Annotated in this window: 50 protein-coding genes and 1 pseudogene (2 of these 51 running past the window's edge); 36 read left to right on the forward strand and 15 right to left on the reverse strand. The window is 51.8% G+C overall.

The genetic code is table 11. From position 1 onward, the window contains the following. On the forward strand, positions 1-805 hold the final stretch of the coding sequence (locus ACYVIY_RS03730) for a T9SS type A sorting domain-containing protein (protein WP_460974929.1). 1,049 nt of this gene lie to the left of the window's left edge; 805 of the gene's 1,854 nt are visible here — the last part of the coding sequence; its start codon lies beyond the left edge, outside the window; its stop codon occupies positions 803-805. 44 nt (positions 806-849) lie between these two features. After that, positions 850-1,143, forward strand: a complete 294-nt coding sequence (locus ACYVIY_RS03735) for a rhodanese-like domain-containing protein (RefSeq protein ID WP_460974930.1) — start codon at positions 850-852, stop codon at positions 1,141-1,143. 61 nt (positions 1,144-1,204) lie between these two features. Here the strand turns inward: ACYVIY_RS03735 and miaA are convergent, their stop codons facing one another. Next, positions 1,205-2,101, reverse strand: coding sequence for a tRNA (adenosine(37)-N6)-dimethylallyltransferase MiaA (miaA, locus tag ACYVIY_RS03740; protein WP_460974931.1), 897 nt, complete (start codon positions 2,099-2,101; stop codon positions 1,205-1,207). Positions 2,102-2,507: 406 nt separating this feature from the next. Here miaA and ACYVIY_RS03745 point away from each other — a divergent pair, with 406 nt between their 5' ends. Both ACYVIY_RS03745 and ACYVIY_RS03750 read left to right on the forward strand, forming a co-directional pair. Further along, positions 2,508-2,795, forward strand: coding sequence for a winged helix-turn-helix transcriptional regulator (locus ACYVIY_RS03745; protein ID WP_460974932.1), 288 nt, complete (start codon positions 2,508-2,510; stop codon positions 2,793-2,795). A gap of 186 nt (positions 2,796-2,981) precedes the next feature. Continuing rightward, positions 2,982-3,461: a hypothetical protein gene (locus ACYVIY_RS03750; RefSeq protein ID WP_460974933.1), complete on the forward strand. Its 480-nt coding sequence runs from the start codon at positions 2,982-2,984 to the stop codon at positions 3,459-3,461. A gap of 73 nt (positions 3,462-3,534) precedes the next feature. On the opposite strand, the gene ACYVIY_RS03755 is transcribed toward ACYVIY_RS03750, so the two are convergent. Then, positions 3,535-4,356, reverse strand: coding sequence for an outer membrane beta-barrel protein (locus ACYVIY_RS03755; RefSeq protein ID WP_460974934.1), 822 nt, complete (start codon positions 4,354-4,356; stop codon positions 3,535-3,537). Positions 4,357-4,364: 8 nt separating this feature from the next. After that, a complete protein-coding gene (locus ACYVIY_RS03760) occupies positions 4,365-5,693 on the reverse strand; it encodes an SGNH/GDSL hydrolase family protein (RefSeq protein ID WP_460974935.1) in 1,329 nt (442 codons plus the stop codon). Between the two features lie 210 nt (positions 5,694-5,903). Here ACYVIY_RS03760 and lysM point away from each other — a divergent pair, with 210 nt between their 5' ends. The 5 genes from lysM (at position 5,904) to ACYVIY_RS03785 (ending at position 10,421) form a co-directional block, all read left to right on the forward strand. After that, entirely contained in the window at positions 5,904-6,377 is a 474-nt protein-coding gene (gene lysM, locus ACYVIY_RS03765; RefSeq protein WP_460974936.1) for a peptidoglycan-binding protein LysM, read from the forward strand. 150 nt (positions 6,378-6,527) lie between these two features. Continuing rightward, positions 6,528-7,913 carry an OmpA family protein gene (locus ACYVIY_RS03770; protein ID WP_460974937.1) on the forward strand — a complete coding sequence of 462 codons (1,386 nt, stop codon included), beginning with the start codon at positions 6,528-6,530 and terminating at the stop codon, positions 7,911-7,913. Between the two features lie 26 nt (positions 7,914-7,939). Beyond that, on the forward strand, positions 7,940-8,242 hold the full coding sequence (locus ACYVIY_RS03775; RefSeq protein ID WP_460974938.1) for a hypothetical protein: 303 nt from the start codon (positions 7,940-7,942) through the stop codon (positions 8,240-8,242). 99 nt (positions 8,243-8,341) lie between these two features. After that, positions 8,342-9,226, forward strand: a complete 885-nt coding sequence (locus ACYVIY_RS03780) for a S1 family peptidase (RefSeq protein WP_460974939.1) — start codon at positions 8,342-8,344, stop codon at positions 9,224-9,226. A gap of 109 nt (positions 9,227-9,335) precedes the next feature. Further along, positions 9,336-10,421 carry a M20 family metallo-hydrolase gene (locus ACYVIY_RS03785; protein ID WP_460974940.1) on the forward strand — a complete coding sequence of 362 codons (1,086 nt, stop codon included), beginning with the start codon at positions 9,336-9,338 and terminating at the stop codon, positions 10,419-10,421. An 89-nt stretch (positions 10,422-10,510) separates the two neighbouring features. On the opposite strand, the gene ACYVIY_RS03790 is transcribed toward ACYVIY_RS03785, so the two are convergent. Next, entirely contained in the window at positions 10,511-11,626 is a 1,116-nt protein-coding gene (locus tag ACYVIY_RS03790; protein ID WP_460974941.1) for a carboxylate-amine ligase, read from the reverse strand. Between the two features lie 145 nt (positions 11,627-11,771). On the opposite strand from ACYVIY_RS03790, the gene ACYVIY_RS03795 reads away from it, so the two are divergent. The 19 genes from ACYVIY_RS03795 to ACYVIY_RS03885 all read left to right on the forward strand — a co-directional run bounded on the left by ACYVIY_RS03795 (position 11,772) and on the right by ACYVIY_RS03885 (position 34,062). Beyond that, positions 11,772-13,622, forward strand: a complete 1,851-nt coding sequence (locus ACYVIY_RS03795) for a glycoside hydrolase family 2 protein (protein ID WP_460974942.1) — start codon at positions 11,772-11,774, stop codon at positions 13,620-13,622. A 222-nt stretch (positions 13,623-13,844) separates the two neighbouring features. Then, the gene (locus ACYVIY_RS03800) at positions 13,845-14,693 is read left to right on the forward strand and encodes a sialate O-acetylesterase (RefSeq protein WP_460974943.1); all 849 of its coding nucleotides are present in this window, start codon (positions 13,845-13,847) and stop codon (positions 14,691-14,693) included. Between the two features lie 164 nt (positions 14,694-14,857). Further along, entirely contained in the window at positions 14,858-16,927 is a 2,070-nt protein-coding gene (locus tag ACYVIY_RS03805) for an outer membrane protein assembly factor BamB family protein (RefSeq protein WP_460975146.1), read from the forward strand. A gap of 74 nt (positions 16,928-17,001) precedes the next feature. Further along, complete coding sequence (locus ACYVIY_RS03810; RefSeq protein ID WP_460974944.1) at positions 17,002-18,369, forward strand: alpha-L-fucosidase; 1,368 nt, start codon at positions 17,002-17,004, stop codon at positions 18,367-18,369. 248 nt (positions 18,370-18,617) lie between these two features. After that, positions 18,618-21,074, forward strand: a complete 2,457-nt coding sequence (locus ACYVIY_RS03815) for a TonB-dependent receptor domain-containing protein (protein ID WP_460974945.1) — start codon at positions 18,618-18,620, stop codon at positions 21,072-21,074. A 70-nt stretch (positions 21,075-21,144) separates the two neighbouring features. Beyond that, on the forward strand, positions 21,145-22,353 hold the full coding sequence (locus ACYVIY_RS03820; RefSeq protein WP_460974946.1) for a PepSY-associated TM helix domain-containing protein: 1,209 nt from the start codon (positions 21,145-21,147) through the stop codon (positions 22,351-22,353). Further along, positions 22,350-22,541, forward strand: a complete 192-nt coding sequence (locus ACYVIY_RS03825) for a hypothetical protein (RefSeq protein ID WP_460974947.1) — start codon at positions 22,350-22,352, stop codon at positions 22,539-22,541. Before ACYVIY_RS03820 ends, ACYVIY_RS03825 begins: the two co-directional genes overlap by 4 nt. Positions 22,542-22,717: 176 nt before the next feature. Further along, entirely contained in the window at positions 22,718-23,698 is a 981-nt protein-coding gene (locus ACYVIY_RS03830) for a type I phosphomannose isomerase catalytic subunit (RefSeq protein ID WP_460974948.1), read from the forward strand. A gap of 117 nt (positions 23,699-23,815) precedes the next feature. Then, positions 23,816-24,601 carry an L-fucose dehydrogenase gene (locus tag ACYVIY_RS03835; protein ID WP_460974949.1) on the forward strand — a complete coding sequence of 262 codons (786 nt, stop codon included), beginning with the start codon at positions 23,816-23,818 and terminating at the stop codon, positions 24,599-24,601. A 75-nt stretch (positions 24,602-24,676) separates the two neighbouring features. Further along, a complete protein-coding gene (gene fucP, locus ACYVIY_RS03840) occupies positions 24,677-26,071 on the forward strand; it encodes an L-fucose:H+ symporter permease (protein ID WP_460974950.1) in 1,395 nt (464 codons plus the stop codon). 2 nt (positions 26,072-26,073) lie between these two features. Then, complete coding sequence (locus ACYVIY_RS03845) at positions 26,074-26,400, forward strand: L-rhamnose mutarotase (protein WP_460974951.1); 327 nt, start codon at positions 26,074-26,076, stop codon at positions 26,398-26,400. A 95-nt stretch (positions 26,401-26,495) separates the two neighbouring features. Continuing rightward, entirely contained in the window at positions 26,496-27,236 is a 741-nt protein-coding gene (locus tag ACYVIY_RS03850) for a (Fe-S)-binding protein (protein ID WP_460974952.1), read from the forward strand. 209 nt (positions 27,237-27,445) lie between these two features. Beyond that, entirely contained in the window at positions 27,446-27,820 is a 375-nt protein-coding gene (locus ACYVIY_RS03855) for a zeta toxin family protein (protein ID WP_460975147.1), read from the forward strand. Further along, entirely contained in the window at positions 27,801-27,947 is a 147-nt protein-coding gene (locus ACYVIY_RS03860) for a hypothetical protein (RefSeq protein ID WP_460974953.1), read from the forward strand. The genes ACYVIY_RS03855 and ACYVIY_RS03860 overlap by 20 nt, the downstream gene beginning before the upstream one ends. 20 nt (positions 27,948-27,967) lie before the next feature. After that, positions 27,968-29,332 (forward strand): lactate utilization protein B, encoded by a 1,365-nt coding sequence (locus ACYVIY_RS03865; protein ID WP_460974954.1) that lies wholly within the window; start codon positions 27,968-27,970, stop codon positions 29,330-29,332. Between the two features lie 107 nt (positions 29,333-29,439). Then, positions 29,440-31,356 (forward strand): CocE/NonD family hydrolase, encoded by a 1,917-nt coding sequence (locus ACYVIY_RS03870; protein ID WP_460974955.1) that lies wholly within the window; start codon positions 29,440-29,442, stop codon positions 31,354-31,356. A gap of 109 nt (positions 31,357-31,465) precedes the next feature. Continuing rightward, on the forward strand, positions 31,466-31,747 hold the full coding sequence (locus tag ACYVIY_RS03875; RefSeq protein WP_460974956.1) for a DUF427 domain-containing protein: 282 nt from the start codon (positions 31,466-31,468) through the stop codon (positions 31,745-31,747). Beyond that, on the forward strand, positions 31,747-32,478 hold the full coding sequence (locus ACYVIY_RS03880; RefSeq protein ID WP_460974957.1) for an ABC transporter ATP-binding protein: 732 nt from the start codon (positions 31,747-31,749) through the stop codon (positions 32,476-32,478). The genes ACYVIY_RS03875 and ACYVIY_RS03880 overlap by 1 nt, the downstream gene beginning before the upstream one ends. Before the next feature lie 24 nt (positions 32,479-32,502). Next, positions 32,503-34,062 carry an ABC transporter permease/substrate-binding protein gene (locus ACYVIY_RS03885; RefSeq protein ID WP_460974958.1) on the forward strand — a complete coding sequence of 520 codons (1,560 nt, stop codon included), beginning with the start codon at positions 32,503-32,505 and terminating at the stop codon, positions 34,060-34,062. Between the two features lie 22 nt (positions 34,063-34,084). Here the strand turns inward: ACYVIY_RS03885 and ACYVIY_RS03890 are convergent, their stop codons facing one another. Continuing rightward, complete coding sequence (locus ACYVIY_RS03890) at positions 34,085-36,493, reverse strand: TonB-dependent receptor domain-containing protein (protein ID WP_460974959.1); 2,409 nt, start codon at positions 36,491-36,493, stop codon at positions 34,085-34,087. A gap of 251 nt (positions 36,494-36,744) precedes the next feature. Then, complete coding sequence (locus tag ACYVIY_RS03895) at positions 36,745-37,380, reverse strand: DNA-3-methyladenine glycosylase (RefSeq protein ID WP_460974960.1); 636 nt, start codon at positions 37,378-37,380, stop codon at positions 36,745-36,747. A gap of 98 nt (positions 37,381-37,478) precedes the next feature. On the opposite strand from ACYVIY_RS03895, the gene ACYVIY_RS03900 reads away from it, so the two are divergent. Then, complete coding sequence (locus ACYVIY_RS03900) at positions 37,479-37,844, forward strand: hypothetical protein (RefSeq protein WP_460974961.1); 366 nt, start codon at positions 37,479-37,481, stop codon at positions 37,842-37,844. 5 nt (positions 37,845-37,849) lie between these two features. Here ACYVIY_RS03900 and ACYVIY_RS03905 read toward each other — a convergent pair whose 3' ends face one another. Both ACYVIY_RS03905 and pdxA read right to left on the reverse strand, forming a co-directional pair. Further along, on the reverse strand, positions 37,850-38,737 hold the full coding sequence (locus ACYVIY_RS03905; protein WP_460974962.1) for a YicC/YloC family endoribonuclease: 888 nt from the start codon (positions 38,735-38,737) through the stop codon (positions 37,850-37,852). 63 nt (positions 38,738-38,800) lie between these two features. Continuing rightward, positions 38,801-40,267, reverse strand: a complete 1,467-nt coding sequence (gene pdxA, locus ACYVIY_RS03910) for a 4-hydroxythreonine-4-phosphate dehydrogenase PdxA (RefSeq protein ID WP_460974963.1) — start codon at positions 40,265-40,267, stop codon at positions 38,801-38,803. Between the two features lie 142 nt (positions 40,268-40,409). Here pdxA and ACYVIY_RS03915 point away from each other — a divergent pair, with 142 nt between their 5' ends. Next, entirely contained in the window at positions 40,410-41,348 is a 939-nt protein-coding gene (locus tag ACYVIY_RS03915) for an NAD(P)-dependent oxidoreductase (RefSeq protein WP_460974964.1), read from the forward strand. Positions 41,349-41,429: 81 nt separating this feature from the next. Here ACYVIY_RS03915 and ACYVIY_RS03920 read toward each other — a convergent pair whose 3' ends face one another. After that, positions 41,430-43,229 (reverse strand): IPT/TIG domain-containing protein, encoded by a 1,800-nt coding sequence (locus ACYVIY_RS03920; RefSeq protein ID WP_460974965.1) that lies wholly within the window; start codon positions 43,227-43,229, stop codon positions 41,430-41,432. Between the two features lie 214 nt (positions 43,230-43,443). Here ACYVIY_RS03920 and ACYVIY_RS03925 point away from each other — a divergent pair, with 214 nt between their 5' ends. Together ACYVIY_RS03925 and ACYVIY_RS03930 are read left to right on the forward strand one after the other, a co-directional pair. Continuing rightward, on the forward strand, positions 43,444-44,976 hold the full coding sequence (locus ACYVIY_RS03925; RefSeq protein ID WP_460974966.1) for a P-loop NTPase family protein: 1,533 nt from the start codon (positions 43,444-43,446) through the stop codon (positions 44,974-44,976). 161 nt (positions 44,977-45,137) lie between these two features. Further along, positions 45,138-45,866, forward strand: coding sequence for a porin family protein (locus ACYVIY_RS03930; protein ID WP_460974967.1), 729 nt, complete (start codon positions 45,138-45,140; stop codon positions 45,864-45,866). A 217-nt stretch (positions 45,867-46,083) separates the two neighbouring features. Here ACYVIY_RS03930 and ACYVIY_RS03935 read toward each other — a convergent pair whose 3' ends face one another. Beyond that, the gene (locus tag ACYVIY_RS03935) at positions 46,084-46,404 is read right to left on the reverse strand and encodes a heavy metal-binding domain-containing protein (protein ID WP_460974969.1); all 321 of its coding nucleotides are present in this window, start codon (positions 46,402-46,404) and stop codon (positions 46,084-46,086) included. Between the two features lie 288 nt (positions 46,405-46,692). On the opposite strand from ACYVIY_RS03935, the gene ACYVIY_RS03940 reads away from it, so the two are divergent. Next, positions 46,693-47,229 carry a lipocalin-like domain-containing protein gene (locus ACYVIY_RS03940; RefSeq protein ID WP_460974970.1) on the forward strand — a complete coding sequence of 179 codons (537 nt, stop codon included), beginning with the start codon at positions 46,693-46,695 and terminating at the stop codon, positions 47,227-47,229. Between the two features lie 51 nt (positions 47,230-47,280). Here ACYVIY_RS03940 and ACYVIY_RS03945 read toward each other — a convergent pair whose 3' ends face one another. The 5 genes and pseudogenes from ACYVIY_RS03945 to ACYVIY_RS03965 all read right to left on the reverse strand — a co-directional run bounded on the left by ACYVIY_RS03945 (position 47,281) and on the right by ACYVIY_RS03965 (position 51,613). Beyond that, positions 47,281-47,964 (reverse strand): uracil-DNA glycosylase family protein, encoded by a 684-nt coding sequence (locus ACYVIY_RS03945; protein ID WP_460974971.1) that lies wholly within the window; start codon positions 47,962-47,964, stop codon positions 47,281-47,283. Further along, complete coding sequence (locus ACYVIY_RS03950) at positions 47,961-48,860, reverse strand: serine hydrolase (protein WP_460974972.1); 900 nt, start codon at positions 48,858-48,860, stop codon at positions 47,961-47,963. Before ACYVIY_RS03950 ends, ACYVIY_RS03945 begins: the two co-directional genes overlap by 4 nt. After that, a complete protein-coding gene (locus ACYVIY_RS03955) occupies positions 48,860-49,963 on the reverse strand; it encodes a vWA domain-containing protein (protein WP_460974973.1) in 1,104 nt (367 codons plus the stop codon). The genes ACYVIY_RS03950 and ACYVIY_RS03955 overlap by 1 nt, the downstream gene beginning before the upstream one ends. 98 nt (positions 49,964-50,061) lie before the next feature. Continuing rightward, positions 50,062-50,640: pseudogene (locus ACYVIY_RS03960) on the reverse strand (Uma2 family endonuclease). A 49-nt stretch (positions 50,641-50,689) separates the two neighbouring features. Further along, positions 50,690-51,613 carry an aspartate carbamoyltransferase catalytic subunit gene (locus ACYVIY_RS03965; RefSeq protein WP_460974974.1) on the reverse strand — a complete coding sequence of 308 codons (924 nt, stop codon included), beginning with the start codon at positions 51,611-51,613 and terminating at the stop codon, positions 50,690-50,692. Positions 51,614-51,885: 272 nt separating this feature from the next. Here ACYVIY_RS03965 and ACYVIY_RS03970 point away from each other — a divergent pair, with 272 nt between their 5' ends. The 3 genes in view from ACYVIY_RS03970 to ACYVIY_RS03980 are tightly spaced (each overlapping or abutting the next) and all read left to right on the forward strand, a layout consistent with a single transcriptional unit that may run on beyond the window. Further along, the gene (locus ACYVIY_RS03970; RefSeq protein WP_460974975.1) at positions 51,886-52,818 is read left to right on the forward strand and encodes an ABC transporter ATP-binding protein; all 933 of its coding nucleotides are present in this window, start codon (positions 51,886-51,888) and stop codon (positions 52,816-52,818) included. Then, on the forward strand, positions 52,815-56,432 hold the full coding sequence (locus tag ACYVIY_RS03975) for an ABC transporter permease/M1 family aminopeptidase (RefSeq protein ID WP_460974976.1): 3,618 nt from the start codon (positions 52,815-52,817) through the stop codon (positions 56,430-56,432). The genes ACYVIY_RS03970 and ACYVIY_RS03975 overlap by 4 nt, the downstream gene beginning before the upstream one ends. Then, on the forward strand, positions 56,429-57,671 hold the 5' portion of the coding sequence (locus ACYVIY_RS03980; RefSeq protein WP_460974977.1) for an ABC transporter permease. 740 nt of this gene lie beyond the right edge of the window; only the first 1,243 of its 1,983 coding nucleotides appear in the window; the start codon lies at positions 56,429-56,431; the stop codon falls past the right edge of the window. The genes ACYVIY_RS03975 and ACYVIY_RS03980 overlap by 4 nt, the downstream gene beginning before the upstream one ends.

The raw sequence follows: 57,671 nt of genomic DNA on the forward strand, positions 1-57,671 counted from the left end.
GCGCCAGAATGATACTATTTCGGCTGTGGCTACGCTTGGCGACTACTACGCGTACGACGACGGAACCTGGGAGTACGCGCAGCAGATCCGGCAGCGCGAACAGATTGCCGTACGATACATTCTGAATAAACCCGATGCCATTGCGGGCGTTCGGGCCTGCATTGTGCCCTTCAACACGAACCAGACCGGGCAGTCGTTCGTCATCAATGTATACAGCAACCGGGGTGGGCGGCCGGGCAATCCGATCTACCAGAAGTCATTTGCTACCCAGTATCCAACCAGCCGAAACGGATTTGTCGAGTACCTGTTTGACCGAAGTGTAGCCGTTACCGATACGTTCTACGTCGGCTATCAGCAGATCAGCAGCAGCGATACTACATTGCTGCGGCTAGGGTTTGACAAGAACAGCCCGTTCGGTTCGCAGATATTCTACAATGGCGGCTCAAACTGGGACCAGAATCTGAATCCGAACGCACCGAACAGTACCCTTAACATTCAGGGAGCCTTTATGCTGCGGCCGGTCATGGGTGGCAAACCCGACACGGTCGTAACCGCAATTCCGAAGCCGGAGCCACTAGCACCGTTACAGATATACCCAAATCCGACAACTGGACTGATTCGTTGGGATGAACCACACCTGACCCGTCTGGAAGTGACCAACCTGAGTGGTCGCCTGCTATACACGATCGAACCAAGTCGCGGCCAGCAAACGTTAGATTTGAGCTACCTGCCTGACGGGTTCTACCTGATTCGTTTATCGACAGACCGACGCACGGTAGTACAGAAGTTTATTGTTCAACACTAACCCGGTGCCAACCGCTAACGTTGGTTACCCCATACTGATCACACATGGATATTACCGTACAGGAGCTGAAGGAACGGCTCGACAAAGGCGAGAAGTTAAATCTCTTCGACGTTCGTGAGCCAAACGAATACGAAGCCGACAACATTGGTGCTACGTTGATTCCGCTGGGCGAGTTGCCCTACCGGATGGATGAACTTGACGGCTTGCAGGACGAAGAGGTTATTGTACATTGCCGGTCGGGGGCACGTAGCGCGAGAGCGCAGCAATTACTGGAAGAGAACGGATTCAATAACGTTCGGAACGTAACGGGCGGCATACTGGCGTACCGGGCGCAGTAAGCGCCTATCCAAAATTCACAGTAGGACGTATAGGGTGAAAAAGAAGTGTAATACCTCTTTTTCACCCTATACGTGTATATATCCATTCAACCAGCCCATCGTCATCCGGGTGGAACCATGTATACGCGCCCTGGTTGCGGAACCACGTTAGCTGGCGTTTGGCGTATCGGCGGGAGTTTCGTTTCAGCATCCGGACCATTTCTTCATAGTCATACTCGCCATCCAGAAATGGAAACACTTCCTGATAACCCACTGTATGAAGAGCGGACAGATCGCGATAGGGCAGTAACGATTGCACTTCCTCAACCAGCCCGGCGGCAAGCATAGCATCCATACGGGCCTCGATACGAGCATACAATTCATCACGGGGCCGTTCGAGCGCTATCAGTACCGTCCGGAAAGGGCGCTCCGCCGTTTGCTGCCGACGAAACGACGAATACGGCTGGCCGGTACTTAGACAAATCTCCAGCGCCCGCGTTACGCGCACCGGATTTTGCAGGTCGGCGGTTTGGGCGTACTGCGGGTCAAGCTGGCGGAGCTGCTGCTGAAGCGATTCCAGACCCTGCTCATGAAGTTTCTTGAACAGTTCGTCGCGCAGAGCGGGATCGACAGGGGGGAGATCGTCGAGGCCAACACAAACAGCATTGATGTATAAGCCCGTTCCCCCCGACAGAATGACGGTATTTTTAACCTTAAACAACTCATCGAGTACCGTCAGGCATTCCCGTTCGTACCGACCGGCATTGATTGGATCTGTGATCGTGTGCGAATCGATGAAGTGATGCCGGACTCCGTTCATCTCGTCCGGGGACGGCTTGGCGGTGCCAATAGTCAATTCCCGGTACAGTTGGCGCGAATCGGCTGAAACCACATCGGTTTGCAATAAACTGGCTAGGCGAATGCATAAAGCTGTTTTACCAACGGCGGTAGGGCCCGCAATGATAACGAGTGTTTTCAAAACTGGTAAGTAATCTTTCCCACAAAAGTAATGTGGTGCAGGAGAAGGTGCAGGCACACAACTGGGATTCTCGTCGGTAGCATTACAAATAAGATTTAGCTGACTCGCCAGTCTGCGATTTAGGGCCGTAAGTATTTATAGCCATTCTTTCTCGTATATTACTTAAAAAAACTTTGTCGTTTTGAAAAACATATCATTTCTGATTAGTAGGTATTTATGTTTTTTACGGCCTACTTGTCCAGATGCCCTAGCCTGTGTTTTAAAAATATTTTAGCGTAAACCTATATATTTGCTTTGAGTACAAATGCCTTCAAATCAATAAGTTACCCACCAAAAGGTTAGTGAAATGCTTTCTATGAATGATCAAATTCGTATTCAGAGGCCAGGTGATACTACACATCAGGCTTTGAAAAAAACGCTGGACATTATTTGTGGCAAATGGCGACTGTATATTATTTACCAGCTAGGCATGGATTCGCGTCGATATGGCGAACTACGTCGTATGATTCCTGAAGTAAGCGAAAAGGTTTTGGTTCAGGAGCTTAAGGAGTTAGTTACGCTTGGGGTAATTCAGAAAAAATCATATGGTGAAGTTCCGCCCCGCGTTGAATACAGTTTAACCACAAAAGGCCAGGAAGTACTCCCAACGTTACTAAAGCTTACCTCGATTGGCGAAACGTTTCTGGAGCCGTAGCCGCGTTAACTATTTCTGACTCTATAGTGTTACCAGTAAGACTATATTTAGCCAGAATCAATGAATTTAAGACTATGCTGCGGCCTACTACTGACTTTATGGACCACTCAACCGGTCCATAGCCATCTGCAGCATACCCGATTAGTTTCTAAGGTTGATCAGCCTGTTCATAAAGCAGCTTGGTCGATGACTTATAGTAAATCGCTGCGATTTAATGTATACACGTTCAACGTAACAACCGCCGATAGTGGGGCCGTCCGCGACATGACGATCAAGGCCTACCGGGGCGAGTTGTTGCTAACGAACTTTCGAACGCGTATTGATGGAGCGGTTGTTGGGGCCGAAGTCGCCGATCTCGATGGCAACCGTTTTCCGGAGTTATACGTCTATAGTGCCAGTCAGGGCAGTGGTTCGTTTGGGCGGGTATACGGCTGGCAGTTCCTGCTCGAACGTATTGCGAACGTTTCTCTAGCGAACTGGAATCTTAACGCTGCCGACGGGTATATGGGGCACGACAGCCTTTGGGTGGAGCGCGATGTACTCTGCCGAAAATACCCCGTTTATCAATCGGGAGATGCGAATGCCGAGCCTTCGGGGGGCGTTCGCATGCTGCGTTACCGGCTCCGACCCGCGGGTGAGGGATTTGCCTTGATGGCTGAACAATGAGTACTTATAACGAGAACGGCCAGCCTCTATAGAGGCTGGCCGTTCTCGTTATGTAACGTATTGAAGCACTTCCTTAAAACACCTTGAAGCCCAAGGAAACCGTGGCGATCCCCAAAAAACCGGTGATGTTTTTGTCTTTATAAACGCCACCAACCGGTACGGCATACCGTACGTCAACGTCCAGGAATGGAACGGGCGTGTAGCCAACTCCCAACTCGACAGCATACGTAAAATCCAGAACTTCCAGGTTCTGAGATTCGTAGCGGTTAAGCAGATTGGTCTTGCTGGTAGTTGCTGGAATCTCGGTCTGTGGGAAACCCACGGTGGTATTAGCGTTAATAACTCCGGTATTCGTGCGAGTAGCCTCGGCCTTTTGTACAAATATGAGGTTAGGCCCAATATAGCCCCGAAGTCTACCATCCATCCAGCGTTTGCCGAACAGGATCGGTACGTTAATCGATTCCAAAACCGACTCCGATACTACGTTCAGCGAGGCATTGACCAGACCGGGCTGAACGCTGACCGGCAACGCATTCGCCAGCGAAGGATTGGCGTTTACGTCGAGGGTAACAGCGGTTTTTTGCTTCAGCACGAACCGGTTATAGGTAGCTTCGGCCTGAATGAAAAACGAGTTGAAGTTCTTGCGAACCCATAGGCCACCGCTATAGCCGTAACCGATGCCATTATTCTTATTTTCGAGAGCGGGTACCTGAACGCCGGAGCTGCCTATTGACTGCGACGGGATGTTTGTGAAACCGTGGGTGAACGTAGCGCCACCTTTAACGCCGAATTCAAGGGGGCGAACGGGCGAAGTACCGGAGCCGGTCTGCGCCTGAGCTACGGATACCGCCGATGCGAGCAGCAAACCGACTACTGATAGTTTATAGTGTTTCATGAGTGATGTTATTGTTGCAGCAGCACACGCCGATAGTTGGCTGCGTTTACCTGCGGAATCGTTGAACCATACTTGCCGTTGATGCCCTTGATAATCTCATTCGCAACTAGAGCGTAGCCTGCGGGCGTTAAGTGAATACCGTCAAGGCTAAAAACTCCGCCCTGAATAAAGGCGGCTGAATAGGTTACGCCATTCTGCGTATAACCGCCTGCCTGCGCCAGCTGCTGAAAAATAGGATTAACGTCTACGTAAGCGGCTCCTTTGGCGTCGGCCTGGGCTTTCATGATGCCGTTAAATTCGTTTATCCGACTAGTTAAAGCGGTTACTTCATCAGCATCCAGTACATATTGGTCAGGTATCGGATTCGCAGCGCTTAAACCAACTCCTCTGGCTATGAAGCTGTTCAGTAGAGGGGCTACTGATAACAAGAAGTAATCGCCAGTGCGAGATAACCGAACACCACCAGGAGCCGACTTTGATCGAATGGCTAACCCAGTTAGCCCTTGAGATTGCAATAGAGCAGCAACCTGATTCGTAACTGTAGTAAAGAATGGAGCTTGTATAATGTTCGGGATGCCAATTACAACCCCTTTTCTACCGCCTTCCGTTAATTTATTCATGATGGCAGTATAATTAGTCGTGAAGAGATCAGCGCTTGTTAATCCGTTTGCTGAATTTTCTGCACCGATACCCCCGGAGATAGCATAACCAAGCGCATCATTATTGCCGAGCCAGCAAGAAAAGAAAGTGGCCCCAGCGAGATTATTACTAGCGTATTGAAAATATGTAGTTGCTAAGGCCTGATCCGTTAGTAGTCGCTCAAAATACGGATTACCGGCCCCTGGTGACCCATAGCCAACCGTTAAAATATTCGACATTCGGATTCCAGGAACACCCAAGTTTTGATTTGCTTCGGTAAACTTGGTGTATTGGGGGCCTCCACTTGTCGACAATCCACGCACCGCTAATTGTGTCTTGGTTGTATCGAAAGTGGGCAGACTAGTTGCACTAGCTGGTAGCTTACGCAGGCGAATGTACCCGGATCCATTTGCCTGTGCTTCCGTGAATAAAGGCTGCACAAAATTTCCTCCGCCTACGAGCTTAAACTGCCCGGCTAAAATGTTAGGATAGGAGTTAAGCTGCCCGTCACGATACAGACCACCGTCTGCGTACCCTGCTGTTAACGAGTTACCAACCGCTACGTATTTGGTGAAATCGGCACTGCCCTGATTGGGCGTACCGCCATTGCCACCGAACGGGTCAATGTCATTGTCCTTACAGGCTGTCAGGCCGACAAACATTGTCAGCAACAGCCCCCACCTCATGTTAAATTTCATGCTCAAAAGCCTGGAGTAGGGTTACAAATAAAGAAAGAACGTAAAAGTAGGGGCTTTTGCCTGCATGGGTGGGTTAAAAAGGGATAAAACTTATCGAAGACATAATATGAATTCTAAAACAATCACAAAACCAGTGGGTTGTTTCAGACGAGCGGACTTCCGTACTTGTACGCCGTTCAATCATTGTTCCATCAAACCATATTAAATCAAATGGGAATCTTATCGTTCTTTAAAGGAGTTGGTGAAAAAATCTTCCACAAAGACCAGGTCGCTGCACCGGCTGATGCTTCGCAGGCAGAGAAGGTTGAGCCTTTACGGGCCCAGGCGTTGCTTGATCACGTTAAACAACTCGGACTTGCCTACAACAGCTTAACCGTTAAGACCAAAGGCGACACGGTGATATTGAGTGGTTCCGTGAAGTCGCAGGAAGATGCGGAGAAGATTGCCCTGGCGGTCGGTAACGTAGAAGGCGTATCAGCAGTAGATAACCAACTGTCTGTCGACCAGCCAACCCCCGAAGGTAAATTCTACACGGTGAAGTCGGGTGACACCTTATCAAAAATTGCCAAAGAAGTCTACGGCGATCCCATGAAATATGGTATCATTTTCGAGGCTAACAAACCGATGCTCAAAGATCCGGATCTGATCTATCCCGATCAGGTGCTTCGGATTCCACAATTATAAGTAAATAGAGCAAAGGGCGGGGGCTTAGGGCAGATGGGAAAATACAAACCCTGTGCCTTAAGCCCCTCGCCCTTTACCTTATACGCAGAATAGCCTTTCCGAACATTCATACGTTCGCCCGGTTTATGCTACGTAACCAACGTATGAAAAATGGCCGTTCATTTATTATCCTTACTGAAAGATCAGTTCACACCCGGCGTAATTGATCAACTCAGCGGTGAGCTGAACGAATCTCCGGCTAATACGCTCAAAGCCGTTAATGGATCGTTGCCGGTGCTGCTTGGCGGCCTCACCCGACGGGTACAGGCAACCGGCGGAGCAACATCCATTATTAATTTTCTCGAAAAAAACGATTATAGCCAGACGCCGTTCGATGTGTCGCAGGTGACCGATACGCACCGGGAAACTGCCGATACTACAGCCGCTGGTCGGCCTTTTCTCGACGAAGTGTTCGGGGATTCGCTCACCCGTACCGGCGAACTGATTGGTACGTACAGTGGCACAAAACCCCAATCGGTCCTGACAATCCTAGGTTTGGCGGGATCGGTGCTGATGGGCGTGCTGGGCCGACAGGAGCAGGAGAAAGGCTTAACCGCCGAAAGTTTAAGAACACTGCTGCTGGGGCAGGCCACCGAGTTTCGCAAAGCGGTACCGAGCGGTCTCGATGGGGTGAGCAGCCTGCTCGGTTTCGATGAACTCGTTACGCCTGCCGGTCCGCAAACCGAAGTTCAGGGTACCGATAACTTCAGCGGAACGATCGTGAATCCAAATATTCCGAAAAGTGCCGAAGGCGATCGTCGACACGAAAACGTTCGCTGGTTACGCTGGGCCATGTTTGCGCTGGCGGCCCTAGTGATTGCCTTGCTGGTGCAGAAATGCAGCGAAAATCAGAACGGCATCGATGGCGTGAGCACCGACTCAACGGCCCGGGTGGAATCGGATGGTGTTGAAGATACGTCGGCCGCTACTAAACAAAGCATTCAGGATGCCAACGGACAGGTTGCCGACTCGACAGCACCGGGTGCGTTGGGTATCCGGGATTCCGCTACGTCGGATGCCAGCGGGTCATCGGGGCGTGGGCCAGAGGTGCGGACCCAGGTCGAATTGCCGGGTGGTCGTCGGCTGAATCTGGTCGAAAACTCGTTTACGGCAAAATTGGCTCAGTTTCTGGGCAGTAAGCCGAAGCAGCCCGAGCGCACGTTTACGTTCGACAACCTTACCTTCGAAACCAATTCATCGCGGATTACCGTCGAATCTCGTCCGAACGTAAATGATCTGATTGAAATCATGAAGGCTTACCCTGGCCTTCACATTCGGGTCGAAGGGCATACGGACAATACCGGTGATGCGAGTGCCAACAAAAAGCTGTCGCTCGATCGGGCTAATGCCGTTAAGGAAGCGCTTTCGGCAGCTGGTGTTGAATCGGATCGGGTAACAACGCAGGGATTTGGTGCATCGAAACCGACCGCCAGCAACGACTCGCCGGAAGGGCGTCAGCAGAACCGGCGAATTGACGTAGCCATTACGAAATTATAAGGCCAATAAATCAACTAACTCAACGAATGAAAACGATGACACGTAGTAATGCAAACCGGATTAAACACGGTCTCTTGACAGGTTTACTGGTCAGTGCCAGTCTGACCGTCTGGAGTTGTTCCGGAAACAAAGAGAACAACAGCGAATCGACGTCGACGAGTACGATGAGCGATTCGGCCAATACCACCGCCGACAGTTCAGTATTTGGCCGCCAGGGTGATACACTTAATTCATCGAGTATGGATGCCCCCCAGCAGGCACCCCCCGATAGTGCCAGTGCCCGTGGGGCCGTAGTACCCGCTGAAGTAAAGGTGAAAGTCAAAAAGTAGACGGATTAAAGCCGTTACAAAGTCGGTGAGCGGGTTAGTTGGCGGGTAATCGTTATTTTGCCAACGAATTGACTTGCTCACCGACTTACTCTGTTACTTATGTTTGTTGACGCTATTGAACGCGTTGATCCGTTTACCCGACCTGTGCACTCCATTGTCCGACTATATGGTCATGATCAGATCGTACCGGGCAGTGCTACATTATTTTTTGTGAATGAAGAGGGCTGTGCTGTCACCTGCAAGCACGTGGCCGAACTCATTGCCCAGACCGATACGATTCATCAGAATTACCGAAGCTTTCAGGGTGCCCGCCGGGATGTGCTGCGCGAAAAAGATGCCGGGCAGCGTATTAGCCAGCTTGAAACAAAATTTAAGCTTAAATCTGATACCATAATCCGGGTGCGGAATAGCTTTATTTCCTGCGTAGATCAGTACAAGGAACTGACCATCGACGCGCACCCCACTCAGGACTTGGCCATTCTACGCTTCAAAGGCTATAACCGAGCCTTGTACCGATCTCATGCCGTCTTGTTGGGCGATACGAGCCGCGTGAAGCCGGGTCGTAGCCTGTGCCGACTCGGATATCCCTTTCCTGAATTTACCAACTACCGCTACAATCCGTCTACGGACGATATTGAGTGGACTACAGAAGGACGAATCGCTTCGCCCCATTTCCCCATTGATGGTATCATTACCCGACTGTTAAGCGATCAGCAAGCCATTACGGGTATTGAAATGAGTACGCCTGGTCTGCGGGGACAGAGTGGAGGACCGCTGTTCGATCCCAAAGGCATTATCTACGGTATGCAATCGGCTACCCGACACCTGCACCTTGGCTTCGATATTGAAGATCGTCAGGTACTCGTGAACGGGCGCAAGAGCCGCGTGTCGAACTACCCATTTCTAAACGTTGGCCAGTGCGTTCATGTCGATGTGATCAAGGCGTTTCTTCGGGAGCGGGACGTAAAATTCTACGAGGAGTAGCGCGCTCGATTGCTCTACACATAACATATTGCTTTCGTAGACAACCACTAGTCGTACTCCCGCTATTCCGCAGGTTGGTTGTATCTTTGAGCGGCCAACATCTCTTTTTATGCCTCAATTAACGGATGTCACTTCTCAACAAACCAGCTTGTCCATGGACGCGCTAGCCTTGCTAAAGCAACTAATTGCAATTCCCTCATTTAGCCGGGAGGAAGACAAAACAGCCGCTTTACTTGAAGAATTTTTTCAGAATAAAAAGATACCGTATCAACGGCTTAAGAATAATGTCTGGGCTAAAAACCGCCATTTCGACCCAGCGAAGCCAACGCTGCTGTTAAACTCACACCACGATACGGTTAAGCCCAACAAATCCTGGACGCTCGATCCGTTTGAACCCCTTGAGCGCGACGATAAGTTGTTTGGCCTGGGCAGTAACGATGCGGGTGGATGTCTGGTGTCGCTGCTGGCCACTTTCGCTTACTTCCACGACCGGCCCGATATGGCCTATAATCTCGTGATGGCAGCCACCGCCGAAGAGGAAATCTCCGGCCGCGACGGACTGGAGCTACTCTTACCCGAATTGCCCGCCATCAGTTTTGCGATTGTTGGCGAACCCACCGAAATGCAATTAGCCATTGCCGAAAAAGGGTTACTCGTTCTGGATTGTACGGCGCATGGCGTCAGTGGGCATGCCGCCCGTCACGAAGGCGACAACGCGATTTATAAAGCTATTCAGGATATCAACTGGCTAACGACGTATCAATTTCCGAAGGTGTCACCAACGCTGGGACCAGTGAAGTTATCGGTGACAATCATCAATGCCGGCACGCAGCACAACGTAGTACCCGACACCTGTACGTTCACCATCGATGTGCGCGTGACGGAGCAGTACACGCTCGAAGAAGTGATTGAAACCATACGAACTAATATCCAGTCCGAAGTGAAGCCCCGCTCGATCCGGTTGAAGCCATCGAGTATTCCGGCCGATCACCCGATTGTGCAGGCGGGTATTGCGTTAGGGCGTCATACCTACGGCTCACCAACCACGTCTGACCAAGCCGTGCTGAACTGTCCGTCGTTAAAATGCGGACCGGGCCATTCGGGGCGCTCTCACTCAGCCGATGAATTTATCTACCTCCGCGAAATTGAGGAAGGCATCGGCGGCTACATCCGTATGATCGAACAAGTCGTCTGAACTGATTGAGGGGCTGGTTTAACGTGAGTGTTGGATAACTTCTTTTTGTCATGCCTCGGGATGACAAAAAGAAGTTATGTATGCATAGCTTAGCCGTTGTCTTTGGCTGTTTCAGCAATCATAAAGTCAACAACGTCTTCGAGGCTTTCGCGCTTGGCATATTCCTTACGCTGCCGGGTAGCTCCGTTACCGCGTTTAAATAGAGCTCTGACGAGCGCCGAAACTTCATCCCACTCGCCATATTCCTCCAGGGCCGGTCGTACATAGGCCAGCAACTTATCAATCATAGCCCGGGCCGGAATGGCCTGACTGGACGACGTATCAATCAGGTTTTGCTCAAGGCCGAACCGGGCCGCCTGCCAGTGAGCTGCCCGTAAAATCTCCGGTCGAACGTGACGAATTTCCACGAATCGTTCGGCTTCGTCAGCACAAGTGCGGGCCAATGCGCGTATCAAACCGGCAAGAAGAACGGCCTCATCGACCGTCAGGCATACGTCAGATACCCGGAACTCCAACGTATTGTAATGCGACGAGGGGCGAATGTCCCAGTAAATCTTGGACGCTTCATCAATTATACCAGTCGCGATTAGTTCGCCCACTACGCGTTCGTACTCCGACCATGATTCAAATACCTGCGGCACACCGGTCGTTGGCCAGCGGCCCCAGAGTTCGGTTCGAAAGCTGGCGTAACCGGTATCGACGCCGAGCCAGAAGGGTGAGTTGGAGGCTAAGGCCAGTAACGAAGCCAGCCAGGGGCGCGAGCGGTTCATGACCTGAATCGCCATTTCCCGATTCGGAATGCCGACGTGCACATGGCAGCCAAAAATAAGCTGCTCCCGGGCTAGCTGCTGGTAACTTGTCGCGAGCTGTTCGTAGCGCTTCTTCGCCGTTATTTTTTGATTTTCCCAATGCGAAAACGGGTGAGTTCCGGCGGCAACGATACGGCTCCCTTCTTTCTCGGCGGCTTCAATCACGTGCCGACGTAAATGCGTTAGCTCCTGGCGCACGTCGCTGACCGTATGGCAGATAGACGTACCAATCTCGATCTGCGACCGGTACAGTTCGGGCGTCACCTGATCGCCCAGCGTGGCCTGCGCCTTAGGCAGAATGGCTTGTACGCGGGAACGTAACTCACGGGTGTCAGGGTGAATGATCTGATATTCTTCTTCAACCCCAATAGTAAACTCTTCAGATTTGGTAGCCACAGAATGGTTCGTTTAATACGTTACCAATCAGACGCTTGATTTGTTTTGGCGATCAAAAGACTGATTGAAATAAAGGGGAGCCGATAAGAAAATGCGGTCGAACTGCTTTATGCATTGTACTCTGTCTACTGATTGAATCTTATTTATGAAAAAGTCCTTTCTGCTTCTCACTGTATTTCTGATAAACTACCTGGCCCAGGCGCAGTCAACGAGCTGGCAACCAGTTCAGGGTAAAATTATGTCGCCCTGGGCCGACAAAGTAGACCCGGCTAATGTTCTGCCCGACTATCCACGACCACAACTTGTGCGAGGTAACTGGCTTAACATGAACGGGCTGTGGGACTACGCGCTCCTACCAAAGGCGGCTTCGGATAATGCACCTGCGACATTCAACGGCAAAATTCTGGTTCCTTATGCGGTTGAATCGGCCTTGTCGGGTGTCGGTAAAACGGTGGGGAAAGACAGCATTTTGTGGTATAAACGTACCGTTGCGATTCCTGCCAAATTTAAGGGACAGAATGTGCTGCTGCACTTTGGAGCCGTAGACTGGCAGTGTGACGTGTACGTAAACGGCCAGAAAGCCGGGTCGCACCAGGGGGGCTACGACCCATTTTCGTTCGACATTACGACACTTCTTAAAAAAGGAGCGCAGCAGGACGTAACGGTGCGCGTTTGGGACCCAACCAGCGACGGGCCACAGCCACGCGGTAAGCAGCTGAAGCGTCCACAAAGCATCTGGTATACGCCCGTAACGGGTATCTGGCAAACCGTTTGGCTGGAAGCCGTACCAAAAACTTATATCGCATCGACTAAACAGACGCCGGATATTGACAAGAAAACAGTAACCGTAAAGCCGACGGTAAGCAACCTACAAGCCACCGACCGGGTACGGATTACGGCTTTTGCCGATGGTCAGAAAGTAGCCGAACAGGAAGTGAATAGTGGGCAGGATGCGGTGTTGACCCTAAACGAGCCGAAATTATGGTCGCCGGAGAGCCCGTTCCTGTACGACCTGAACGTAGCCGTTGTTCGCAATGGCAAGGTCGTCGACGAAGCGAAAAGCTACTTTGCCATGCGGAAGATTTCGGTTGCCCCTGACAATAATGGTGTGCTCCGGATGCTATTGAATAACCGCTTTGTGTTCCAGTACGGGCCGCTCGACCAGGGGTGGTGGCCCGACGGTTTGTACACCGCGCCAACCGACGAAGCCCTTCGTTTCGATATTGAGAAGACCAAAGCAATGGGTTTCAATATGATCCGGAAGCACGTAAAGGTTGAGCCGGCACGCTGGTATAACTACTGCGATAAGCTGGGTATGCTGGTCTGGCAGGATATGCCCAGTGGTGACATGGGTAACGAGTGGGAGCAACGGCCCGGCATCATTGGCAAAGCGACCGAACGAAACCGTACACCTGAATCAGAGCAGACGTACCGGACGGAGTGGAAAGCCATTATGGACGCCAACCACAACTTTCCATCGATCGTGATGTGGGTGCCCTTCAATGAGGCCTGGGGCCAGTTCAAGACCGAAGAAATTACGAAGTGGACGATGGAATACGATCCGTCGCGGCTAGTGAACAGCGCCAGCGGTGGTAACTTTTATCCGGTCGGCCACATCCTGGATTTACACAATTATCCCGCACCCGCCATGCCTGATCCTGCCTATTTTGGTCAGAAGCAGGTAATTGTTTTGGGCGAGTTCGGCGGACTTGGTTTGCCATTGGAAGGGCATACCTGGCAGTCGAAGAACAACTGGGGATACCAAACCTTTAAGAGTGCCGAAGAAATGACCACCCGCTACATGACATTCATGGATCGCTTCGAGGATCTTATAAAGCGCGGTTTATCGGCAGCTGTATACACCCAGACAACTGATGTTGAAGTGGAAACGAATGGGCTAATGACCTATGACCGGAAGGTGGTGAAAATGCCCGAAGCTCAACTCAAACAAGCACACTCGAAGTTGTATAATCCGTCGCTGGTGAGCTTGAAGTAAGTTTTGATAAAGAATTTAAGATAACGCAGATTATAAGAGGATGCCGCTTGGCCTCGTCTGTGGCCAAGCGGCAGCAAAATGCTGGTAGTTAGAGATTTGTTTTATCGTTTCCCCGTAGCGTATGTTAAATTAGTTCGTGAGGCCGTTTCCAATTTGTCATTGAATATGCAATCGGTCGCTTTTAGGTAGTAAGCGAACGTTCGGAAAGATTTCTTAAAAAGCATGGTGCATTCCTTCTTGTTAGTTGGGCAGTCCAATATGTCTGGCCGTGGATTTCTGAATGAGGTGCCACCGATTTACGATGAGCACGTAAAAATGCTACGGAATGGGCGCTGGCAAATCATGACCGAACCCATTAACTACGATCGACCGTTTGCGGGAATTGGTCTCGCGGCTTCGTTTGCCGCGGCCTGGCGGGTGGAAAATAATACTGAAGATATTGGACTTATTCCGGCTGCAGAGGGTGGTTCGAGTCTTGACGACTGGGCAGTTGGCGGGGCGCTTTTTGACCATGCGGTATTTCAGGCCCGGTTGGCTCAGCGGAGTAGCCAGATCGAGGGGATTCTGTGGCATCAGGGCGAGAATGATTGCTTTCAGAACCGATCGAGCCACTATTATGAGAAATTTTCCAACCTCGTGGACGCTTTTCGACGTGAACTCAACAGCCCTCAACTTCCTCTCATCATAGGCGAACTCGGTCATTACATTCCCAAGGGACGGTATGATACGTATTTTACGGAGTTTGACGCCCTCAATCAAGCACTTTTAGAATTCGCCCGCTCACAGCCCAATTGCTATTTGGTAACGGCGTCCGGATTAACGGCCAACCCCGATGAGCTTCATTTCAATGCCGTTTCGCAACGGCGATTTGGCATTCGCTATTTCCAGGCTTATCATCATCGTCAGCATGTACTGGAGCCCATTGCCGACGAAACGGATCAGTTGGACCGTATTTATAGGCGGCCTTTGTTGAAAAGCGAGAAGATTACCCTGCTAGAAAACCAGTTTGCGAGCGGTAGGCTTTCTCTGGAAGATTTCGAGCGGCAACTAGCCAGCCTACGTGAAAGCTAACGATTTGAAAAATACGTTTTGTCATCCCAATTTCAGAAGGGATGACAAAACACACTCAAGGTAAAATCCTAAACAGGTTTAAATTATTAGTAGCCTAAACATTCAGCTCAGCTAATAATATCATGCTACGTTCGCTATTCGTCATCGTGTTGGTAATCTGTCTGATGGCAAGCGAATGGCCGGGGAAACCAATACCGGATACTAACTGGATGGAATACAATGGCGACGGCGCACGGAGTCACTATTCGGCCTTGTCGCAGATCAATCCGCAAAACGTAAACCAGCTTCGGGTAGCCTGGACGTATGCGTCGGGTGGCGCTGACACGGCCCTGAATCGGACGCAGATGCAGTGCAACCCCATTATTGTCGATGGGGTGCTGTATGGCGTTTCGGCTGGGACACAGGCATTTGCGCTGGATGCGGCTACGGGACAGGAACGTTGGAAAACGACAATTACCGACAATGGTGGAACAACCAGCCGGGGCGTTACGTATTGGGCCAATGGCACGGATAGACGTATTTTTTTCGGAGCGGGTAAATGGCTGTACGCCTTACATGCACTGACCGGGAAACCAATCGAGTCATTCGGCGAGGGCGGACGTATCGACCTTAAAAAAGGGATAGAGCGTCCGGGAGCCGATGAGTACGTAGTGTCGAATACACCAAATACAGTCTACAAAAACCTGATCATCGTTGGCGCTCGTGTGGCCGAAAGCGAAACGGCTTTGTTAGGGGATATTCGCGCTTACGACACCCGTACGGGAAAGTTAGTCTGGACATTTCATACCATTCCGCAGGCCGGTGAACTTGGTTACGAGACCTGGTTACCACGTCCGGCGCGGCAGCACGTGGGTGGAGCGAATGCCTGGGCCGGTATGGCTATTGACCGGGAGCGAGGGATTGTCTTTATCCCGACTGGTTCGGCCGCTTATGATTTTTACGGCGGCAATCGGAAAGGGAATAACCTGTTTGCCAATTGTCTACTGGCCTTGGATGCCAACACGGGTAAACGACTGTGGCATTACCAACTGGTGCATCATGACATCTGGGATCGTGACCCGCCCGCTCCACCGAATCTAATTACGGTTGTGCAGAAGGGTCCTGATGGGCGATCCAGACGTATTGACGCGGTTGCCCAGATTACGAAGCAGGGCTACGTGTTTGTGTTCGATCGGATAACGGGCAAGCCTTTATTTCCGGTGAACGAACAACCGGTTTCCGGGAAGGCCGTTGCCGGGGAGCAGCCGAGTGCTACACAACCTATTCCGGTCAAACCGTACTTCGCCCGGCAGTCGTTTACCGAAACCGATCTGAACCCGTTTGCTGCGAATCGCGATTCATTGCTGAACGTACTGCGTAAAGCTCAGACGGGTCGGGCTTACATTCCCATTACGGAGCAGATGACCATTTTCTTCCCCGGTACGGATGGGGGTGGGCAATGGGGAGGGGCCGCTGCTGACCCGCAAGGCACGTTATACGTACCATCGAAGGAAATTCCGGTGTACACATCGTTGGTGAAGCGTGAACAGCAGCCGACGGGAGCTGCCATGACCGGCGCGCAACTGTATAGCGTACGCTGTGCTGCCTGCCACGGTGCTGATCGACGCGGTAATCATGATGGGTCCTATCCGTCGCTGGTGGCTGTTGATAAACGTCTGTCTACAGCGCAGGTAAACCAAATCTTGTTGAAAGGTCGGGGCATGATGCCCTCATTCGCTCATCTATCCGAAACCGAACGTACCGCCATCGTTAATTTTCTTGCTCAGAAAAGCACTGAGTCGACCGTTGTCAATACACAGCAGGCGGCTGTACCGTATCAGCATACGGGTTATAATCGCTGGTACGATGCGAATGGCTATCCCGTCAGTACACCGCCCTGGGGTACGCTAACCGCCATTGACCTGAACACCGGTGAGCGCCGTTGGCAGGTACCACTCGGTGAGTATCCGGAACTTATCGCCAAAGGCATACCACCCACAGGGACCGATAACTACGGTGGACCGCTAATTACCGCCAGTAAGCTGTTGTTTATTGCCGCCAGTCGGGATGAATTGTTTCGGGCTTTCGATTCAGAGACGGGTAAAGAGTTGTGGCGGGCTCAGTTACCAGCCGCTGGCTATGCCTCGCCAAGCACCTATGCGGTTCAGGGCAAACAGTACATCGTCATTGCCTGTGGAGGTGGTAAACTCAAAACCAAGTCGGGGGACCGGTACGTAGCGTTCGCGTTACCCTAAGCAAAAAGGCGTTCCGGATTACCCAGGGCACTTAATTTATTGGCTTCTTTGCAATCTAGACGTAATCCGACAACATGAAACATAAGGTTATGAATGGCTTGTTGCTAGCGAGTCTGTTAAGTATCTCGTTTGCTTTTGCACAGCCGAAGAACGATTTTCCCAAGCCTACGACCCGTCAACTCAACTGGCAGCAGCTCGAAACAACGGCATTTTTGCACTTCACCGTGAATACGTTTACCGACAAAGAGTGGGGGGATGGCACCGAAAGCCCAGCTATTTTCAACCCGACTAAGCTAGATACGCGTCAGTGGATTAAAGCGTTAAAAGACGCGGGTTTTAAAATGGCGATTATTACGGCAAAGCACCACGATGGTTTCTGCTTATGGCCAACCAAAACGACCGAACATTCGGTTAAAAACAGTCCCTGGAAAGGTGGTAAGGGTGATGTTGTGAAGGAAGTTGCCGACGCCTGCCGGGAGTACGGACTTAAGTTTGGCGTTTATCTGTCGCCCTGGGATCGTCATGAGCCCCGCTACGGTACGGCCAGCTACAATGACTATTACAAAAGCCAGCTTCGCGAGCTGTTGACAAACTATGGCCCTATTTCGGAAGTGTGGTTCGATGGGGCGAAGGGCGAGAACGCCAAAGACATGACCTATGACTTCGATGGCTATTGGGCGCTCGTACGGCAACTACAGCCTAACGCTGTCATGTTCTCCGACGCTGGACCGGATGTGCGTTGGGTCGGTAATGAAGCCGGTAATGCAGGCGAAACCTGCTGGTCCACGATCAATACCGACGGATTGGCTCCGGGTAAGGCCGATCCTAAATACCTGAACCGCGGGGACGCTACCGGAAAACAGTGGGTTCCTGCCGAAACCGACGTATCGATCCGGCCAGGCTGGTTTTACCATGCTTCGGAGGATAGTAAGGTCCGATCACCTCAGAACCTGGTAAATCTTTACTACCAATCGGTCGGACGTAATAGTTTATTACTACTTAACGTACCGCCAAATCGGGAAGGTCTATTTTCGGATCAGGACGTAGCGAGTTTAAAAGAGTTCAGAAGCATCCTGGATGAAACCTTTAAGAAGAACCTTGTTTCGGGTAACCCTAAGCTGACCGATAAACAACTGGCTACGTTTACGACCCTGGCGGCCACGCAACCACTGACCATCGATCTGGGCTCAGAGCAGACGTTCGATCGGATTGTGATTCAGGAAAACATCGCGAATGGCCAGCACATCGCCAACGGCCGTGTCGAGTATTGGAACGGCACCGAGTGGCAACCGCTTCAGTCGTTTACCACAGTAGGTCATAAGCGGCTGTTACGCTTCCCCGCAGTACGTAGCAATAAGCTGAGGCTAATGATAACGAACGCAAACGGTCAGGTGCAGTTGGCAGAGTTCGGCGTGTATAAAGCATCTGCTCGAGAACAGTAGCCGCTTATTTGAATTACAAATAGAAGGCTGACGCTGGGCCCTTTACTGATTATCAACCAGACAACATACCACTAAAGTTATTCCAAGCGGGGCTGTTACGTACGTCGTACATAACAGCCCCGTTGCTTTATACTATGGGTTATCTCCCTGTATAATTATTTAGACTTATTTTAAATAACGCATTGTAGTTTGACACTTGTCTATTTACTTTGCACTGTTTAAAAATAGTCTAAATAAGTAAAGCGTCCATGAGTTCACTTCGCTACCTCTCCTTGATCGGGTTTTTGTTGTCTATAACAGTGCCGGCTATTGCCCAGTCGTTGGCTACTATAAAGGGAAATATAACCACCTCCGATGGCAATCCGGCCGAAAGCGTTACTGTAAGTTTGAAAGGAAAAGGACAGGGAACTCTTTCGAACAGCCAAGGCGATTACACAATCAACCGGGTTAAGGCGGGAACATACACCGTTCAGGTTTCGGCGGTCGGTCTGAAAACCACGGAAAAAGACATTACCATAGCGGCCAATGAGAGCGCAAGGCTCGACTTTGTCTTATCGGAAAGCGCGGCCCAATTGCAGGAAGTAATTGTTAGCGCTGGTCTCACCAATCGGTTCGCCCGAACATCAAGTGACTACGTATCGAAGATGCCGCTGAAAAACCTTGAAAATCCGCAGGTTTATAACAGCATTGGTAAAGAGTTGCTGACCGAACAGTTGGTGTTCTCGGTCGATGATGCCGTTCGTAACGCGCCGGGCGTTCAGCGCATGTGGGAAGCAACGGGCCGCTCAGGCGATGGAGGAAGCTTCTACGGAAGCCGTGGTTTCATTCTGCAAAGCTCGCTCCGCAATGGCGTAGCGGGAAATGTATCCAGTGGCATCGATGCCGTCAACCTCGAAAAGCTGGAAGTAATCAAAGGGCCGTCGGCTACCCTGTTTGGTAGCGCTTTAACCTCATACGGTGGTCTGATGAACCGCGTGACGAAGAAGCCCTACGAAACGTTCGGTGGCGAGGTGACTTACGCCGGTGGAAGCTACAGCCTTAACCGGGTGAGTGTTGACGTGAACACACCCATCGATCCCGCACGGAAACTAATGCTCCGGGTGAATACGGCCTACAACTACGAAGGTACGTTCCAGACGCAGGGCTTCAACCGTAGCTTCGCGCTGGCTCCCAGCTTACTCTACAAACCTAATGATCGCCTGTCGATTTTGCTCGACGCGGAGATATTCCGGAGCACGAACGTTGGCAAGCAGATTATCTTCTTCTACTTCCCGGCCGCTCAACTGGGCGCTACCCGAGCCGACCAACTGAACCTGGATTACCGCAATTCCTACATGGGAAGCGGCCTGACCCAGCAGTCGAGAAGCACGAACTTATTCGGCCAGATCAACTACAAACTGTCGCCGACCTTTACGTCATCAACGTACGTTACGTCCAGCAAGAGCTTTTCGAATGGCTTCGGGCCTTATTTCTACCTGGTTCCTGATGGAATGGTTACCGGCAATCCGGCCGATGCGGGCAAAGCCAACTACCTGGCCCGAGCTGATCAGTCGACGGATAACAGTACGAGCAACGTATTCCAGGTGCAGCAGAATTTTAACGGAGACTTTCAGCTTGGCCAACTCCGAAACCGCATCGTCATCGGGCTCGACTTCTTACGTATCAATTCCAATCAGAAGTTTTTCGGCAGCAATTTAGACATCGTTCCGCTCAATGTTCCTGGCTATGATTACAGCCGGTTTAGTGGTGCCACGTTGGACTCGGTCTACGCCAGTGGGGCACCAGGTTTTACGTATCCGATCATTAACAAGCGAAACGTCTACAGCGCCTATATATCGGATGTCCTGAACATCACCGATCAACTGAGCGTACTGGCGGCTCTTCGGATCGACCAGTACGACAACAAAGGTGGTTCGGAAGGAGGACCGGTTGCCGCTTACCAGCAGACGGCTCTTTCGCCGAAGTTCGGTCTGGTTTATCAGCCGATTAAAGATAAAGTTTCTCTGTTCGCCAACTATCAGAATAGCTTCAACAACCGGGGGGTGTACAATGCCTACGACGTAACGGCGTCGGACAGCATCACGCAACGGAATGCGAAGCTCGAACAAGCCAATCAGTTTGAAGCCGGGGTTAAACTGGACGCGTTTAACGGAAAGCTGACCACTACTATCAGCTATTATAACATTCGGGTGAAAGACATTTTGCGGACCGATCCGAACCCACTGGCGGCTGCCCGCTTTGCGCAAACCCAGGACGGCACCCAGCTTAGCAAGGGCATCGAAGTTGACGTGATTGCCAGTCCCTTTGCTGGTTTCAATGTTGTCGCTGGTTTTAGCTACAACGATTCCAAACTCGAACGTGCCGATGCCGACGTAGTGGGCCGCCGACCTACCACGGCTTCGTCGCCGTACCTGGCGAACCTGTGGTTGAGTTATCGACTACCCCAACACCTCGTTAAAGGATTAGGATTCGGCTTTGGCGGAAACTACGCCAGCGACAACAAAATCCTGAACAGCATTAGCCAGGGTGAATTTGTGCTGCCGGCTTACACGATTCTGAACGCGTCGGCTTTCTACGACCATAAGCGGTTCCGGATTGGAGCCAAAGTAGATAACCTGACCAATCAACGATATTGGATTGGCTACACGACGGCTAACCCGCAAAAACTGAGAAACTTTGTCGGTAGCGTAAGTTTCAAATTTTAAGTAGTCGCAGTCGATCCCCTCGGGTCGACTGCCTTTGCCGTTTTCAGATTTATCAGTAACCCCCGCGACCATGAGTACCACAAAACAGGTAAAGACCTGGTTCCAGATCCATAAATGGACGAGCCTGATTTGCACCGCTTTCCTGCTGATGCTGTGCCTGACTGGTTTACCGCTCATCTTCCACGAAGAAATTGAAGAGCTGGAGGGCAAAGCGTCACTAGCTCCGCCCATGCCGGAAGGAACCCCGCAGATAGGACTTGAACGGCTGGCGCAAACGGCCCGGCAACAATTTCCGTCTAAGGTCATTCGGTATGCGTATCAGGACGAACATGAGCCCAATACCATGACCTTCACGCTGACGGATTCGTTAACGGCTCCGGCAGACAACTATAAGCTCGTCATTCTGGATACCCGCACCGCTAAGGTACTTGAAGAACCTAAAGTGCAGGAAGGCTTTATGTACGTCATGCTTCAGTTGCACGTCGATATGTTTATGGGGATTGGCGGTAAGCTGTTTTTGGGGTTGATGGGTATCCTGTTCGTGGTAGCCATTGTATCGGGGTTGATGCTCTATAGTCCCATTATGCGTCGCTTTAACTTCGGCGTGGTACGTACCGAAAAATCGACCCGGTTAAAGTGGCTCGATCTGCATAACCTATTGGGCGTAGTGACGGTGGCCTGGGCGACGGTGGTAGGCTTAACCGGAGTTATTAATACGTTGGCTGAGGTTGTCGTGGGCACCTGGCAGCAGGGGCAACTGGCTGAGATGGTGGCCCCTTATAAAAACGAAGCTCCACTGACTGGACGCTTAAGCCCACTCGATCAGGCCATGAAGGTGGCGTATGAGGCCGCTCCCGGCATGAGCCTGTCGTTTGTCGCTTATCCCGGTTCGCCGTATTCCAGCCAGCACCATTACGCGGTGTTTATGAAAGGCAACACCCCATTGACCGAACGGCTGATTAAACCGGCGCTGGTCGATGCGAAAACGGGTAAACTCACCGACATGAGAACGATGCCCTGGTACGCCAATGCTTTGTTTATTTCTCAACCGCTTCACTTTGGCGACTATGGCGGACTGCCTCTAAAGATCATCTGGGCGTTGTTCGATATCGTAACCATTGTGGTATTGGTCAGTGGTCTGTATCTGTGGTTTGCGCGCAATAAAGCCACCAAAGCTCACATGGCTCGTATGACAGCCGTTGAGCAGAAACAGGCGAGCCTACAACTGGAAGAAGCCGAAATTTTAACCCTTAGCTTGCAGAAAGGAGAAGCACAATGAAAAGCGATTTCTGGCATGTCTGGACCATTCCTTTGCTGCTGACGGCGCTGAGCCTGATCGGTCTGATTGCTGCTCTGGTGGGCGATAATCTCTGGGATGGCCTTTCCTGGCTTACCCTCGGTATTCCACTCGTTGTGATTGGACGGTTTGTCATCAAACCTCAGCAAAGCAAACGAAAACGGGTATAAGTTTTTTAGGTTAAGGATAAAATTGCTGACGCCGTCCGGGGTTGCGTCAGCAATTTTCGCTAATACCAGCAGCCTGAATTTTGGCCTACCCTCCTGATTACGGTGCGTTCAAGTGGAGCAACAAATGCGTTACTTTGCGGTTGATTGAGGAACAACCAATGACTCAATAATTCGCTATGCTATATCCGCTTACGTTCGAGCCTATCTTTAAAGACAAAATCTGGGGTGGTCAAAAAATCAACACTGTATTAGGTAAAGACTTTTCGCCCCTGCCAAATTGTGGCGAAACCTGGGAAGTTTCCGACGTTGAAGGGAACGTCTCGGTTGTGAAAGAGGGAGGCTTACAGGGTAAGTCGCTGCATGAGTTAGTCCAGCAATACAAAGGTGAACTGGTCGGCGAACACGTCTACGAGAAATACGGGGATCGCTTTCCGCTACTGATAAAATTCATCGACGCCAACGACGACCTGTCTATTCAGGTTCACCCCAACGATGAGTTGGCTAAAAAGCGGCAGAGTGGTTTCGGCAAGACCGAAATGTGGTACATCATGCAGGCGGATGAAGGCGCAACGCTTAATTCCGGATTCAACCGCGAAGTCACCAAAGACGAGTACGTTAAGGCCGTTGCCGATAATACGATTCAGGATATTCTGAACATTGAGCAGGCTGGTCCGGGCGACGTATTTTTCCTGCCCGCGGGCCGGGTGCATTACATCGGAAAAGGGTTATTACTCGCCGAAATTCAGCAAACCTCCGACACGACGTACCGCATTTACGACTTCGACCGTGTCGATGCGACAACCGGCCAAAAACGCGAACTGCATACCGAGTTAGCTGTCGATGCTATTGATTATCATCATTACGATCAGTATAAAACGCAGTACGAGAAAAAGGTGAACGAAAGTGTAAACGCCGTTGCCTGCGACTACTTCGTAACGAACGTATTGAATTTCAATCAGGAAGTTGAACACGACTACACCCACATCGATTCGTTCGTTGTGCTGATTTGTGTAGCCGGAGCCTTGACCATTAAAGCGCCAGGTGGCTACGAGGTACCGCTTAAAATGGGCCAGTGCGCCTTAATTCCGGCTTCCGTCGATAACGTAACGCTTGTGCCCGACGGCGATATGACCGTGCTGGAAACCTACGTTCCCTAATTGATTTTACGTATAAACAAGCGGTGGCAAAAGGAGAATAGGCGATTAACTGTCTTTCTTCTTCCGTCACCGCTCTTTTTTTGAAAAGTGAGCAGATACGTTTAAGCGAGTTGCATCATGAATTTAAACTTACAGGATAAACTAATTCTCGTTACGGGCGGGGCCAAAGGGATTGGCGAAGGTATTTCCACAACTTTAGCCGCTGAGGGGGCCATCCCGGTAATAATAGGTCGGAACGAAAACGACAATCGACAAACTGTAGAAGCGATTGAGGCCAGTGGTGGCCGTGCTCATCAATTTGTTGCCGAACTAACCCGACCCGAAGAGTGTCAACGGGCGGTCGAAGAAACGCTGGCCAAGTTCGGACGTATCGACGGGTTGGTGAACAACGCAGGCGTTAACGATGGCGTTGGGCTCGAACATGGTTCGTATGATGGCTTTATAGCGTCGCTACACAAAAACCTGGTGCATTACTACCTCATGGCCCACCATGCGCTTCCAGCGTTGAAGCAGTCAAAAGGGGCCATTGTCAACATTGGCTCGAAGGTAGCCGAAACAGGGCAGGGTAATACGTCGGCTTATGCGGCCGCTAACGGCGGACGTAACGCGCTGACCCGTGAGTGGGCTGTCGAGCTGTTGCCCTACGGGATTCGGGTTAACTGCGTGATCGTGGCCGAATGCTGGACCCCACTCTACGCCAGTTGGATTAAAACCTTGCCTGAACCTGATAAGAAACTACAGCAAATTGTCTCAAAAATTCCGTTGGAGCAGCGGATGACCACAGCCGAAGAGATTGCTAATGCGGTCGTTTTTCTACTTTCGGACCGGTCAAGCCACACCACCGGTCAGTTGATTCATGTTGATGGTGGCTACACGCACCTTGACCGCGCAATCACGGATTAATTTGTTTATTTGTCCTTCTTTGCCATTCTGACATACGCATAAATCAAACTTCCTAAACCTAAAAGAAACGAATTAATGGCTCTCGGACCCGCTCCCGAAAACGTTAAAATCAAAAATGGTCAGGCTTCGGGCAATTATGGTATTGCCTTCGCCCTGGTTACCAGCCTATTCTTCTTGTGGGGACTGGCCAATAGCCTGAACGGCTCACTAATCAAGCAATTTCAGATTGCGCTGGACCTGAACCGATTCCAGGCGGGTATCGTCGACTTTGCCTTTTATCTCGGTTATTTCTTCATGGCCCTGCCTGCCGGATACGTAATGCGAAAATTTGGCTATAAACGCGGCATTCTGTTCGGCTTGTTGCTCTACGGGGGCGGTGCCTTTTTGTTCTATCCGGCGGCCGAGGTACGGGTGTATAGCTTCTTTCTGCTGGCCCTTTTCACGATGGCCTGCGGCATTGCCTTCCTGGAAACAGCCGCTAACCTCTACGTAACGGTACTGGGTGACCCCGACAAATCGGAATGGCGGTTGAACTTTTCGCAGTCGTTCAACGGAATCAGCATCATTCTCGGGCCCATCATTGGTGCCTTGTTTATCTTCTCGGAAACCGAATACACGCCCGAAATGCTGTCGGCAATGGCACCGGCGCAGGCCGAAACCATTCGTGTCGAGGAAGCACTGTCGGTGCAGGGGCCTTATCTGGTCATTGGTATCATCATCGCGTTGGTGACTTTACTGTTTGCCTTCACTAAAATGCCCGAAGTTGGGGCCGAAGAAGAGCAGAGTGCAGGAAAGGTCTCAATTATAAGCGTGTTACGTCATCGGCATCTGGCCTTAGGCGTTATTGCGCAATTCGCGAATGTAGGCGCACAAGCTACTCTTTGGGGCTACTTTGTTGACCTTAAGCTTGACTTCTCCCGCGATGGGCACTGGGCGCTGGCCGAAGGCTACATGAATATTATTAACTCGCTGACGGGTTCGCCTACCGACCTGTCTCCGACGCAGATTGCCGGTTTTCACGCATCGTTCGCCTTAGTCTTGTTCATGCTGGGCCGTTTCGTCGGTACGGCGCTGATGACCCGTATTCGTCCGAACATGGTGCTGGCTATTTACGCAGGAGGAGCCGTTGCTATGGTGATCATTGCGATGTTGGTAGGTGGCTTAACCGCCGTTATTGCGCTCAGCTTCACGTACTTCTTCCACTCCATCCAGTTCCCAACCATTTTTGCTTTGGCGACGAAAGGATTAGGCGTAGAATCGAAAATGGCGTCTTCGCTGGTGATCATGAGTATTGTCGGTGGTGCGCTGATGCCGTTGGTGGCGGGTGCTTTATTCGCAAAAAGTGCCACATACGCCCTGATCGTACCGCTAGTGTGCTTCGCATACATCGTGTTTTATGCCCTGCAAGGGTATCAGATCAAGGCCGACGATCTGTACGGAGCAAATGCACCCGCTGAAGTGGCCCCTTAACTATGCGATACTGTTTTGCCCTTGACCTAAAAGACGATCCGGCACTGATTGCTGCATACGAACAGCATCACGAACGAATCTGGCCTGAAATCGAAGCGAGTATCCGTGAGTCGGGTATCACGAATATGGAGATCTACCGCATCAGTAATCGGTTGTTCATGATTATGGATACGGATGATACGTTTTCGTTTGCGCAAAAGGACGCTGCGGACGCGGCTAATCCGATTGTGCAGCGATGGGAGAACCTCATGTGGCAGTATCAACAGGCGTTGCCGGTGGCGAAGCCAGGCGAAAAGTGGTCGTTGATGAAAAAAATATTTCAGCTATAGACCGTTATTATAGGTAGCACTAGGATGGTCTACTACCAGAAGAGACGCACTTTAGCACCTATCTTGGCTGGCCTCGGAAGAGGTTCCTCTTACTTATGAACGTTGCCTTATTTGTTCCTTGCTACGTTGACCAGTTTTATCCGCAAGTTGGTATTGCCAGCCTGCGACTCCTCGAAAAGGCAGGTGTCCAGGTTTCATTTCCAATGCAGCAGACCTGTTGCGGCCAACCGATGGCGAACGCGGGTTGCGAAGCGGAATCCATTCCGGTCTATCAGAACTACGTTCGCACGTTCGCCGACTACGACTATATCGTTGCGCCGTCGGCGAGTTGCGTGTACCACGTTCGGAAGCACTTCAATATCATCGATCAAACACCGGCAGTAAAGCATGTTCGCGAACGTACGTTCGAGCTGGTGCAATTTCTGACCGACGTATTAGGCGTGACAAGCCTTGACACTGAGTTTCCGTATCGGGTTGGGCTGCACCAGAGTTGTCATGGACAGCGTGGTTTGCGGTTAGCTACTGATTCTGAACTGACACCCGTTCGGGATGGTCACATCAGCCGTCTGTTGAAGCAGGTTCGGGGGCTGGAGTTGATTGAGCTGGATCGGTACGACGAATGCTGCGGCTTCGGTGGCGCTTTCTGCGTATCCGAAGCGGCCGTATCCGCGCGCATGGGGCAGGACCGGGTTGATGATCACGTTAAAAATGGGGCTCAGGTCATTACGGGGGGCGATGTCTCCTGCCTGATGCATTTAGAGGGCATTGTCCGCCGGAGGAAACTGCCGGTGCGTGTTATGCACGTATCAGAAATTTTAATCGGTGCAAATCTGTAAACATGCCCGACCTGTACATTCTCGCTGGGCCAAACAGAGAAGAAAAGACTACGGCTGCTTACACATTACTGCCAGAAGTACTTAATGTAGTTGAATTTGTAAATGCAGATGAGATAGCACGAGGATTGTCACCTTTTAGTCCAGATTCGGTTGCCTTTGAGGCCGGTCGGATTATGTTACAGCGGATAGATTAGTTACTAGATAAACGTATTGATTTCGCTTTTGAGACAACTTTATCTACTCGGTCTTACGTTTCAACTAATAGACGTGCTCATGAGTTTGGCTATACGGTTACACTTCTCTTCGTCTATTTATCATCAGCGGAGATAGCTATAGACCGGGTGGCTAAACGTGTTTTGCAGGGAGGACATAATATTCCGTCTGATGTGATTGAGCGCCGGTACAGACGGAGCGTCGAAAATTTGGTGAAGCGTTATATACCTGTTTGCAATTACTTCGCTATTTTCAATAACGCCGGGATAACAGCCGAACTGGTAGCATCGGGCGGAATGTATCTTGAATCCGAGGTGTTAGATAAAGAGATTTGGAGAATCATTTTAAGCCATGAAAACAGTCGTAGCTAGCCCGATCCCGAGCCATGAGGAAGTATTGACAGGCATTCGTCGTGCTGTGCAAAAATTAGTAGAAAAGGCAAAGCGCGATGACGACGTATTGTCATTGCCGATAAAGATGGTAAACCTGTTCGTGTGAAAGCCCGTGATCTCTAAGTTATGACACATCCTGAAGCCGCCGAAGTATTTACTGCCGATGCTGATCGGACAACCTGGCACGACCAAACCTTATGGTTTGTCCGTCAGAAACGCGACCGAATGGCCTACAAGCTGCCTGAATGGGAGCAACTCCGTGAGCTGGCATCGCAGATCAAGAACCATGCGCTTAGTCGACTGGATGAATATTTAGAGGAATTTGAACGGAATGCGCAGGCAAATGGCGTTCAGGTCCACTGGGCTGCCGATGCGCGTGAGCACAACCAGATCGTTTTAGACATCCTTCGAAAGCATAAAGCGCAACGTATTGTCAAGAGCAAGTCGATGCTCACGGAGGAATGTCACCTGAATCCATTTTTGGAGAAGAACGGCATTGAAGTCGTTGACACCGATTTGGGCGAACGGATCATTCAGTTCAACCATGAGCCGCCAAGTCACATTGTGCTACCGGCGATTCACCTCAAGAAAGAGGACGTCGGACGGATATTTCACGAGCACCTCGGCACACCCGAAGGAGAAAGCGACCCGCAACGGCTAACCGAAACCGCCCGCCAGCACCTGCGCGAAAAGTTTGTCGCTGCCGATATTGCCATATCAGGTGTAAACTTCGCCATTGCCGAAACCGGCGGCTTTGTGGTGTGTACCAACGAGGGGAACGCTGATCTGGGCGTTACGTTAGCGCCGGTGCATATTGGATGTATGGGTATCGAGAAAATTATCCCCAAGTTCGAACACTTGGGGGTCTTTACCCGACTGCTGGCTCGCTCGGCGACGGGCCAGTTGTCGACGACCTATACCAGTCATTTTCATAAGCCCCGACCCGGTCAGGAGCTGCATATCGTTATTGTGGATAATGGCCGGATTGATCAGTTGGGTCGTCCCGATTTTCGCAACTCACTGAAGTGTATTCGTTGTGGGGCGTGCATGAATACCTGTCCGGTGTATCGGCGGAGTGGTGGGCATAGTTATGATTTCACCGTACCTGGCCCAATTGGGGCGATTCTGTCGCCTAATGTCGATCTGAAAAAACACAGCTCGCTACCTTTCGCCAGTACGCTCTGCGGGTCCTGTTCCGATGTATGTCCAGTTAAGATCGATATTCACGTTCAGCTTTACAAATGGCGGCAAATCATCGGGCAGGAGCATGCCATGCCCGCTGGTAAACGGTTGGGTATGAAAGCGCTGGCTAAAGTGCTGGCCCGTCCGAAAGTATATGCCCGGCTTGGACGCATAGCGCGGAAGGTACTGGCCAATACACCACATGCCATTAGCCATGCCGGAGCCATTAATCCGTGGGCCATTGCTCGTGAGCTCCCCGAACCGCCTAAGCAGAGTTTTAGAGAGTGGTACGCAGCCAATGCGAAATAGATAAAAGATGGAAACGCCTGTCGCAAGCAGGCGTTTTTTGTGCGTAAAGGATTTGCCCGACCGCTATATTTACAGCTGTTTATACCAATCCCTAATTCATTAACAGCATGAAAAATTGGCTTTACTGCCTAATCGCGGTTGTTGCGACGGTTTCGGCTCAGGCGCAGAATCAGCCCGCTGGCAACTTCGTCCGTGAGAACTACCAGAAGTACGAATACAAAATTCCGATGCGCGATGGGGTAAAGCTCCACACGGCCGTTTACGTACCCAAAGACGCATCGCCGACTAACAAATATCCGTTCATCATGCAGCGGACGTGCTATAGCGTAGCCCCGTACGGACCCGATGCCTACGCTAACCAAGTAGGACCGTCTGCTACGCTCATGCGCGACAAATACATCGTGGTGTATCAGGATGTACGTGGCCGCTGGGCATCGGAAGGAACCTGGACGAACATGACGCCCACCGTCACCGACCAACAACCCGTTACAGCCGCCAAAGACAAAAAGAAGTCGGCTAAAGCAACAGGCCCAGTCTTGGTTGATGAAAGTTCCGATACGTACGATACCATCGAGTGGCTCCTGAAGAACGTAGCGAACAACAATGGGCGCGTTGGGCAGTGGGGCATTAGCTATCCGGGTTTTTACACGATTGCGGGGGCCGTTGCGGCTCACCCGGCTCTGAAAGCGTCATCGCCCCAGGCTCCGGTTTCTGACTTTTTCTTCGATGATTTCCATCATAATGGCGCTTTTATTCAGGCGTATCTGTTCACCTTCCCGGTATTCGGCGTTCAGCACCCACAACCCACTACGCAGGCCTGGTATAACAACCAGATGATTCAGACCGGCTCGAAAGATGGGTTTCAGTGGCAGTATGATTTAGGCCCGCTAAAGAATGCCGACAAGTATTACAAGGATAATTTTTACTGGCAGGAAACCGTAGAGCACCCGAACTACGACGAGTTTTGGCAGAAAAGGAGTATTATCCCTCATCTGAAAAACATCAAACCAGCGGTAATGACGGTCGGTGGCTGGTTCGATGCCGAGGATCTCTACGGGCCATTGAACATCTACAAAACGGTAGAAAAGAACAACCCCGGTACGTATAACACTTTGGTAATGGGCCCGTTCGGGCATGGTCGCTGGTCGCGCGAAACAGGGCATACCCTGCACAGCAACATCTACTTTGGCGACAGCATCGCAACATTCTATCAACGTAACATTGAAGCCAAGTTCTTCAATCACTTCCTGAAGGGAGCGGGCGATGGCAAAACGGGCCTGCCCGAAGCGTATCTGTTCAATACCGGCCGAAACGAATGGCGGACATTCGACAAATGGCCAGCTGCCAACGCACAGACAGTTCAGTATCACTTAGCGGCCAATGGTCAACTGGCGCAGCAGGGCGGTGGAAGTGCTTATTCTGAGTTTATCAGCGACCCTATGAAACCGGTGCCTTACACCGAAGACATCACCACAACGCAGGGCTTTACGCCGTTCAATTACATGTCCGAAGATCAGCGCTTTGCCGGTCGTCGCCCGGATGTGCTGACATTCCAAACCGATGTACTTACCGAAGATCTAACCCTGGGCGGAGAAATAACAGCGAAACTGAAAGTGAGCACCACCGGTACGGATGCCGACTGGGTTGTGAAGCTGATTGATGTCTACCCGCCTAACGAACCCAACCATGCGTACATGCCGAACAAAAACATTACGCTGGGTAACTATCAGCAGATGGTACGTTCGGAAGCGATGCGCGGGCGCTTTCGTAATTCGTTCGAGAAGCCTGAACCCTTTAAGTCAGGTGAGGTTACGGATGTTACGTTCCGGTTGCAGGATGTCTTGCATACGTTCAAGAAAGGGCATCGCGTGATGATCCAGGTGCAGAGTACGTGGTTCCCGCTCATCGACCGGAATCCGCAGAAATACGTCGACAACATCTTCAACGCCAACGCCGACGATTTTCAGAAGGCTACGCACCGGGTGTACGATAATTCAGTAATTGAAGTTCAGGTGTTGAAGTAGGGGCGGTTATGCTTATTTCGATGTAGAACTAAAGCACTTTTGTGTCATCCCGAGATACGAGGGATGACACAAAACGTTATCAGAGTCACAACTCAAAACTATACATGTTATGAAAGCAATCTGGAATGGTCAGGTTATTGCCGAAAGCGCCGATACGGTCGTCGTTGAAAATAACCATTATTTTCCTAAAGAAGCGGTTAACCCGGAATACCTGACCGACAGCGCAACGCACACAACTTGTCCCTGGAAAGGGTTGGCGTCGTATTACTCGTTAAACGTAGATGGCAAAGCCAATCCGGACGCTGCCTGGTATTATCCCGATCCGAAACCAGCCGCCAGCCAGATCAAAGACCGGGTTGCTTTCTGGAAAGGTGTACAAGTAACGCCCTGATGATCGACATACGTAACCTGACCAAACGCTTTTCGACGCATACGGCTGTTGACGATGTTTCGTTTACCGTAGAGTCGGGTGAAACGCTGGTCTTGCTGGGGACGAGCGGTTGCGGCAAGACCACTACGCTCAAGATGATCAACCGATTGATTGAGCCAAGCAGCGGCTCGGTATTCGTCGATGGTACAGATGTGCGTAGTCAATACGGTCCTGATTTGCGTCGCCGTATTGGCTACGTTATTCAGGACGGGGGCCTTTTTCCCCATTACACCATTGCCGAAGCCGTTGCAACTGTACCTAAACTGCTCGGGTGGGATAAGGATGCAATTCGACAGCGAACGGTTGAACTAATCAAAACGCTTCGGTTGCCCGAAACCGTGTTAAATCGTTACCCCGCTGAACTGAGTGGTGGACAACGGCAACGGGTAGGGTTAGCCAGGGCGCTGGCGGCCCGTCCGCCCGTAGTGCTGATGGATGAGCCGTTTGGGGCGCTCGACCCATTTACGCGTCGGCATGTTCGTCGCGAATTGTTTAGCCTGAATGAGTTGAAAGAAACAACGGTTGTGCTGGTTACCCACGATGTAAACGAAGCTCTCGAACTAGCTGATCGGATCGCGTTGATGGATAAGGGACGTATTGTTCAGATCGGGCGGCCCGATGAACTACTGAATAGCCCGGCTACTGATTTCGTTCGCGATTTCCTGGATGAGCAGCCACAACGATTCAAGTAACTTGTTACGCTGACTGCCTCACCCATGACCGATTTCTTCGCTTTCGTCCGTGACCAATCTGATAAGTTGCTGGAGCAAACGCTGACCCATATCGGGTTAACGTTTGTGTCGTTGCTGTTTGCCTTACTGATCGGTGTGCCGTTGGGTATTCTGATCGCGCGTCAGAAACGGTTGGCGAGTAGCGTGCTGGGCGTGGCAGGGGTGCTGCAAACCGTGCCGAGTGTCGCCTTACTGGGTTTTCTGATCCCCTTGCTGGGAATTGGCGTTGGACCAGCACTAGTCGCTCTGTTCTTGTACGCGCTCCTGCCGATCATTAGGAACACGTATGTCGGTATCACCGAAGTGAGTCCCGCCATTGTAGAAGCCGCGCAGGGGGTTGGTATGACTGACAGACAAGTCTTAACAAAGGTAAAGCTGCCTCTAGCGTTACCCGTAATCTTTGCCGGTGTTCGAACGGCAACGGTCATCAACGTAGGCGTAGCGACCTTAGCGGCTTACGTAGCAGCTGGTGGATTAGGTGAGTTTATCTTTGGCGGTATCGCACTGAGCAATGTCAACATGATGTTGGCAGGAGCCATTCCTGCAGCTTTACTGGCCGTTGGCTTTGATTTTGGCTTAGCCAGATTGCAAAAACTGTCTGGTCGCAGGTTACGCATAAGCGCTATTACCTTTGTTGCTCTCGTTCCTTTCTTGTCGGCTTTCTACCTACTGCCGGGACGTACTGATAAGCTCGTTGCCGGATTTGCCCATGAATTTTACGGTCGCGCCGACGGATACCCAGGTTTGCAGAAAACATACGGCCTGCAACTACGCCCTCGACTGATCGACCAGAACCTGATGTATGAGGCCATTCGTCGTGAGCAGGTCGACATTATTAGCGGCTACTCCACTGATGGACGTATCAAAGCCTTTGATCTGGTTGTCCTGAACGATGATCGACATGCGTTTCCACCCTATGAGGCCGCTCCGGTTGTGCGGCAGGCAACGCTTACGCGCCACCCGGAGTTAGGCCCGACGCTTAATTTACTGGCGGGCAAGTTAACCGATTCCGTCATGACGGCGCTCAATTACCAGGCGGACTATCTCCACCAATCGCCAGAAAGCATTGCCCATACGTATCTGAAAGCCGTCGGTTTATACCGAAGTTCTCAACCAGGTGATCGCTCCGAGACGATTGTCATGGGGTCAAAGGTATTTACGGAACAGTACATTCTGGCCGAGATTTACCGGCAGCTTATCGAAGGCCATACACGTCTCCGCGTTGCGTCGCGCACGGGGCTTGGCGGTACGCAAATATGCTTCGACGCGCTCCGTACGGGGGCTATCGACTTTTACCCCGAATACACAGGAACGGGTTTACTGGTCATTTTGCAACCGCCCGCCAACACGCTTCAACGTTTGCCTATGCAATCGGATTCCGTGTATGCGTTCGTTAAAGATGCCTTTATGAAACAATACAGTTTGCTCTGGCAACGCCCATTAGGCTTCGGCAATAGTTACTGCCTGATGATGCGACGTAAGCAAGCCAATGCGTTGGGCATAGAATCAATTGCTGATCTGGCTCGATATTTACGGTCAAAATAGACGTACCGCGTTCTACCGCGCGTTAGTTGTTGCCTTCACCCGATTTTTTATCGTCGTTACTGATCTTTTTCTTCTGGCGTTGGCTGCCGTTCATCTTTCCAAATTCGTACTTTAAGTTGAGCCGCCAGCCCCGACGGTACATGGCTACGTCCTGTGTTTGCACAAAATTGGGACCGACGAAATCATTCCGCCAGTTGATGGTTTCGCTGAACGGATTGTCGTAGCCAAAGCCGATTGTACCTTTTTTCTTCAGGACCTCTTTTTGCAGCACGATGTTGTAGAAACCAAATCCTCCGTATGTCCCCTGCAAGTTCACCCTGGCCGAGTTGTAGAAGCCGAAAAGCTGGGCCTTGATCCCTTTGCCAAAGTCGATTGTCGAGTTGAGGTTGATTCGGTACATCCAGTCCTCGTTCCGCGTTTTTAGCTCGGCGCTTTCCAGTACGCTGTAAAACAGGTTAACCGATCCATTGACCGACCACTGTTTAAGCAGTTTCGTATTGGCGCTCAGGTTGACACCGTAGGCCGAATTCTGCGCTACGTTCTGGAACACTTGCAGGAGAACCCCCTCACTATTGACGGTATTTACGCTTTCGATGGCGTTGTTGGTCTGGCGCAGAAAGAACGAAGCGTTCAGGCTCGTTTGCTTAATGGAAATGCTGTAATTAGCTTCGATAGAATGCGTTAACTCAGGTTTCAGGTAAGGGTTACCACCATACAGATTCTTGGAATCCGCCTGATTTATGTAGGGATTCAGATAAAAGAACTGGGGCCGTTGAATACGTTGCGAGTAATTCAACCGGATTTGCTGCTCTTTTTTCAGACTACGCGACAGGCTGATGCTCGGGATCAGATTGCCGTACGTATTCGAGAATGGGGCGGTTCCGTTCAGGAAGTTGGCCTGAATAAACGTGTGTTCGTAGCGGGCACCGAGGTTCAATCCCCAGTTTTTCTTGGGTGTGCGGCTGTACACTATGTAGGCAGAGGCCACCTGCTGGGCGTAATCGAATACGTTGGCCAGGGCCGGTTGATCCGTAAACGTAGTGGACCCATCGGCAGCACTGGCTATTCGGTAATCGCTTAAAATTTGCCGGAAGATTGCTTTGGTGCCCAGTTCAAGCTTACTTACGCTATCCAGCGGATTAGTGAAATCGAGTTGAATGGTGCCTTCTTTATTGTTGCTGATGTTATAGCTCTTTTCGCGGTAGTAAGGCGAATTAGCCCGGTTTAACAATGTAGAGCCATAATTACTGTCTTCGCCCTCGAACGAGTACAGCATCAGGAAGGTGAGTTCTTTTTTCGGCTTCTTAAAGAGTCGGGTATAATCCAGATTAAGCGTGGCCCCGGACCAGTCGTAGGTGCGGCTCATGTCCCGGCGGAAAAACTGGTTGACCATCCCCCGGCTACTCTCCTCGAAGTTGATATCGAAGCCGTTGGTATTGGCCCCGTCGTAGTAATTTAAGCCTGTCCCGATCCGATTCAGGGAGTCAATGTCCCAGTCCACATTGAGGGTGCCGTAAAAATTCTTCCCGTTGCCCTGTACCCATTGCGTCTGGTCCTGATTGGTGACAACGCCTTCGTTCGTGAACGACCGCAGAAGCCGTATGTACCGTTTGTTTTTCCAGTCGCTGAAACCACCGTTGGCCGAGATCGTGACGCTTTTCATCCGGTGGTTGATGCTGGCGTTCGGCCAGTTGTTCCACTGGCCGAAGTTAGGACTAATGGAGCCGCTGGTTCCTTGCAGCGCATTTTTCTTGGTAATGATGTTGATGATGCCGGCCGTACCTTCTGCATCGTATTTGGCCGATGGTGACGTAATGACTTCGATCTGTTTTATGATATCGGCGGGAATCTGTTTCAACGCATCCGAAATGCTGCGGGCAACAATGCTGGACGGTTTGTTGTTGATTAACACCTTAATATTGGAACTACCCCGAAGCTGCACATTACCCTCAATATCAACGGCTATCGACGGAATCTTCTTTAATACGTCTGTAGCGTCGCCCCCTTTGATGCTGATGTCTTTTTCAGCATTGTAGACCATCCGGTCCGACTTTTCTTCGAATAAGGACTTCTGGTCGGTTACCGTTACTTCGGCCAGTTTCTGCATTGTCTGGGCCAGTTTGATAACGCCGACTTCTACATCCTGCCCGGCTGCGACCGTGACATTATTGATTGTTTTCGAGGTATAGCCGACGAACGAGATCTGAACGCTGTACGTGCCCGCGTCGACTTTCGAGAAAACGAATTTTCCGGTCGCATCGGCGGTGGTTCCCTGCACAATTTTGCCGGATTTCAGGAGCGCGGCCGTGGCAAATTCCACGGGTTTGTTAGCCGTGGAATCAAGCAGTAAGCCGGAAATTCTGGATTGCTGAGCCAATACGAAGCCTGTGCTCGACGCGAACGCGAGCAGCGCAAGTAGAAAAGATTTCATGGGGGTTGGCTGGTTAGCGGATGTATTTGTTGTTAGCTAGTGAAGGAGATTCATTCAGGCTAACGACACAGGTTGTAGAGAAACGTTGCACGCACTTGCGTTAGTTGTGCTTGAGTAGTTTTCTGCGGGCGAGGTCAATTCTCAGAGAATATGCCCAAGACGTAGTGAAAGGACTCTAATTAGGCCCAAAAGGTACTTGGATATAACCTGCTCTTAACGAAGGGGTTGCACGCATATCAACTGGACTGACGTTACAACTTGCTTACAAACCGGTTGCCTTTTACGTAATATCGGTAGGGGAGGTCGGTGCCGTGGGTTAGGCCGATGCGGGTTGTCGTGACCATCTCAAAGTCGTGCAGCACCGTTGGTCGAATAAAAATTGGGCCGTTCGTAAGCGACGAAAAATTGTGGTCATGCCGGTTGATACCCATCGAGATCACCAGCTTGCCGGGGCCGTTGCACAGGTTGCGGAAACCGGCCGGTGTTTCCGGGTCAATGGTGTTGTTGCGGTAGCGCTCGAACCCGGTTTTGAAGGCTTCGTTACGTCGTAAAGCCATTAACTCAACACCTTCGGTAGGTTCAATCGCCCGGATGAGTACCGCTTCGCCTACGTCTTCAGGTCCGGTTACGACGTTGATGCAGTGGTAATGATTATAGATTTGATAAACATACAACGTACCGGCTGTTCCGAACATAGCCGCATTGCGGGGTGTTTTCCGGCGATAGGCGTGGCAGGCGGGGTCGCCGGTTATGTAGCCTTCGGTTTCGACAATGATGCCCGCCGTAGTGCCCTCCGGACTTTCGTGAACCAGTTCGCAGCCCAGTAGCAATTGAGCCAGCGTTAACGTATCGTGGGTTTGGTAAAAGTCGGCAGGTAGTTTGTTCATTCGCTCGTCGTCCAATCAAATCACTGGCTTATCAAACAAACTTGACCGCAGACTGTTCATTGGTTTATCAAAAACATACCATCAACTACAAACAGGCTATGAAGGGCGTACTGGTTATGCTGGCTCAGGTCGGTTTCTGGGGGCTGTTGGGCTGCGCGCCCGACGAAGTGTTGCCCGACACATTCACAAATCAGGCCGCCGAAATCGAACTGGTTTCGTGTTCGCGCGGCTGCGAGCAGTACATTCTGAACACGGAAACGGTTGTGTTTCACGTAGAAAACATGCCCGACTCGCTGAAGATAAGAGCCGTACCGGAAGCCTACGTGAATAATCGCCTGTCGGTAGTCGTTAGCGGCAGACGGCTTGATGAGCAGGTGCAGGTGTATACGCCTGGCCCTGGCGACAAACCAGAGCCAGCGTATAAGGCCTATAAGCTGCAGTTGACGGCCATACGCCGTCGATAACAAGACTAAATGACGTTCATCGTTTGCTCCTTGATCTTCTCCAGCTCATCTTTCATCTGGACCACGAAGCGCTGAATGGCTGCGTCGTTTGCTTTTGAGCCGATGGTGTTGATCTCCCGGCCAATTTCCTGCGAGATGAAGTTGAGCTTCTTGCCGTTGGCTTCTTCGGTTGATAGCACTTCCAGAAAGTAGCTCAGGTGATTCTTAAGTCGAACCTTCTCTTCCGAAATATCGAATTTCTCGACGTAGTAGACCAGCTCCTGCTCAAAGCGGTTCTGATCGAAGGTTTCGCTCTCCAGTAACTCTCTGACACTATTCCGCATCCGGTCGCGCACCGCCGGAATCCGCCGTACGTCCTGCTCTTCAATATCGGCCAGCCGGTCGCTGATGGTTTTGATATACTCCTGAAACTTGCTTTCCAGCACGGCACCGTCCTGTCTGCGGAATTCGTCGCAACGCCGGATGGCTTCCTGAACGGCCGCCTGTATGGTTGTCCAGTCCGAAGCGTCGGCCGAAGGGTCAGCGGATTCCGATACGTACGCATTGGGTTGCTGCAGAGCCAGTTGCAGTACGTCGCTGTCCGAAACGCTCATCAGCATGCTATTCGCCGTTTCCTTAAGATCACTCACGTAAGCCGCTACCAGAGGGCGATTGATAGTCACCCCCGGCCGAATGGCGCTGGTACGGGTCAGATTGAGCGATAATTCGACCTTACCGCGTTCCAGTTGTTGGGTGAGCAAGGCCCGAAGCTCAATCTCTTTATCCGAAAACTGACGCGGAATCCGGCAGTAGATGTCGAGAAATTTCGAGTTAAGGGTTTTGACCTCGGCCGTCACCGACAGGCCAGCGGCCTCTACAGTTGCGTTGCCGAAGCCAGTCATTGATTTAAGCATGAGTTATCGAGTTATACGGTCGAAATGTTATCGAATTATAAGGTGCATTTATAACTCTGTAACTTATTTAAGAGCATTTGCTTCCAGTTCGGCGTATTCTTTTCGTTGACGCGCTACGTCGACGGCAGTGTAAATGGCCTGTAACATAGACGTTTCATCAGCCAGGTTTTTGCCCGCAATATTATACGCGGTACCATGGTCGGGGGAGGTACGCACGACGGGCATGCCCGCAGTGAAGTTAACTCCTTCTTCAAATGCAATGGATTTGAACGGAATCAAGCCCTGGTCGTGATACATAGCCAATACGGCATCGAACTTGGTGTAGCCCCGCGTCCCGAAAAAGCCATCGGCGGGGTAGGGGCCAAAAACCAGATGACCCTTGTTTTTCCAGTCGGCCAGCAGCGGCTTGATGATCTCCTGCTCTTCATCGCCCAGTAGTCCTTCTTCACCTGCGTGCGGATTTAAGCCCAGCACCGCAATTTTTGGTTTTTCGATCCCAAAATCCTGCCTCAGCGACTGCATCATCAGGGACAGTTTTTGGGTAATACGGTCACGCGTAACGTGTTGCCGGACGCGCCCCAGCGGTACGTGCCCCGTTACCACGCCAACCCGTAGGCGCTCGCTGACCATGAACATCAGGTTATCCGCTACGTCGAACTCTTGCGCGAGGTATTCGGTATGTCCCGGAAATTTGAACTCCTCGGATTGAATATTGTATTTGTTGATCGGAGCCGTAACCAGCGCATCCAGTTTGCCGGCCTTCAGATCGTCAACCGCGCGCTGCAAACAGGCGAAAGCGGCCTGGCCTGCCTCCGGCGTTACCTGACCCGGCTGAATGTCCTGATTCTGATCCGGCCAGCACGTAATTACGTTCGTCATCTTGTGGCTAATCTGATGAATGGTCTGAGCCCCGTTCAGGTTCCAGTCTTTGAAGTTCAGCAGATTGCGGTAGCGGTTCAGTACGCGCATGGAGCCGTAAATGACGGGCGTACAGATCTTTTGCAGACGATTATACTGCAACGCTTTCAGGATTACCTCGGGGCCAATGCCGTTGTAATCACCAAGCGATATGCCGATAACCAGGCGCTCGTCACGGCTCGTGTTATCCAACCCCTGACCGCCCTGGTCACCGGAGTCGCGTACGGCAGCGATCTCTGGCTTACTGTCGCGGTCAGGCGGATTCCGCTCGCGGTTTCCCTGAGATCGCTCGCGGTCATTGGCTGGCGACGGGTTCTTGTTGGGGGGCGTATCGTTCCGGTTCTGACGCTGATTATTATCCCGTTGACTGAACGTCCGCTGGTTGGGGTCGCGTTGACCGGATACCTCGTTACGTCCGTTGCGATTCGTTTCGTTCCGATTATTGGGTTGCCGGTTCTCGCGCTGGTTGTTCCCTCGCTGACCATTTCCGGGTGAATTGGCCTGCTGCGGAACCGGTGATTGGGTAGCGGTAGGGGGGGTATGGTCAGGCTGAGGTCCCGTTGGCGGGGCCACGCGCGCTTCGTTCGATCCTTCTGGTTCGCGTTGTTCCATGTACTTTTAGTAGTTTCGCCAGTTCGTACTCGTGATGTATAATGGCGAGTAAATAATGAACGGGCTTACAACCAACGAATCAAGCCATTGTTCGGTATCCATCGTTCATTCACAATAGCTGCAAGTTACAAAAACCCAACGGATGTCCCAGAATCAGCCCCTCATTCTGATTGCCGACGAAATGCACCCGTCGCTGTTTGCCATGCTCGACGAAGCTGGCTTTACCTATACGTATCAACCTAAAATTACGCGGGCCGGTTTGCTCGAACAACTTTATCCATTTGAAGGACTGATCATTCGCAGTAAGACTACGGTCGATGAAGAACTGCTGGCCCAGGCTCCTAACCTTCGCTACATCGGGCGGGCGGGCGCTGGCTTAGACCTTATTGATTTAGAAGCCACCGAACAGCGAAACATTGCCGTTTTTCACGCCGGAGAGGGCAATCGCGATGCGGTTGCTGAACACGTAGTGGGGATGCTGCTGGCCTTGATGGCGAATATCCTCAAAGCCGACCGCGAGGTGAGACAGGGTATCTGGGATCGGGAAGGTAACCGGGGCTATGAACTTGGTAGCCTGACGGTGGGCATTGTCGGATACGGTAACAATGGCCGCGCTACGGCTCGGCGGTTGAGTGGTTTCGGTTGCCGGGTACTGACCTACGACAAATACCTGACGAACTATGGCGACGAGTGGGCCCAGGAAGCGACAATGGCGCAGTTAATGGCTGAAGCCGACGTCCTGAGCCTGCACATTCCGCTGACGGATGGATCACGGATGATGATCAACGATACGTTCATTGAACAGCTAGCAAAACCTGTTTACCTGATCAACATCGCACGGGGCGAAATCGCGTCGCTGTCGGCCGTTGTGCGGGGACTGGAAAGCGGTAGGCTTCGCGGGGCCTGTCTGGATGTGCTCGAAAACGAAAAACTGAACAAGCTAACCCCCGAGCAGCAAACGGCTTTCGACTACTTGCGCCAGTCGGACCGAGTTATCCTAACTCCACACGTAGCGGGATGGACGCACGAAAGCTACGTCCGGATCAATGAAGTGCTGGTCAGGCAGTTGAAGGCGATGTAATATCAGTTCAATAGTACTCTTACAGCAACGGCCGGCTCCTCTTTTCCAGTAGAAGAGAGGAGCCGGCCGTTGCTGTTCTGGCTATTTGAACACCGTAAAGTTTGAGGTTGTGCAGGCCGTACCGGCTTCATTGGTTAAGCAGATCTGCCCCGTAGCCGCTCCGACCGGTACCGTAACGATCAATGAGTTGCCATTAACAATGAACGTGGCGGGTACAGACGAGCCACTGCTAAAGCGTACGGCCTGAATGGAAGCCAGATTTTGGCCCGTTATCACAATATCCTCGCCAATTTTGGCTGATTTAGGCGTGTAATCCAGGCCCGACGGCAACCGTAACACCGTAAATGGCGTTGTCAGAACTCCGTCGTTTGTCGCATTCACAATACGTAGCGGACCTGTCTGGGCATCGTTCGGCACCAGTACCCAACGCTCGGTATCTTCGTTTTTTCCCGCATCAACGGCCGGTACATTGGTGCCCGTAAAGAAAATCTGGGCATCGAGTAAAAAGTCACCCCGTAAAACAACGCGCTCACCCAAACGAGCTCTGGCCGGAATAATATCGGTAACAACCGGGTTCTGCACCACCACTAGCGGCCGGGCTGTCGTGGCTGAGCCAGCGCGGTTAACCACCGTAACCGGGCCGCTAACCCCGTTCGTCGGTACGTTCACCAGCAACTGAGTCCCTTCGACGCGGTCGGTGATTGGAACAGCGATGGCACCAATGCGTACTTCCTGGATGCGATACAGGTTTTGCCCGGTAATGCTGATGGGCCGACCACGTAATTGCCGGGCGAGGTTAACCGAAATGTTGCTCGGCGCTAAATAGAAAAAGAACGGATCGGCGGCCGTAGCCACACCGCCTACGCTGGTTGCCGATATTGTTACGTTGCCCGATGTTGTAAAGGCTGGTACGGTGGCTTCAATCTGCGTATCACTTAGAACGCGGAAGTTAACCGACGTAGCACCAAACGTGACCGACGTTACGTCCCGCAGGCTCTCGCCCGTCAGAATCAGTTTATCCCCGGCCACCCCATCGCGGCTGCTCAGGTTGGCAATGGCAGGCCGCTGGATAATTTGCACGCTATCGGTGCTGACTGCCACCAGCTTCTCAAACACCCTGACCGTTACCCGGCCCGACTTGGCATTCGTCGGGATCATCGTCCGGATTTCGTTGTCTTTTATGGTTGTCTGGGTCCGGTCGGTACCTAACTCGTTGATATAAACTACGGCGTCCAGCAGGTTGGTGCCCTGAATAGTGAGTTCCGCACCCGGTTTTGCCTGTTTAGGCGATATACTGGTGATCTGGGGCGTTCCGGCAACGATAAAGCTCCCCGAAACGACACCCCCCGCCGTTTCAACATTGACCCCAATAGAGCCGCGCGGTACGGTAGCAGGGACGACAACCGTCAGCTTTTGGGCAGAGCTGTCTTTTACGGTTGCATTAATCCCGGCGAACTTGATTGATTTGACTTGGTTGAGGTAGGCGCCCGTGAGTTCAACGGTTGTGCCCGGTAGGCCGTTGCCAGGGTTTATGCCGGCTATCGCCGGTGCTGGCTGCTGAACCATAAATGGAAGCGGGTCCGACAACCCTTCGTCGGTTTGCACCCGCACCTGTGTAGAGCCCGGCGGCACCAGCGGGACCAGTACCCGGATGGTGTTGTCGTCGCTGCTGGCGACTTTGGCCGTTACGGCTGAACCGGCTGACCCAAACGTGACTACGGGCGACTTGCCAAATTGATACCCATTTAACGTAACGGGCTGGTCAACGAATGCCTGTCTGGGTGTTAATCCGGTTAATTCGGGTGGGCTCTTCTGAATGCGGCAGCCCGACAAACTGATGAGAAAAAGGAACGTGATAAAAAGAGGTAAAGTCGATTTCATAAACGGCAGAAGCAACCGGCAGCGGGCGCAGACATTCGTAGAGGAAGGGTAAAATTAGTCATTTTGGCTGTCTAAAAACCATTTCTTTCGAAAGCCTGTTAGGTTTAATGGACGATGTAACCACCTGCAGTGCCGTTGTGATGTCTAATACATACGCACAAGTAGGCCTCTATCGTATACGTTACATCAGCCATTATACACTCAAAAACGCCCAATGAACTACCGCAGCCTGAAATCATCAAAATTATTGACGATCACTACGCTTGGCGAGTTAAAAGCCGCCGGGTACGAACCCCGCTCAATCAAGCAGGAATTGCGGGACAACCTGATTGACCGAATCAAAGAGAAAGAAGTTGTTTTTCCGGGTATCTGGGGCTACGAAGATACCGTAATTCCGGACGTAGAACGGGCCATTTTGTCCATGCACCACATCAACCTGCTGGGGTTGCGTGGGCAGGCGAAAACCCGGATCGCCCGGTTAATGGTCAATTTATTAGACGAATACATTCCGGTAGTGGCCGGGTCGGAACTGAACGACGACCCCCTACAGCCGCTGTCTCGCTACGCGCTGGATGTGATTGCCGAGAAAGGCGATCAGACCCCAATCGCCTGGATGCATCGGAACGACCGGTATACCGAAAAGCTCGCAACGCCCGACGTATCGGTCGCCGACCTTATTGGGGACGTTGACCCGATCAAAGCCGCTACGCTAAAGTTGCCGTACTCGGACGAACGGACCATTCACTTCGGCCTGATTCCCCGCTCGCACCGCTGTATCTTCGTCATCAATGAGTTGCCCGATTTGCAGGCCCGTATTCAGGTATCTTTGTTTAATATCCTTCAGGAAGGCGACATCCAGATTCGGGGATTCAAGCTTCGGCTGCCGCTCGACATTCAGTTCGTGTTTACGGCTAACCCGGAAGATTATACGAACCGGGGCAGCATCGTAACGCCCCTGAAAGACCGGATTGATTCGCAGATCGTTACGCACTATCCAAAGTCGATCGAGATTGGTAAGAAGATCACCATGCAGGAGGCCATTGTGAAGACCGAGCAGAAAGGCATGGTAAAGACCAACGACCTGATTGCTGACCTGATTGAACAGATTGCCCTCGAAGCCCGCGAAAGCGAGTACGTAGATGCGAAAAGTGGCGTATCGGCCCGAATGACGATTTCAGCCTACGAAAACCTGTTGTCTTCGGCCGAACGACGTTCGCTGCTCAACGGCGAAAAAGAAACCTATGTACGTATTGCTGATCTGTACGGCGTAGTGCCGGCCATTTGCGGTAAAGTGGAGCTGGTGTACGAAGGCGAGGTTGAAGGCCCCGTTATTGTGGCCCAGAACCTGATCGGGAAAGCCATTCGGAATCAGTTCCTGCAATACTTCCCCAACCCGGAGAAAGCCAAAAAAGACAAGCGCGGCAATCCGTATAAGAAAGTCACCGACTGGTTTGGGGACGGTAATACGATGGACATCCTGAATGATCTGACCAACCGCGATTACGAAGCCCGTCTGAAAACAATCGACGGTCTGGACGACGTAGTGGATCAGTTTCACGCACGCCTGAGCAAATCGGAAAAGTTGTTCATGATGGAGTTTGCCTTGCACGGTCTAGCCGAACATTCGCTGGTTGGTAAGAAAGCGATGGATACGGGCCAGTCGTTCAAAGATCTGCTTGGCTCCATGTTCAATCCTAACAACGGATTCGGTGAAGAGGAAGAAGACGAGGACGACGATCGGTACTAAGCTGACAAATCATCTTCTGTAACAAAACAGCACTCCAGATAGAGTGCTGTTTTGTTATGATCGTATGAGTCTTATCTAGTGGGATTGTATACAAAAGCGAAAGACGTAGTATTGTCGCGCAATGCAACTGTCCATAGGTTTGATCATTCGTGTTTGACGTTATGAAGATTACACTGCTTATATGTCATTTACTACTCATTGCCGTCATCGCTCCTGCGCAGCGGGTTCAGCCTTCCCGTTCGGCGAACGAAGCGAGTACGGATAACAAAACGTCTTCAATCGGTTCGGATTTGTCGGTTGGTCTACGGCTTGGAGGGAATATATACCTCGATAAAGGTGATGACGTTAATCAACAGGGAATCTCAGCCAAAGCCCAATACGCTCCTGGTGTCACGGCTGGCTTAGTGATCAATTATGCATTTGACAAGTCATTCTCCATCCAGCCGGAGGTTTCGTATACCCAGCTAGGGTCTCAGTACAAGGGAAATTTCAGAGGCCAGGAGCTTAAGATTGGTTCTACCATTAATGTCGTTGAGGTTCCGGTATTGCTGAAATATTCGTTTGGTGATTTCAGTCACGGCATTCAGTTGTTTGTGAATGCCGGGCCGTTTATTTATTACGGCTTGAGTGCTCAAACGAAGACCACCGTAGGTACCCAATCGGACACGCAGAAAACGACGTTCGATAAGAATACAGATGGTCGATTAATTTATGGAGTTGCAGCCGGTGTTGGAGCCTCAGCTCCAATAGGGCCCGGTTCGCTTTTGGTAGAAGCGCGCTTTAACTATGGATTAGGAAGCAACGCAAAAAATGCCAGTGACGACGATAAGACAAAAGTTGTTACGTTATCGGTAGGCTATTTGATCAAACTGTCGACTTTAGGTTTGTAAATAGTGTTGATTCCAGATAAAAGCAGAATGCCTGGCGGGACCAGGCATTCTGCTTTTGTGTATTTAGAAAGACATTGTATGGCGCTATCGCAGGTAGCACCCATTGAATTATCATGTACGTAGTAACCCCCAAAATCGCGCACCGGACTGATCACCCGATCCATTGGGAATTGTAGGAATGTTTTATAGCTGATTCATTTGGACGCAGCAAAGCTGGTTACTCGACGACTACCGCCGTGCCGTTTGCCGATACCATGAGCATCGAGCCGCTGCCCCCGATGGTCTGATAATCCAGATCGACACCAATTACGGCGTTGGCCCCCAGGCGAGTAGCCTGATCCACCATCTCTTTAATGGCGATACTCTTCGCTTCGCGTAGCCCCTGCTCATAAGCGCCGGAGCGCCCCCCGACCACGTCGCGGATGTTAGCAAAGAAATCCTTTACCAGATTGGCTCCAATAATGGCCTCTCCATTGACTAAGCCAACGTACTGTTTGATGTGTTTACCTTCAATATTGGGCGTAGTGGTTACCAGCATTGTATGGACCGATTGTATGACACAAACTTCGCAAAGGTAAATCGTACTCCGTAAGTTTCATCACTGTCTTTCTTTGTTGCACTGATTTCTTTTCGGTGTGTTACTTGCCCTGCTTCGGGGCGATTCTGAGGTAATGACCCACTACGGCCTTCCGGTTCACAAGGGGGAAATAACAGTTCAGGCGGTGGATCGTGCTGTTCACGCAGTTGTCTGCTGGCGACCTTGCCCCGGCGTTCTACTTTTGACAAGTATTCAAACAATCACTATAACAGCATAACACAAATTCTTATGAAAGCGATGAGTTTTACCCGCCTTTTCACCTGGGCATTAGTAGTGGCGATGCCACTGTGGTTTGGAAGCTGTAAAAAAGATGGCACTGACGTCGTTACGCCTGGAGGAGGTGGTTCTTCTGTTCAAGGGACCTGGAGAATCTCAGGGTATAAAGTTAACCCCGGTTTTGACGATGGAAATGGGAATAAAGTGACCGACCTTCTTGCTTACTTGCAAAGTTTACCTGGGGGAGTTGGTCAAGAGGCTGTTACCTGCCTGACGACGACCAAGATTACCTTCAACGGCAATGGTAAAATTACCGGAGTTGCTGGAACGGGCTGCGATGCCTCTTCAGACATGAATCCCGTTGAAGATAATTCGAACTGGAAGCTGGACGGCAATAAAATGACAATTACTTCAGGAAATGAGGTAACGGTATATGATACGGCGATAAGCGGTAACGTACTGAAACTGTCGAGTAAGCAGCAGGAAGATTTTGATGGTGACGGTGTTGAAGAAACGTATACCGTTACTATGGAACTGACAAAAGCGTAGTCGAACGAATTCTCTTTCAAAAGTGGCCCATCGCGCGATAGGCCACTTTTTTTATGCCTTTTCTACGCATTCATGCAACGTAGCGATGTATCGCTCCAGGTAAATCGGCAGGTCTTTGGTTTTGTACTGGAGAATATACCTTGGGTGATCGAGCGTAACGATACGGCCGAAAAAGCCTTGCTGATCATTGAGCCGACGCAGATACGTTTCGTTCTTACGCCCTAAACAAACCGCTACGTTCCGGTCGGCTCCAAACTGCAATTGTGTTCGAACAGTATTCGTAATAGCTGGCCACAAAGCTGCTGTAGTCCCCTTGTCGTCGTAAAAATTATAATTTCTGCCATCCTTCGTTAAGGCCAGTGGAAAGAGCGAGGTCAGAAAGAAGTGGCCGTAAAATTCCTGGGCACCACCGAATGCTTCGACAACCTGATAAATGAACCGACTCGACAGTTCGGGTGTATCTGCAAGGTCATTAACGATTCCGCAATATCGGCGTAGGTTCTGGGGCGTAGTAAACGATATGCCCGTAACGCCGGCCCCAAAGCGACCGGGGTTAATGCCCAGTATAAAAACGCGGGGTTTCGTATCGCTGTAAAACTTTGTGTAAAACTCTGTAACGATACGTTGGACTTCGGGCTTCTCGTAGGGGTTCATTACGCCAACGCCCTGGGGCAAGTTCGAAGGAGCCGTCAGGGTATTGTAATACGTAATGGCTTTGTCGGCGAATGTACTCATTGATGCGCGAAGTGGTTGTAACAGATTAACGACATTTCTGCAATAATTCGCTCGGCTTCGGGCGTTGAAATACCCTCCACAAAGACAGAAAGCAGGAACGGCTGTTTTGTGTACACAATACCCGCATCCCCACGGACATACGCTAACGTACCGGTTTTGTGCGCAACGGCCGTGGACTTAGGCAGTAGCCGCGGAATGGTTTGCATGTCTTCGTTCTGCTTCAGAATGCCAATCATCTGATCGCAAAGCGCTGGTGTAGCAACCTGATGCCGGTAAATCTTCTCCAGCAACCGGTTCATTTCATGCGCCGTTACGTAGTTTTCTCGGCCTTGTTTAGCGGCCAGCGTATCCATCATTACCCGATTCAGCTGACTTTGCGTTAACCCCAGCGTTCGTATCCGTTGGTTGATGGCATCGCGGCCGAGTTCGTTGATAAAGATGTTCGTTGCGCTATTGTCGCTGTATACCATCATCAGCCGAAGCAGATCCCGGTAGCTGATCCGGCTGCGGTGTGGGTACGTCTTCAATACGCCATCACCCCCCGTCTTTTCGGAATCGGTCAGGATGTGAATTTCATCGAGGTCAAGCGTTCCCGCCTTCGCCCGCTCCATCACTTCGAGCATGACCGGCAGCTTGATGACACTGGCCGAAGGCACCCGTTCATTCTCCCGATGATTGAACACTACGTTGCTGTCAACCAGCGATTTTACAGCGATACTAACCTTGACCAGAGCGGGCAGCTTTCGCAAATAGGCTGTCAACGAATCAGTAAGACCGAATCGGGGTTGACTAACCGCATCAGTTGTCATGGTGAACAGCAAAAACAAAGTCGGGACAAGCGCCCCGACTTTTAGATAACGTAGATTCATCCGATTAGCCGTGATTGCAACGTGCATTACTTAATGTTCTTCCGGCGGTTGCGCTGAAAATCTTCAAACATCATGTTGCCAAGACCCTGCAAGCCGCTGTAATACGCTCGTCCGTTGTTCACTTTCGTGAACTCCTGCACAAACTGCTTCAGGTACGGGTCGGAAGCAATCATGAACGTGGTGATCGGAATCTCTAACCGACGGCATTGGGCGGCCAGCGTCAGCGTTTTGCTCACCACCTTCCGGTCAAGGCCAAATGAGTTCTTGTAATATTTAATACCTTCTTTCAGACAGGTCGGTTTCCCGTCCGTGATCATGAAAATCTGCTTGTTCTTATTCTTCCGCCGACGTAGCAAATCCATCGCCAGTTCCAGACCAGCAACCGTATTGGTGTGGTACGGGCCAACTTCCAGATAAGGAAGGTCTTTCGCCTGAATCTGCCACGCATCGTTTCCGAACACCACAATGTCGAGCGTGTCTTTAGGGTATTTGAGCTTCACGAGTTCAACCAGCGCCAGCGCCACTTTCTTGGCGGGCGTAATCCGGTCTTCGCCGTACAAAATCATCGAGTGGCTAATGTCGATCATCAGCACTGTCGAGGTCTGGGTTTTCTGCTCCTTTTCGGTGACTTCCAGGTCGCGCTCCATCAGGGTAAATTCTTCAACCCCGCTATTGATCTGGGCATTCTTAATCGACTCGGTCATCGATATTTGCTCCAGCGTATCGCCAAACTGGTACGTACGCAGGTCGCTGCTTAGCTCGTCGCCCGTTCCGGTATACGGTGTCTTATGGTTGCCACCAGACTTCGAGCGCTTGAGCTTACCGAAAATTTCTTCCAGCGCGGACCGGCGAATGGTTTGTTCGCTTTTCGGCGTCATTACAATACGTCCCTGCTCGTTGTCTTCGGTCAGATACCCTTTTTCTTTAAGGTCTTCAAAGAAGTTACCAATGCCGTATTCGTCGTCGGTCAGCCCGTATTGACGGTCGAGTTGGTTCATCCACGACATGGCCTGTTCGACGTCGCCGGAGGTAAGCAGCAGCAGTTGCTGAAAGATATTCAGCAGTTGGTCGAACTTGCTGCCTTCTTTCTGTTCAGGCGGTATATAATCAGAGAATTGAAAGCCTTTCATTCGTTTGTTGTTCAGTTGTAGAGGTGACTGGCTGATCCGTAGCGGGCACGTTTGCAGAACAGAACGGTTTACGTATTTGTTCGGGCTGCTCCAAAGACTTACAAATCGACCTGAATGGTTAGATCGGGTAGAACATCCTCGCCCGATAGCATAATGGTACTCCCTTGACGAATATCAATCGAACCGTTTTCGCGATAGATGAATACCTGCTTACCAGCCCGGTCGAGCAACCAACCCAACCGGCATCCGTTGTCGCGGTACTCTTCCAGTTTGTCCTTTAAGACCTTTAACTCGTCACTGTTGGAACGGATTTCAACGACGAAGTCAGGACAAATGGGGGCAAACTTCTGTCGATCCGCTTCCGGTATGGCATCCCAACGTTCTTTACTCACTCAGGAGACATCTGGCGATCGAACTGCGGAGTTCGCTAGTTTGAATCCGGTCGAGGAGTCGAAAACATGGCCACGCTTCGTTCGGCGGTTCCAACTCCATATTTCGCCACATAGATCGGCGTTATAACGTCCTGTTTCTGTTCCGGTGGGGGGTATAAGAATAATATTTCCATTTGCATCGCGCTCCAACTTCGTTGTTTCGTTGGCCTGGCACAAGGCAAAGAAAAAATCATCGTCGAATTCGCGGTAACGGGGCGGATGTAGGGTACGAAGTTCCAGATCCATAATCACGGGCTTTTGTCAAATATAACGAAAACCGGCGAGAAATGGCGTATTACAACTGAGCCAGCAGATACAGCACCGCCATTCGTACGGCTACCCCATTTTCTACCTGATCGAGAATAATAGAATGCGACGAGTCGGCCGCATCGGACGTTAGCTCAACCCCCCGGTTAATCGGACCTGGGTGCATCAGCACGATTGGCCGGTCCAACTCATCGAGCATCTGTTTGGAGATACCGAAATACAGCGAATACTCCCGTAACGACGGGAAATACTTGATCTGCTGCCGTTCCAGTTGAATACGTAATACGTTGGCGACATCACACCAGGCCAGCGCGGCCCGCACATCATGCCCAACTTTTACGCCTAACGCGTCTATGTGTTTGGGAATAAGCGTCTTCGGGCCGCAAACCATGACTTCAGCCCCCTGCTTCTGGAGGCAGAATATGTTCGACAGCGCCACTCGCGAATGGGTGATGTCGCCGATAATGGCTACACGTTTGCCCGCTACGTCGCCAAGCTTTTCGCGGATCGAAAACGAATCGAGCAGCGCCTGGGTGGGGTGCTCGTGGGTGCCATCGCCCGCGTTCACTACGTTCGCGTTGATGTGCCGGGTGAGGTAATGCGGAGCGCCGGGGCTACTGTGCCGCATCACGACCATATCGACCTTCATGGCCAGGATATTGTTGACCGTATCGAGCAGGGTCTCGCCTTTTTTGACCGAGCTTCCGGACGCTGAAAAATTCACGACATCGGCCGAAAGTCGCTTCTCGGCAAGCTCGAAAGAAAGTCGGGTACGGGTTGAATTTTCAAAAAAAACGTTGGCGATCGTTACGTCGCGTAACGAAGGGACTTTCTTGATGGGCCGGTTAATGACTTCCTTAAACTGACCTGCTGTTTCGAGAATTAATTGAATATCAGACTCAGTCAAGTCTTTGATGCCCACCAGATGGCGGACGCTGAGGGATTGGGCCATGGGAGGGATGCGAACAAAACTGGGCAAAGATAACGTAAACCTCGTTGGATTGGGCAAATCATGAGGATACCTGGTCAATGACTGCTCATAACAAACACCTCCCGATTTACTCATTTAGTTCATCAGAGCATGTTTTGTTAAAAAAGCGGAGTGAAATCTGAACGTGCATTTGGTAATTCGCTTCATAAGTTATTTACTTTGCAATACAAAGTACTTTTAAGTATTACCCTTTGTCCACTCATCAGGCTATTATATCGATTCACCTGTCCCGTATGCAGCTCCAGATTACCAATGTCTCTAAAACCTACGCCACCGGCCGGTCTACCGGGGTGGTGCAGGCATTAAAACATGTAACGCTGACCATTCCCTTCGGCATGTATGGTTTACTTGGCCCGAACGGGGCGGGCAAATCGACACTCATGCGCATTCTGGCTACGTTGCAGGAACCCGATGCGGGCAGCGTTCACCTGATACCTTCGGTAGACACCGAACCGGCGATCGACGTAGTGAATCAGCCCGACAAGGTGCGCCAGACGCTCGGTTACCTGCCCCAGGAGTTTGGCGTCTATCCGAAAGCCAGTGCGGAAAGTCTGCTCGACCACTTCGCCATTCTCAAAGGATTCGCCGAGCGCCGGTCGCGCCGGGAAGTGGTTGATGCGCTGCTCCGGAAAACGAATCTGTGGGAGGTGCGTAAACAAAAGCTGGGCGGCTATTCGGGGGGGATGCGGCAGCGGTTCGGGGTGGCGGTGGCTCTGCTGGGCAATCCCAAACTGCTGATTGTCGATGAACCAACCGCCGGGCTGGACCCTGCCGAACGGGTACGCTTTCTGAACCTCTTAAGTGAGCTAGGCGAGAACAGCGTGGTTATTCTCTCAACCCATATTGTCGACGATGTCAGCGAGTTGTGCACCCGGATGGCGATTATCAATAAGGGAGAGATTTTACACGAGGCCGAGCCTCTCAACGCGATAGAAGCCCTGAAAGGCCGCATCTGGCAAACGATTATCCAGAAGAATGAACTAGCTCAACTGGAGCGCGAGTACAAAATCATCTCAACCAAACTGCTGGGTGGACGCACAGTCATCCATGTCTTTAGCGAAGAAACGCCCGCTGGTTTTGAGCCGGTGCAGCCTGACCTCGAAGATGTTTATTTTACCGTAATGGCGGGCCATGCCGGAAACCGTAACCCAGCGAGTACCCTATGAAATTCTGGGAGGTTTTCCGGTTCGAGTTTGCCTACCAGGTTCGTCGGCCTTGGCCCTGGCTCTTTCTGGCGGGCATGGTGGTATTCGCGTTTTTCTCCACGCGAATTGCCATCGTTCCCGTTACGCTTCCCCAGGATTTTATTCTGAATTCGCCGTTCATTATCACGGTCGTTTCGGTGTTTAGCTGCCAGATCTGGTTGCTGATGGCCCCGGCCGTGGCTGGTGAAGCAGCTGCGCGGGACGTGCAAACCCGAATGGCCCCGCTGCTGTTCACGAGTCCGATTCGCCGGGTCGACTATCTGGGCGGGCGTTTTGCGGCTGCGTTCATCATTAATGCGTTGATTCTGTTCGGAGTGCAGGTGGGGAGCCTGCTGGCGGTGTATGGCCCCGGTGCCAATCCCGAGCTGGTAGGGCCGTTTCGCCCGACTGCTTACCTGGCCGCGTACAGCTACATTGCCCTCTCGAATGCCTTCATCGCTACGGTATTCCAGTTCTCAGTCGCATTGCTCAGCGGTCGGCCGATGGTGAGCTACTTCGGCAGCTTGATTCTATTCTTTCTCTCTTACCCGCTGACCATCATCCTCTACCAGTCGGGGCTACACGGGCGGGCGCTACTGGCGGACCCCATCGGCATCATGGCCATCATGAACGAGATGATGTCGAACTGGACCATCGTCGAGAAGAACGTCCGTAGGTTCACCCTCGAAGGTCCGATGCTCGGGAATCGGCTGTTGTGGCTCGGTATTGCCTGCGGGGTACTGGCCGTTCTGTTTCTGCGCTTCCGGTTTGAACACCGCACTACTATCAATTGGTGGAGCCGGTTCCCGCGACGATTTATCCAAAAAAATTCGTCACCCGCTGAGGTCGTGTCGGCAGCGATGCCTATTCCGGTTCCGAATGCGCCCCGGTCGTTCGGTTTCAGGACACACCTGCGCCAGACCATTACGGTTGCGCGGCATTCCTTCCACCTGATTGCGACGAGTCCGGGCGGGCTGTTTCTCCTGATTGCCTTCCCGCTGCTGCTGACGTTTATGGTACTGGTGCAAACACAGCACTGGGGTATTCCGCTGCTGCCCCGGACTCCGTATCTGCTTACGAAGCACCTCACGGGCGTGCTCACCGCGCCCACAAACTATTGGGTGATGGTGCCGCTGTTCATCATCTATTACGCGGGTGAGCTGGTGTGGCAGGAGCGGGACGCCCGAATGAACGAGAATGTCGATGCAACGCCCGTGCCGGACTGGGTGCTGTTCCTTGGCAAGCTCCTCGGCTTAGGGCTCATTCTGGCCGCCCTGATGGTAGCCGTCACCCTTGTCGGCCTCACGGTTCAGGTTGTTCGGGGCTACTACGATTTCGAAATCGGGCGATACGTGCAGGTGCTGCTCGGGTTCAAACTGGTTGACTACTGCTTATTTGCCCTTCTCGCCCTGACGGTGCAGGCCGTGGTCAACGGGAAATACGTCGGGCAACTACTCGCACTGGCGGTGTATCTGCTAATGATTTTCTCGTCATTTCTTGGCATTGAGCATCATCTGCTGGTGTACGCATCCGGTCCGGAGTGGTCACTTACCGACATGCGCGGGGTTGACTCGTCAGTGGGGCCGTGGCTCTTTTTCCGGCTCTACTGGGCTTCTTGGGCGTTGTTGCTGGCTGTTATCGCCCGGCTGCTGTGGGTGCGGGGGAAAGAGGCCCGTTTCAGAAAGCGGCTGCACATTGCCCCACTCCGGTTCACACGGGCGACGGCCGCTTTCGCCGGGGTTGCGGTGGGACTCATTCTCCTGCTGGGCGGCTTCATTTTTTATAACACCAACGTGCTCAACGAGTACGTGACCGACGACGAAGTAATACAACGCCGGGCCGACTACGAGCGACTGTACGGCAAATATGAGGGCATCCCCCAGCCGGTGCGGGTAGCAACGAAGCTGCACGTCGGACTCTACCCCGACCAGCGAAAAGCAACCATCCGGGGCAGCTACCGACTGGTTAACCGCACTACGGTGCCGATCTCCTCCGTGCATCTGGAGCCCGCTTTCTTTGTCGAGACGCGTATGACGTTCGACCGCCCGGCCCGAGCGCGAGTAACCGATGAAAAACTGGGCCACTTCATCTACGCGCTGGATAAGCCACTCCAACCCGGCGACTCGCTGACGCTCCATTTCGAGGTGAAGTTCAAGCCGAAAGGCTTCCGCAATAGCGGGCTTAACCCCAACGGCGCTGGTCAGGGCATTCTCGAAAACGGTACGTATATCACCGGAGATGCGCTGCCCGTTATCGGCTACCAGCCCAGGCGGGAGCTTTGGAGTGCCGAAGACCGGCGCAAGTATGGCCTGCCGCGGCAAATCACACTCCCCGACCCCGGCGATGTGGACCCGAATGTAACGGCGACTGCCCCCACGACTTTCGAAGCGGTCATTGGCACCAGCGGCAATCAGGTCGCGGTGGCACCGGGCGAGCTGCGTCGCACATGGCGTAACGCCGGACGACGTTATTTTCAATACGTCAGCGAGGTTCCCATCATTGGTCGGGATGTTTTTGTCTCCGCTAACTACGCGGTGCACCGCGAACGCTGGACACATCCTTCGATAGGTTCAGGAAAAGCGGTCGATATTCAGGTTTATGTACACCCCGGCCATACCGAGCACCTCCCGCGTCTGCTCCGCAGCGTACGGGCGTCGCTAGACTACTATTCGGCGCAGTTTGGCCCGTATCCGTACCGCTTTCTCCAGATTATTGAGCAGCCCGGCAATTTTATGGGCATGGGCGTCGATGGAAGCGGTGTGATTACGGGCGGGGAGGGTTTCTTTCAGCTAGACCCGCAGGGCAAGGGCTTTGATGCCATTTTCGAGATTGTGGTCCACGAGATGGGGCACCAATGGTGGGGTATGCAGCTGAAAGGCGCGTTTGCCGAAGGGGGCGGGGTCATCTCCGAAAGCCTGGCCTGGTACTCGGCCATGCAACTCGTGAAAACGGTAAAAGACCGGGAAGCGTTACGTCGGTTCATGCTTATCATGCGCGAGCCGGTCCCCTGGCCGCCCATGCGCACGGGCCTTCCGCTGCTGCGGGCTATGGACCCCTGGGCCAACTACCGCAAAGGCCCTTACGCGATGTACGCCCTGAGTGAGTACGTGGGTGAGACCCGCGTGAACGGAGCACTCGGTACGCTTATCAGAAAAAAAGCTTCTTCGCTGGCTACCACACTCGATCTGTACCGGGAGCTACAAGCCGTTACGCCGGATTCGCTCAACCCCCTGCTGGTCGATCTGTTTGAGCGAAATACGACCTGGACTTTCGACACCCGAAAAGCAACGGCAAAGCAAACGACTACCGGTGCCTGGCAGGTAACATTCGAGGTAGAAGCCAATAAGGTTGTGGCCGACAGCGCCGGTGTCGAGACGAAGATACCAGTGAATGAGTGGGTAGAAATAGGCGTTTTCGCTCCCGCGCAACCCGGCGAAATCCTGGGCAAACCCTTGTATGTGCAGAAGCATTTTATCCGCTCCGGCAAACAGACCATCACCGTAATGGTGCCGCATAAACCCGCGCACGGAGGCATTGATCCGTATAACCTCCTCGACTGGGAGGAAGGCGACAATATAGAGCCGATACAGTTATGAAATTTAGAGAAATTGTTCGCTTTGAGCTCCGGTATCAGCTGCGTCATGCGTCTACCTGGCTCTTGTTTGCGGTATTTCTGCTGTTCGGGTTTACCGTCCTGCGCATTGTTACATTGGATGACGGTACGTACCTGAATGCCCCCAGCACCCTGGCGTTCTTTACGGTCTTTGGCAGCGTGATCTGGGTGGTGATTGGTGGGGTGGTTGTGGGCGACGCTGCGACCCGTGATAGGCAGACGCGTATGCATCCGCTGGCCTACACAACGCCCGTGAGCAAGTTTAGCTACCTGGGTGCGCGGTTCCTGGCGGCTCTGGTACTGAACGCCTTGATACTGCTGATGCTGACCATTGGATTCCTGCTTTCGGTATATGGCCCTGGTGCCAGGACCCAGTTTGTCGGGCCGTTCCGTCCCGCAGCTTTTCTTACCAGTTACGCCTTTTTGGCCTTGCCTACGGTTGTGGCCACAACTGCCATTCAGTTCGCGGCTGCAGCCTTGAGTGGTCGGGCCGTTGCCAGCTACATCGCCAGTATTGTCCTCATCCTGTTTTCGCAGTTCGGAGGCACAACGGTACGGTTTGCGCTGGATTGGAAGGTCTTAGGCAGCCTGATGGATCTGCTTGGCACCAGTATCATGGCCGATATGGAAGGCTGGACACCCATCGACAAAAATACGCGGTTAGTTCTGCTGGAAGGCCCGTGGCTCTGGAACCGCATCGGGTGGTTTGGGGTAGCTGCGGGGTCGCTCGCGTTTACCTACGTCCGGTTTCGATTAGCCCACGTAACAACCAGCGCCAGCCAATGGCCTCGGTTCAGGCGCTGGTCGGCATCCGTCTCGTCTGGTCGGCAACCCGCTCCGGCACTTGACAAGGACGCCAGTCTCATTAACGTGCCGGACGTTCCGCGTTATTTCGTCTTACGAACGCACCTGCGTCAGGTCTTTGCCATTGCGGGTGTATCGTTTCGGTTTATTGCCCAAAGCCGGACAGGTCTCACGCCCGTTGCGGTGTTAGCCATCGGTACGGGGCTGTTCGCCACCGAATACATGGAGTGGTATGGCGTGCCGCTGCTGGCCCGAACGGAAGAGGTGTTACGTATACTGACACCCCCGCTAAACAGCATCAAAACGCAGTGGCTCGTTATTCCGTTGCTCATCATCTTCTTCGCTGGCGAGCTGGTCTGGCGCGAACGCGAAGCGGGGCTTCAGGCGCTTTCCGATACCACACCCACGCCTGAATGGG

Source organism: Spirosoma knui (assembly GCF_054780635.1).

Coding starts and splice junctions, on each gene's coding strand:
- ACYVIY_RS03735 (WP_460974930.1), top strand. CDS start 850: ATGGATATTACCGTACAGGAGCTGAAGGAACGGCTCGACAAAGGCGAG.
- ACYVIY_RS03750 (WP_460974933.1), top strand. CDS start 2,982: ATGACTTATAGTAAATCGCTGCGATTTAATGTATACACGTTCAACGTA.
- ACYVIY_RS03755 (WP_460974934.1), bottom strand. CDS start 4,356: ATGAAACACTATAAACTATCAGTAGTCGGTTTGCTGCTCGCATCGGCG.
- ACYVIY_RS03760 (WP_460974935.1), bottom strand. CDS start 5,693: ATGAAATTTAACATGAGGTGGGGGCTGTTGCTGACAATGTTTGTCGGC.
- lysM (WP_460974936.1), top strand. CDS start 5,904: ATGGGAATCTTATCGTTCTTTAAAGGAGTTGGTGAAAAAATCTTCCAC.
- ACYVIY_RS03770 (WP_460974937.1), top strand. CDS start 6,528: ATGGCCGTTCATTTATTATCCTTACTGAAAGATCAGTTCACACCCGGC.
- ACYVIY_RS03775 (WP_460974938.1), top strand. CDS start 7,940: ATGAAAACGATGACACGTAGTAATGCAAACCGGATTAAACACGGTCTC.
- ACYVIY_RS03780 (WP_460974939.1), top strand. CDS start 8,342: ATGTTTGTTGACGCTATTGAACGCGTTGATCCGTTTACCCGACCTGTG.
- ACYVIY_RS03785 (WP_460974940.1), top strand. CDS start 9,336: ATGCCTCAATTAACGGATGTCACTTCTCAACAAACCAGCTTGTCCATG.
- ACYVIY_RS03795 (WP_460974942.1), top strand. CDS start 11,772: ATGAAAAAGTCCTTTCTGCTTCTCACTGTATTTCTGATAAACTACCTG.
- ACYVIY_RS03800 (WP_460974943.1), top strand. CDS start 13,845: ATGGTGCATTCCTTCTTGTTAGTTGGGCAGTCCAATATGTCTGGCCGT.
- ACYVIY_RS03805 (WP_460975146.1), top strand. CDS start 14,858: ATGGCAAGCGAATGGCCGGGGAAACCAATACCGGATACTAACTGGATG.
- ACYVIY_RS03810 (WP_460974944.1), top strand. CDS start 17,002: ATGAAACATAAGGTTATGAATGGCTTGTTGCTAGCGAGTCTGTTAAGT.
- ACYVIY_RS03815 (WP_460974945.1), top strand. CDS start 18,618: ATGAGTTCACTTCGCTACCTCTCCTTGATCGGGTTTTTGTTGTCTATA.
- ACYVIY_RS03820 (WP_460974946.1), top strand. CDS start 21,145: ATGAGTACCACAAAACAGGTAAAGACCTGGTTCCAGATCCATAAATGG.
- ACYVIY_RS03825 (WP_460974947.1), top strand. CDS start 22,350: ATGAAAAGCGATTTCTGGCATGTCTGGACCATTCCTTTGCTGCTGACG.
- ACYVIY_RS03830 (WP_460974948.1), top strand. CDS start 22,718: ATGCTATATCCGCTTACGTTCGAGCCTATCTTTAAAGACAAAATCTGG.
- ACYVIY_RS03835 (WP_460974949.1), top strand. CDS start 23,816: ATGAATTTAAACTTACAGGATAAACTAATTCTCGTTACGGGCGGGGCC.
- fucP (WP_460974950.1), top strand. CDS start 24,677: ATGGCTCTCGGACCCGCTCCCGAAAACGTTAAAATCAAAAATGGTCAG.
- ACYVIY_RS03845 (WP_460974951.1), top strand. CDS start 26,074: ATGCGATACTGTTTTGCCCTTGACCTAAAAGACGATCCGGCACTGATT.
- ACYVIY_RS03850 (WP_460974952.1), top strand. CDS start 26,496: ATGAACGTTGCCTTATTTGTTCCTTGCTACGTTGACCAGTTTTATCCG.
- ACYVIY_RS03860 (WP_460974953.1), top strand. CDS start 27,801: ATGAAAACAGTCGTAGCTAGCCCGATCCCGAGCCATGAGGAAGTATTG.
- ACYVIY_RS03865 (WP_460974954.1), top strand. CDS start 27,968: ATGACACATCCTGAAGCCGCCGAAGTATTTACTGCCGATGCTGATCGG.
- ACYVIY_RS03870 (WP_460974955.1), top strand. CDS start 29,440: ATGAAAAATTGGCTTTACTGCCTAATCGCGGTTGTTGCGACGGTTTCG.
- ACYVIY_RS03875 (WP_460974956.1), top strand. CDS start 31,466: ATGAAAGCAATCTGGAATGGTCAGGTTATTGCCGAAAGCGCCGATACG.
- ACYVIY_RS03880 (WP_460974957.1), top strand. CDS start 31,747: ATGATCGACATACGTAACCTGACCAAACGCTTTTCGACGCATACGGCT.
- ACYVIY_RS03885 (WP_460974958.1), top strand. CDS start 32,503: ATGACCGATTTCTTCGCTTTCGTCCGTGACCAATCTGATAAGTTGCTG.
- ACYVIY_RS03890 (WP_460974959.1), bottom strand. CDS start 36,493: ATGAAATCTTTTCTACTTGCGCTGCTCGCGTTCGCGTCGAGCACAGGC.
- ACYVIY_RS03895 (WP_460974960.1), bottom strand. CDS start 37,380: ATGAACAAACTACCTGCCGACTTTTACCAAACCCACGATACGTTAACG.
- ACYVIY_RS03900 (WP_460974961.1), top strand. CDS start 37,479: ATGAAGGGCGTACTGGTTATGCTGGCTCAGGTCGGTTTCTGGGGGCTG.
- ACYVIY_RS03905 (WP_460974962.1), bottom strand. CDS start 38,737: ATGCTTAAATCAATGACTGGCTTCGGCAACGCAACTGTAGAGGCCGCT.
- pdxA (WP_460974963.1), bottom strand. CDS start 40,267: ATGGAACAACGCGAACCAGAAGGATCGAACGAAGCGCGCGTGGCCCCG.
- ACYVIY_RS03915 (WP_460974964.1), top strand. CDS start 40,410: ATGTCCCAGAATCAGCCCCTCATTCTGATTGCCGACGAAATGCACCCG.
- ACYVIY_RS03920 (WP_460974965.1), bottom strand. CDS start 43,229: ATGAAATCGACTTTACCTCTTTTTATCACGTTCCTTTTTCTCATCAGT.
- ACYVIY_RS03925 (WP_460974966.1), top strand. CDS start 43,444: ATGAACTACCGCAGCCTGAAATCATCAAAATTATTGACGATCACTACG.
- ACYVIY_RS03930 (WP_460974967.1), top strand. CDS start 45,138: ATGAAGATTACACTGCTTATATGTCATTTACTACTCATTGCCGTCATC.
- ACYVIY_RS03935 (WP_460974969.1), bottom strand. CDS start 46,404: ATGCTGGTAACCACTACGCCCAATATTGAAGGTAAACACATCAAACAG.
- ACYVIY_RS03940 (WP_460974970.1), top strand. CDS start 46,693: ATGAAAGCGATGAGTTTTACCCGCCTTTTCACCTGGGCATTAGTAGTG.
- ACYVIY_RS03945 (WP_460974971.1), bottom strand. CDS start 47,964: ATGAGTACATTCGCCGACAAAGCCATTACGTATTACAATACCCTGACG.
- ACYVIY_RS03950 (WP_460974972.1), bottom strand. CDS start 48,860: ATGCACGTTGCAATCACGGCTAATCGGATGAATCTACGTTATCTAAAA.
- ACYVIY_RS03955 (WP_460974973.1), bottom strand. CDS start 49,963: ATGAAAGGCTTTCAATTCTCTGATTATATACCGCCTGAACAGAAAGAA.
- ACYVIY_RS03965 (WP_460974974.1), bottom strand. CDS start 51,613: ATGGCCCAATCCCTCAGCGTCCGCCATCTGGTGGGCATCAAAGACTTG.
- ACYVIY_RS03970 (WP_460974975.1), top strand. CDS start 51,886: ATGCAGCTCCAGATTACCAATGTCTCTAAAACCTACGCCACCGGCCGG.
- ACYVIY_RS03975 (WP_460974976.1), top strand. CDS start 52,815: ATGAAATTCTGGGAGGTTTTCCGGTTCGAGTTTGCCTACCAGGTTCGT.